Source organism: Halomonas halmophila (genome assembly GCF_006540005.1).
Taxonomy (GTDB): Bacteria; Pseudomonadota; Gammaproteobacteria; order Pseudomonadales; family Halomonadaceae; genus Halomonas; species Halomonas halmophila.
The window spans coordinates 1-49,861 of the sequence record NZ_BJOC01000004.1 but is presented as its reverse complement, the minus strand read 5'-3'; the positions used below and the strand labels follow the sequence as shown (position 1 = coordinate 49,861).

Here is a 49,861-nt window from a genome sequence, read left to right as displayed (position 1 = left end):
TGGGTAGACGCGCTAGCTTCAGGTGCTAGTGTCCTTACGGACGTGGAGGTTCAAGTCCTCTCCTGGGCACCATACCCCGTATCATGACGCTGACAGGACGACACAATCCGAGCAGTATCCAGAGGTAACCGCGACATTGAATCGCGGTTTTTTTGTGTCCTGCCGTTGCCGGCTTCGCTCAGAAGCGACTCGGCAGTCGCGCCACCTCGTCGAGATTCCAGCCCTGTGTCTGCACCCCGGCTTCCAGCGCTTCGGCCGCCGACGCCGAGAGCTGCGGAAAAAAGTCCAGGCCGGTGCGCGCCTCGACGTCATCGATGCTGACCAGGTAACGATCCAGCGGCTCGTCGCCACTGACGTTCTGGGGCATGATGAAGGCCAGCGCCCTGGGCTGTGCGCCCGGCACGATCAGGATCTTGTAGAAGGCCTCCGGCACCTCCACCAGGCCGGCACGCTCCATGACCCCGCTGAAGAAGAATTCGTCGTCGAAGATCGGGCCGGTAATCACCCGCAGCCGGCCGAAGCGCGGCACGAAACGATCCATCACCACCTCCTCGAGCCGCTGCCACAGCCGGCGATTCAGATCCGGACGCTGGGGCGTCATGTTGCTCATCAGGAAGGTATCGCGCTGGGCCGCGCGGCCATGCACGGCGGCGATGGCATAGTTGGGCGCCAGATGGCCGCGATCATACCCGCTGTGGGCATAACTGTCGGGCTTGAGCGGCCAGAGGGTGCGCCAGTCACGCCGAAACCCCGGGCGCTCCCCTGCCTGCGGGTCATCCACGGCCTGCAGGGCATAGCTGACCCACAAGGGGCTGACCCGGATGTCCGACCAGCCGAGAAGATAGCCGTCGTTGCGCAGCACGCGATGCAGGCTCAGTGGCGTCAGTTCGGCCCAGGTCGGCACGCCCTGCCAGCTCAGCCGATCACGCACCTCACGCTCCTGCATGTACCAGAGGCCACTGCCGACGGCGGCAAACAGCACGGCAACACCCGTACGCCGCATCATGCGACGCAGAAAAGAGTCAGCAGACATCTCGAGAATCCATTCCAGTCAGTCACCGCGGGCCGTAACCGGCCGCTGCGGCAGAGGCGTTACCAACCCAGCGAGAACATGGTCTCGAGATCGTGGCGGGAGTGAACCTGCATGGCATTGAGGGTTTCGGTATCGGCGATGCCCTCGACATCATTGAGGCGGCCGGTCACCAACTCGGCCAGGCTCTCGAAGTCCCGGGTCCGGGCAATGGCCACCAGGTCATAGCGACCACAGGTGGAAAACACCTCGCTGATGCCTTCGACATCGGCCAGGCGTTCGGCCACCGGTTTGACCTGGCCCTTCTCGGTATTGATCAGGATCACGGCATTCTGCATCAGGCGCTCCTCGACGGTACTCGGCTGAACGATAGGCGATGACAGCGGCCATCGCGGCTGCGGCGAGTATAGCAGCGTCAAGCGATGCTCAGCACCATGCCCACGCGCCTACTGCGCCGCGTCGTCATCCTCGGGCAGTGGCCATTGATAGCGGCCGACGATTTCGTTGTCCTGCACCGACTCCAGCTTGACCGGAAAGCCCCAGAGCTGATGCAGGTGGCGCATGACCGGATAGACACTGCGCGCCAGCGGCCGACGGTTATCCTGGATATGGCGCAGCGTCAGTGAGCGGTCGCCACGAATATCCGCGGCCTGCACCTGGATGTTGGGCTCGCGCACCGCGAGGGCATACTGGCTGGCAAGCGCCTCGCGGATGCGCTGATACCCCCGCTCATCATGAATGGCGGTCACCTCGAGCATCTCGTCCTGATCATCGTCCACCACCTTGAACAGCTTGAGCTCGCGAATCACGCGGGGCGACAGGAACTGCTGAATGAAGGACTCGTCCTTGAAGTTGTGCATGGCGAACTGCAGGGTCTCCCGCCAGTCGCTGTCGGCGAGATCGGGGAACCACAGGCGGTCCTCGTCGGTGGGAGATTCGCAGATGCGGCGCAGGTCCGAGAAGATCGCGAACCCCAGCGCATAGGGGTTGATGCCGTTGTAGGCGGGGCTATCGAAGGCGGGCTGCTGGACCACCGAGGTGTGCGACTGCAGGAACTCCAGTATCAGCCCCTCGTCCACGAGGCCGTCATCGTAGAGGCGGTTCATCAGGGTATAGTGCCAGAAGGTGGCCCAGCCCTCGTTCATCACCTGGGTCTGACGCTGGGGATAGAAATACTGCGCCAGCTTGCGCACGATGCGCACCACTTCCCGCTGCCAGGGCGCCAGCAAGGGGGCATTCTTTTCGATGAAGTAAAGCAGGTTCTCCTGGGGTTCCGGGGGATACCGGGCACCGGCATGCAGGCCCAGCGGGTCCTCCTCGTCCATGTCCGGGCTGTCGGTCTCGGCCGGCGAGCGCCCGGGAATGGTGCGCCACAGGGTGTTCACCTGAGCCTGGAGGTGGCTCTCGCGTTCCTTCTGGCGCCGGATTTCCTCTTCCGCCGAGATCGGCGAGGGCCGCTTGTAGCGATCGACTCCGTGGTTCTGCAGGGCATGACAGGCGTCCAGCAGCTGCTCCACGGCCGTCACACCATGACGCTCTTCGCACTCGGCGATGTAGCGGCGGGCAAACAGTAGATAATCGACGATGGAGCCGGCATCGGTCCAGGTCTGGAAGAGATAGTTGCCCTTGAAGAAGGAATTGTGTCCATAGCAGGCGTGGGCCATGACCAGCACCTGCATCATCAGGGTGTTTTCCTCCATCAGGTAGGCGATGCACGGGTTGGAGTTGATCACCAGCTCGTAGGCCAGGCCCATCTGACCACGCCGATAGGCCTGCTCCACGGCCAGGAACTGCTTGCCGAAGGACCAGTGGTGGTAACCCACCGGCATGCCGACGCTGGCATAAGCGTCCATCATCTGCTCGGTGGTGATGATCTCGATCTGATTCGGATAGGTGTCCAGCCGGTATTCATCGGCCAGGCGGGCGATTTCCGCCTCGAACTCGGCGAGCACCTCGAAGCTCCAGTCGGAGCCGGTGGCGATGGGCTTGCGATCCAACATGCTGCCTCCTGGGCCGCGCCTCACGACGACGCGGCTCGCCGCTGGAACAACTCGCGGAATACCGGGTAGATATCACCGGCCTCGATGATCTGACGCATAGCGAAGCGGTCGGCATACTCTGCTTCCACTCGCTCGTACTCTTCCCACAGCGCCTGGTGCGCATGGGGCGTGATCTCGACATAGGCGAAATACTGCAGCCTCGGCATCAGCGAGCGGGTCAGCAGATCACGACAGGTCAGCGAGTCGTCATCCCAGTTGTCGCCATCCGATGCCTGGGCCACATAGAGATTCCACTGGCTCGGCGGGTAGCGGGCCTCGATGATTTCGTCGACCAGGGTCAGGGCGCTCGAGACGATGGTGCCGCCGGTTTCCCGGGAGTAGAAGAACTCTTCCTCGTCGACTTCGCGGGCGGCGGTGTGGTGGCGCACGAAGACCAGCTCGACCCGCTCGTAGTTGCGCTCCAGAAAGAGATACAACAACAGGAAGAAGCGCTTGGCGATGTCCTTGTGAGCCTGCGTCATCGAGCCGGAAACATCCATCACGCAGAACATCACCGCCTTGCTCGACGGCTGGGGCTGCTGGATCACGTTGTTGTAGCGCAGGTCATTGGTATCGATGAAAGGCACCGCCTCCAGGCGTTTTTCCAGACGCGCGATCTCGTCCTTCAACTCCTGGATGCGCACCGGATTGCGCAGGGCCGGGTCCTTGTGTTCCTCGGCCTCCAGCGCCTGCTGGGCCTCGCGCAGTGCCCGGCGGATCGGCCCGCGCATGGCGATACGCCGGGCATGCGCCTCACGCATGGAGCGCACGATATTGATCCGCGCCGGCACGCCGTCGCGGGTCAGGCCGGCGCGCACCGGCCGGGTTTCCTCCAGGTCGACCAGCGGCTTGCGCTCCAGATGCGGCAGCTCGAGCCCCTCGAAGACGAAGTCCAGGAACTCCTCGCGGGTCAGGCTGAAGGCGAATTCATCCATGCCCTCGCCCTGATTGGAGGCACCACCCTCGCCGCTGCCGTCACCGCCGCCACTGCCACCCGGCCGCTTGAAGCGATCTCCCTCGACGAATTCCCGGTTGCCCGGTGCAATGATCGAGCGCCGGCCGCCCGGGCCGTGCTGGAAGACCGGCTCGGAGATATCCCGGGACGGAATCGAGACCTTCTCGCCGCGCTCCATGTCGGTGATGGAGCGGCGATTGACCGCTTCTTCCACGGAGCGTTTGATGTGCCCGCGATAGCGATCCAGAAAGCGCTGCCGATTGACCGCACTCTTGTGCTTGGCATTGGCCCGACGGTCGATGAAATAGCTCATGCTGACCTCCTCTGGGCGGCGCGGCGAACGTCGAAGTTCGCCTCTCGTAGCTCGTAGCTCGTAGCTCGTAGCTCGTAGCTCGTAGCTCGTAGCTCGTAGCTCGTAGCTCGTCACACAGCCTACTGCGACTTGCGCACCCTCAGGTACCACTCGGCCAGCAGCCTCACCTGCTTCTCGGTATAGCCGCGGTCGACCATGCGCGCCACGAAGTCCTCGTGCTTCTTCTGGTCCGCCGTGGACGCCTTGGCGTTGAAGGAGATCACCGGCAACAGCTCCTCGGTGTTGGCGAACATCTTGTGCTCGATGACCCCGCGCAGCTTCTCGTAGGACTGCCAGCTCGGGTTCATGCCGTTGTTCTGGGCCCGGGCCCGGAGCACGAAGTTCACCACCTCGTGGCGGAAATCCTTGGGATTGGAGATGCCTGCCGGCTTTTCGATCTTTTCCAGCTCCTCGTTGAGGGACTGACGATCGAAGAGCTCACCGGTCTCGGGGTCTCGATACTCCTGGTCCTGAATCCAGAAGTCGGCATAGGTGACATATCGATCGAAGATGTTCTGACCGTATTCGGAGTAGGACTCCAGATAGGCGGTCTGGATCTCCTTGCCGATGAAGTCGACGTAGCGTGGCGCCAGGAACTCCTTGATGTAGCGCAGGTAGCGCTCGAAGGTCTCGCGTGGCAGCTGCTCCTGCTCGAGGCGCTGCTCAAGCACATAGAGCAGGTGCACGGGGTTGGCGGCCACTTCATGGTTATCGAAGTTGAACACCTTGGACAGAATCTTGAAGGCAAAACGGGTCGAGAGCCCATCCATGCCCTCGTCCACCCCGGCATTGTCGCGGTACTCCTGGATCGACTTGGCCTTGGGATCAGTGTCCTTGAGGTTTTCGCCGTCATAGACCCGCATCTTGGAGTAGACGCTGGAATTTTCCGGCTCCTTGAGGCGCGAGAGCACCGAGAACTGCGCCAGCATGCGCAGCGTATCCGGTGCGCAGGGCGCCTCGTTGAGCGAGGAGTGTTCGAGCAGCTTCTTATAGATGTTGATTTCTTCGCTGACCCGCAGGCAATAAGGCACCTTGACGATATAGACACGATCGAGAAAGGCCTCGTTATTGCGATTGTTGCGGAAGGTCTGCCACTCGCTCTCGTTGGAATGCGCCAGCACGATGCCGTCAAAGGGAATCGCCCCCATGCCCTCGGTGGGGTTGTAGTTGGCCTCCTGGGTCGCCGTCAGCAGCGGATGCAGTACCTTGATCGGGGCCTTGAACATCTCGACGAATTCCATCAGCCCCTGGTTGGCGCGACACAGCCCGCCGGAAAAGCTGTAGGCATCGGGGTCGTCCTGCGAGTAGAGCTCGAGCTGGCGGATATCGACCTTGCCGACCAGTGACGAGATGTCCTGGTTGTTCTCGTCGCCGGGTTCGGTCTTGGAGATGGCCACCTGATTGAGGCGCGACGGATACAGCCGCACGACCCGGAACTGCGAGATATCACCACCGTATTCCTGCAACCGCTTGGCCGCCCAGGGCGACATGACACTCTTCAGGCAGCGCGGCGGAATGCCGTATTCCTGTTCGAGCAGCTCGCCATCTTCCTCCGGCGAGAACAGCCCGAGCGGCGACTCCTGAACCGGAGAGCCCTTGATGGCATAGAAAGGCACGTGCTCCATCAACAACTTGAGGCGTTCGGCCAGGGATGACTTGCCACCACCCACCGGGCCCAGCAGATAGAGAATCTGCTTCCGTTCTTCCAGGCCCTGGGCGGCATGGCGGAAATACGCCACGATCTGTTCGATGGCGTCTTCCATGCCATAGAACTCGGCAAAGGCCGGATAACGGCGGATCACCTTGTTGGAGAAGATACGCGCCAACCTGGGGTCCTTGGCGGTATCGATCACTTCGGGCTCGCCGATCGCCTCCAGCAGGCGTTCAGCGGCGTTGGCATAGACCGAGGGCTGCTCGTGGCAAAGTTCCAGATACTCCTGCAGGCTCATTTCTTCCTGCCGAGTACGGGCATAACGGTTCTGCACATGATCGAAGATGCTCATCGAAGCCTCCTGTAGGGAGGCCCTGTCCGAACGCCGGCGACCAGTGCCCGGCGATGCTGCGACTGGACCTCCTTGGACCCGACTCCCCGTCAAGGCGTCATCCATCCGCATGCCAACCGGGGATCGCTACACCTTCAGCGTAGACAGCATTCACGCATCCCTCTGGCGTGACCTTCAACGCAACCGCGGGATACCGACGCCGACCAGCACTGAAGGTCTCAGTATGTTTGATGCGCTGACCGGCCATTTGGTTCGCCATCTCATCGAATCGACCACTCCGACAAGCCCTCAGAAGGTGGTGGCCAGCCGGGTCCCCTGCTCGATGGCGCGCTTGGCGTCGAGCTCGGCGGCCTGATCGGCGCCCCCGATGACGTGCACCGAGACCCCCGCATCCACCAGGGCCTCGAGATCATCGCGGACCGACTCCTGGCCGGCGCAGACCACCACCGTGTCCACCTCGAGCAGGCGCGGCTCGCCATCCTGGCGGATGTGCAGCCCTTGATCATCGACGCCCAGATAGTCGCAGCCGGCCAGCATCTCGACGCCTCGATGGCGCAGCGAGGCGCGATGCACCCAGCCCGTGGTGGTGCCCAGCCCCTTGCCGGGCTTCGAGGTCTTGCGCTGCAACAGCGTGACCCGGCGAGGCACCGCGGGGCGCTGCGGGGTCTTCAAGCCACCCGCCGACGAGACGCTCAGATCAACGCCCCATTCATCACACCAGGCCTCGGCATCCAGGGCCGGATGCCCGGCATGGGTCAGCAGTTCGGCGACGTCGAAGCCGATACCGCCGGCTCCGATGATCGCCACCCGAGGGCCGACACGCTCGGCATGCATGATGGCCATCGGATAGGACATCACCCTGGGGTGCTCGCTGCCCGGCAGATCCAGCGTTCGGGGCCTGACACCGGTGGCCAGCACCACCTCGTCGAAGGCACGCAATTCATGCACGTCCGGCGCCACGCCCAGCCGAACCTGGACCCGATGCCGATCGAGCATGACCCGGAAATAACGCAGGGTCTCATCGAACTCTTCCTTGCCGGGGATGCGCCGCGCATAGTTGAACTGGCCGCCGAGTTCGGACTGACGCTCATAAAGCGTGACTGCATGCCCGCACTGTGCCGCCGTCACGGCCGCTGCCAGGCCGGCCGGGCCACCGCCGACCACCGCGATCTGCCGGCTCTGGGCGGCCGGCGTGATCAGCAGCTCGGTTTCGTGACAGGCGCGCGGATTGACCAGACAGGAGGTCAGCTTGCCCTGGAAGGTGTGGTCCAGGCAGGCCTGGTTGCAGGCGATGCAGGTATTGATCTCGTCGCGGCGACCATCGCGGGCCTTGGCGACCCAGGCCGGATCGGCCAGAAAGGGCCTGGCCATGGAGACCATATCGGCCTGCCCCGCGGCCAGCACCCGTTCGGCGACCTCGGGCATGTTGATGCGGTTGGTGGTGATCAGCGGGATCGCCAGGGCCTCGCGCATGCGCCGCGTCACCTGGCTGAAGGCGGCGCGCGGTACGCTGGTGACGATGGTCGGCACCCTGGCCTCATGCCAGCCGATCCCGGTATTGATCACATCCGCGCCTGCCTGCTCCACCGCGCGCCCCAGGGTCACCACCTCCTCGAAGGTACTGCCCTCCTCGACCAGGTCGATCATCGACAGGCGGAAGATGACCAGGAAGTCATCACCCAGCTCGGCGCGTATACGCCCGACGATGGCCAGCGGAAAACGCATGCGGTTGTCCAGCGACCCGCCCCACTGGTCCTGGCGATGGTTGGTGCGGCGACACAGGAACTGATTGATCAGGTAGCCCTCGGAGCCCATGATCTCGACCCCATCGTAACCCGCCTCGCGGGCCAGGGTGGCGCAGCGGACATAGTCCTCGACGGTCGCTTCCACCTCGTCATGCGTCATTTCGTGCGGCGTGAAGCGGTTGATCGGCGCCGCTATTGGCGATGGTGCCACCAGCTCCGGCGAATAGGCATAGCGCCCGGCATGCAGAATCTGCAGGCAGATATGCCCCTGCTCGGCATGCACGGCATGCGTCACGCGACGATGCTCCGCCACCTGCTCGGGACACTCGAGTGTCGCCGCGCCCTGGAAGACCGCTCCTTCGGCATTGGGCGCAATCCCTCCGGTCACGATCAGTCCCACGCCTTCACGGGCGCGCTCGGCATAGAACGCCGCCAGCCGCTCGAAACCCTGGGGAGCCTCTTCCAGATTGGTATGCATGGACCCCATCAGCACGCGATTGGGCAGCGCAAGGTGCCCCAGGGTGATGGGACGCAGCAGGTTGGGATAGTCGGTCACGGCCAGCTCCTCGCGTTCGCACGGCATGAATTCAAACAACTGTATGACAGTCACAGGTGTTGCGCAAAGTCTACCGACGCGAAGCGCCGGCTGCGTCGCGAAACATGAGCCGTTTCGGAAACGTCGGCGCCTGGTCAAAGCGTAGCGGGTACTGGCCTGGAGGCGATCCCGCCGCAGGAGAAAATACGAGGGCACATACGAAAGACCCCGAGTCATGCGACTCGGGGTCCGGAATTCGGGGCAGATGGCGGACCGGACGGGACTCGAACCCGCGACCTCCGGCGTGACAGGCCGGCATTCTAACCAACTGAACTACCGGTCCGCTTGCACTTCCTGCTACATGATCAGGCATGACAGACGTCATGGTGGGTGGTACAGGGATCGAACCTGTGACCCCCAGCTTGTAAGGCTGGTGCTCTCCCGGCTGAGCTAACCACCCCTGGTCACGTGGCGCTGCATTCTACAGGGTAAGCGTTTTTTGTCAACGCGTTTTTTTGCCTGCCTCTCCCGGCGTGTCGCCATAACCGCCGCTCAATCATCCACTTGAGGCAGGCCCCGACGCATGGTGCGCTTCTGTGGCTCAGCCGTGGCACTGCATGAAACCGGCAATGCCACAGGCCGCCTGACGAATCAGTGACGCCTGATCATGCCCCGAGCGACGCCTCGGCCGCCAGTCATGCTCACCATCCGCCAGCCACTGCAGCTCGGCCACAGCCGGCAGATCGTAGTCGGCGACTTCCTGCCGGGTGCCGAAGGGGTCACGCTCGCCCTGCACCACCAGGGTCGGACAGGCCAGAGCCGGCCAGTGATCCAGGCGCAGCGTCGCCGGGCGACGCGGGGGATGGAAGGGATAACCACACAGCACCAGGCCCGGGGCGCCATCCCGCACCGCCAGCATGCTGGCCACACGTCCGCCCATCGACTTGCCGCCCAGCCACGGCGGAGTTGCCAGATGCTCGGCCAGGGTGTCGCGCCAGCCGGCCAGCTCATCGACCAGACGCTCGACGCGCGGCGGCGGCCGCCGACGGCCCTCGTGGCGCATGCGGCGCAGGTAGGCGAATTCCATGGCCAGCGTCTGGATGCCCGCCTGCGCCAGGGCCTGACGCAGTGCGACGAGAAAGGCCGAGTCCTGACCGGCCCCGGCACCATGGGTCAGCAGCAGCCTGCCCAGACGGCACTCGCCCTCCACCTGCAGGGGCCCCAGGGCGTCGAGCCACCAGCGGCCCTGCTCGCCCGCCTCGATGCTGCGCGCCAGAGCGGCCGCATCGAGCACGGGCAAGGACCCGGCGGCAGACTCCGCTGAAGCATCAGATGACATGGCGCCTTCCCGTACGATGGTGACCGTCTCTCGCGGCCTTAAAGCTCGGTGAAGTCGATTCTAGCCGCCTGCATCCGAGCCTGCTTTTCCTCGAGTCCGGCAAAATCGAATAGCTCGCGGTCGGCGAGTTGCGACGGCGCGACATTGGTCACCGCCTTGAACATGCTCTCGAGGCGCCCGGGGTGACTGGCCTCCCAGTCGGCCAGCATTTCCTTGACCACCTGGCGTTGCAGGTTGGGCTGGGAGCCGCACAGGTTGCAGGGGATGATTGGGAACTCCATGCGCCGCGAGAACTCGGCGATATCGGCTTCCCGACAATAGGCCAGCGGCCGGATGACCATGTTCTTGCCATCGTCGGACAACAGCTTGGGCGGCATGGACTTGAGGCTGCCGCCGAAGAACATGTTGAGAAACAGCGTCTCGAGTATGTCCTCCCGATGATGACCGAGGGCAATCTTGGTGGCGCCGATCTCCTCGGCATAGCCATACAGGGAGCCACGCCGCAACCGCGAACACAGCGCACAGGTGGACTTGCCCTCCGGTGTCTTTTCCTTGACCACCGAGTAGGTATCCCGCTCGAGGATGTGATAATCCACGCCGATACCGTCCAGATACTCGGGCAGAACATGCTCGGGGAAACCGGGTTGCTTCTGGTCGAGATTGACCGCCACCAGGGAGAAGTCGACCGGCGCATTGCGCTGCAGATTGCGCAGGATCTCGAGCATGGTGTAGCTGTCCTTGCCACCGGACAGGCAGACCATCACCTTGTCGCCCTCGCGAATCATGTCGTAATCGATGATGGCGTTGCCCACCAGTCGCCGCAGGCGCTTCTGAAGCTTGTTGAACTCACGCCTGGTGCGGGCGGCATCACCTGCGCCATTGTGAGTGGCATCAGGCTGGTCGGGGGTCTCGGTCATTACGGCATCTTGCATGATCTCGGCGCTGCCAGGACGGTTGCTGAATTCGATGGCGTGGATTCTACCACTGCCTGGCAGGAGTGGCGAAATGCGCCCGTCAACCGCCCCGCCAGCGCGGGACTTCACGATGCACCAGGTCGAGGTAGAGGCGCGCCGTGGCCACCGCCTCGTCGCGCAGCGTGCGTGATTCGGGCAGCGCAATTCCCAGGCGCTGAGCGGCCTCGGCCAAGCGCGGGCGACGTTCGAGCTGCGGATGCCAATAGTGCTGACGACGCTGATAGAGATGGGCCACATCCACTGTCGCATTGGGCAGGTCGAAGCCGAAGCGCGGTCGCAGCCAGTGATTCAGCCGGTTCAGCTCAGGCTGTTGCGACCAGATGACCAGGGGACGATTGCCGACGAAGTTCAACAAGCCTTCCAGCGCCTCGCCCGATGGATCCTCGCGCCCCTCCGCCCTATCAGCGGGCAGACTCAGGGCCAGGGCATCATGCGCCTGGACCTGATCGCCCTGCACACAGACCGCCACCATGACCAGAGCGCCGGGGCCATCCCGGGCCGCCCCGTCAGCGAGCGCCAGGGCAACCATCTCGTCACCCATGTAAGGCTGGAACAACCAGCCGTACTGGCTATCGGCGTGACGACGACGATCGACGACGCGACGCAATACCTTGAACATCCATGCCCCCGGTCGGTAGCGGTCATTGGCCGGCCCGGGCGCTACCCGATACATCGGCAGCACGCCCCTTGGCAGGCATGACCGCCTAGCCATATTCGAGATGATAGCGATGCGACAGTCGCTGCTTGAATTCCTTGACAATGTGCAGGGCTTCACGCAACAGGTCCTGCTCCAGCGATGAAAGCTCCTGCACGACGACCCTGTCGGAGTCATCGGCCAGGCCATCGAGATGCGCCAGCTGCTGCTTGAGCCGCAACTCGGTGAACAGCGACAGGGCCTCGCCCAGGTCATCGGCGAACCGCGCCTCGAGACGCCCATCGGCAACCAATGCGTCCAGTCGCTCGAGGGTCGAGGTCAGGCCGATGTGACGCTCCAGCGCCATGACGCGAACCCCATGCACGAGCGGAAAGATGCCGGCCTTCTTGATGTCGATGCCCTGCCGCGGCTTCTTCAGGGAACCGAACAGGGTCAAGGGCGTCGCGAAACGCAGTACCGGCCGCGCAAAGTGCGACAATAGAATCTCGTTGCCGCTGCAGCGCTCGAGGAGCGTCTCGCGCAGTCGCGACAGCAACACCGGGTTGCCCGCCATGGCATGGGCGTCCAGCAGAATGGCGAGATTCATCAGGGCATCCGCATCACCGCGTTGCACCCAGTCCTCGATGCGTTCGCACCACTGACTGACGGTGCCGACCCACTGCGGATTGGAGACCATGATGCCGCCCGGACAGGGTGGGTAACCCAGCTCGAGCAGCGCATCGCTGAACGCCTGCATCTGTGCCCTGCATTCGGGCCAGGACACCCCATCCTCCAGCACCAGACCATTGTCCTGATCTGTCTTGAGCACCTGCTCGCCACGCCCCTCGCTGCCCATGACCATCAGGCAGCTCGCCGTCCGATAGCGGGGATCGATCAGGAAGTGCCAGGTCCTGGCCATGATGCGACCGTTCAAGGCCGCCAGCAGCGCCATGATGAAGCGCGGCTTGGCCCCCTGGGCAGCCAGCCCGCGGACCAGGCTCGGCAGCTGGCGACTGGCCTCCGCCAGGTCGCGTGAATCCTCCGCGCGTTCGATCTGCAGACTGACCACATGACTGTGGCTGGAAAAATGGCTCAAGGCATCGGTGAGCTCCACCACCCCCAGAGGGGCAGCATCCTCCATGACCACCACGCGCTCGATGCGATGCCGTGTCATGGTGACCAATGCCTCGAACAGATACTGGTCGGGCCGCATGCTGATCAAGGTGAAGTTGGCGATCCGCGCGAGTGGGGTATCCGCCGGATACTGCCGCAACACGAGGGCGTTGAGCAGGTCGGTCTTGGTGATCATGCCCACGTCGTCGTGGCGCTCGACCAGGAGGCTGTCGACATGCCACACCTCGAGTGCCGCGACGGCATCATGGATGCTCGCCTCCGCCGGCAGCTTTCGTGGCTGACGCATGCACTCCCGTGCCCGGGTCAGCATGGCCCCGGCCATCACCGAGCCTCCCGCGGCTCGCTGGGCCGCCAGCAGGCGAGTCTTGTGCGCCAGGCTACGCCGAAAGCTTTCGGCAAAGGCCGGGTATTCATCGCACAAGGCCAGGAACTCGGCCCGGGGCAGCAGATGGCAGTGGGTCGGCTGGTCGGCTCGAAACCGGTAGCGGCTCTGCCCGTGCAACAGGCTGATGGCCCCGAACAGGTCGCCGGTGGTGTAGCGGCCGATGCATTCGACCTCACCCCGTCGAGACGTATCCAGCTCTGCCACATCGCCCTCGGCGATCACGAACAGCGACTCGGCGGCCTCGCCTGCCTCGAGAATGATATCGCCCTGTGCGAAGTCGGCCGACCCGAGGTGTGTCCGGACTCGCTGCTGTCCGGCATCGTCGAGCAGCGAGAACGGGGGCTGAGACAGATCGATATCGACCATGAACTGGGCCTCGTGCCATGGGAGTTGAGCCGCCAGGTCTGGACGGCGATGAAAGGACCCGACCGACAGCAATGAGCTGACCTGTATCCAGACACAGACTAGCAAGCAGCGACCCGGCTAAAGAATCCATACCATGGTGTTATATGCCGAAGTCGTACCCCTGGCGGTGCAGCAGGATACCCTGCCCTCCAGTTTCCCTGTCATTCGGCTGCCATCCCACCTATACCATGGTCCCATATCGACTTAAGGACCATATCTCATCACCCCCATAACCTACTATAAAACACTGATAAACAACAAAACGCCAAAAATGAATTCATCAGGACTAATTACCTGATACCAAAGTAGAGGATTTATTTTTTCAATGCATTGACCAGCATTACCCAGGCACTACTGTCGGGCCATATAAAGAAGGCTTTCACGCTCTGTCGACTGGATAACGAGAGAACCAAGCGCGCAACCTCTCGAGTGTTTGCTGGCTTTTCGGACAAGAATTCTCGATACAAACCAGCAGCGCACCGGGCGACAGGAGAGCCAAGATTTGTGGCTCACACAACAAAACGGGGAGCAACACAATGGATGAGAAAAAAAGCAATGCCGAAGCCTACTGGGCAGCCAACCTGCGGCTGATAGCCGGCTGTCTCGTCGTCTGGGCCCTGGTGTCCTACGGCGCCGCCATTCTACTCAGGCCCTTGCTTTCGGGCATCGCCATCGGCGGTACCGACCTGGGCTTCTGGTTCGCCCAGCAGGGCTCCATACTGACCTTCATCGGCATCATCTTCTTCTATGCATGGAAGATGAATCGTCTGGACAAACAGTTCGGGCTCGAGGAGTAACGCCATGAGTCAATTTGCCATCAACATCCTCTTCGTGGGCGCCTCCTTTGCCCTCTACATCGGCATTGCCATCTGGGCCAAGGTCGGTTCGACGAAGGACTTCTACGTCGCCGGCGGCGGTGTTCACCCCATCACCAACGGCATGGCCATTGGTGCCGACTGGATGTCCGCCGCGTCCTTCATCTCCATGGCCGGCCTTATCGCGGCCGGTGGTTATGCCAACTCGACCTTCCTGATGGGCTGGACCGGCGGCTATGTGCTGCTGGCCACCCTGCTGGCGCCCTACCTGCGCAAGTTCGGCAAGTTCACGGTGCCGGAGTTCATCGGCGACCGCTTCTACAGCAAACCGGCCCGCATGGTGGCCGTGGTCTGTCTGATCGTGGCTTCCGTGACCTATGTCATCGGCCAGATGGCCGGCGCCGGCGTGGCCTTCTCGCGCTTTCTCGAAGTGGAAGCCACCACCGGGCTGCTGATCGCCGCCGTGGTGATCTTCTTCTACTCGGTGCTGGGTGGCATGAAGGGCATCACCTATACCCAGGTGGCGCAGTACATCGTGCTGATCATCGCCTACACCATTCCGGCCATCTTCATTTCGCTGGAGCTGACCGACAATCCCATTCCACCGCTGGGCCTGTTCTCCGAGCACAGCGAGTCCGGCGTACCACTGCTCGCCAAGCTCAATGAAGTCGTGACTGCCCTGGGCTTCAATGAGTACACCGCCGACGTGGACAACAAGCTCAACATGGTGTTGTTCACCCTCTCGCTGATGATCGGCACGGCCGGCCTGCCCCACGTCATCATCCGCTTCTTCACCGTGCCCAAGGTGGCGGACGCACGCTGGTCGGCCGGCTGGGCGCTGGTGTTCATCGCCCTGCTCTACCTGACCGCACCGGCCGTGGCCTCCATGGCACGCCTCAACATTGCCACCACGGTCTATCCGGACATGGCCGGCCAGGTCGAGAGCATGGAGGAAGCGACGGCCAATCCGATCCTCTATGCGGACCGGCCGGAGTGGATTCGCACCTGGGAGGAAACCGGCCTTATCCAGTACGAGGACAAGAACAACGACGACCGTATCCAGCTCTACAACGATTCCGAATCCTTCGCTTCCACCGCCGAACAGCGTGGCTGGGAAGGCAACGAGCTGACCGTCAACAACGACATCCTGGTACTGGCCAACCCCGAAATCGCCAATTTGCCGGGCTGGGTCATCGGCCTGATCGCCGCCGGTGGTCTCGCCGCCGCCCTGTCGACGGCCGCCGGTCTGTTGCTGGCCATCTCCTCGGCCATCAGCCATGACCTGATCAAGGGGGCCATCAACCCGCGCATCAGCGAGAAGGGCGAATTAATGGCGGCCCGGATATCGATGTCGGTGGCCATCATCGTCGCGACCTATCTCGGGGCCAACCCGCCCGGGTTCGCTGCCCAGGTGGTGGCACTGGCTTTCGGTATCGCGGCGGCATCGCTGTTCCCGGCGCTGATGATGGGGATCTTCTCCAAGCGGGTGAACAACACAGGGGCAATCAGCGGCATGCTGAGTGGCCTGATCTTCACCCTGGTGTACATCTTCATCTACAAGGGCTGGTTCTTCATTCCAGGCACCAATAATCTGGCGGACACGCCGGAGAACTGGGTGCTGGGCATTTCGCCGCTGTCCATCGGGGCCGTTGGCGCCATCATCAACTTCGCGGTGGCCTTCAGCGTGTCGCGGATGACACCCGAACCGCCACAGGAGATCCAGGACCTGGTCGAAAGCGTTCGTTACCCGAAAGGCGCTGGCGCCGCCAGCAACCACTGAGTCATAATCCCACCACAACGGCGCCACGCGTGGCGCCGACCGTCACCTTGCATCGGGCTTCCTTCGGGAAGCCCGATCAGCGTCAGGAAGCTCCACATGATTTGGCACTTGATCGCCGCTGTCTTCGCCGGCCTGGGCGCCGCGGGCATTGGACTGCTGTTGCGTTCGTTGAGCGGCAAGCGTCTGCCACGCTGGATCATTCCGGTGTGTGCGGGCCTCGGCATGCTCGGCTATCAGATCCAGCACGAATACGGCTGGTACGAACACACGCGACAGCAACTTCCCGAGTCGGTGCGGGTCATATCCACCAGCCAGGATGCCGCCTTGTGGCGCCCCTGGACCTACCTGCTGCCAATGACCACGTCCTTCACGGTGGTGGACCAGGATGACCTCGGCCTCAGCCAGGCTGACGGGCAAACCCTCGCCCAGTTCCGGCTGTATCGCTTCACGTCGGGTCCCGGCCAGTCGGTAGTGCACCAGGCATACCTGCTGAACTGTGACAAGCGTGAACTGGTGCCGCTCGGCAAGCAGGATCAACGCCCGCAGATCGACGAGCGCCGTCGCCTGGGGGCCGAGGATCCGCTGTATCGGCATGTCTGCCGCGGGGAATCCGGCAGTCCCCAGCCCTGACAAGACGCGCGCCCTGGCTGGCGGTGCCGGAATGCCGTCAGCGCCTGGTGTCCCTGTTACACCGGGAAGCTGGATAGCCTCATGGCCTGCTAGAATGGCGCCACTATCCTAGGGAGGCGCACATGTTCGCTGGCTGGCTACTGATCCTCGTTTCTCTGCTGTATGTTGCCGTGCTCTTCGCCATCGCCTGGCGCGGTGACCGCATGGCCAAGGAGCGCGGGGCAACGAGCCGACGTCCGATCATCTACAGCCTGGCGCTGGCCATCTACTGCACGTCCTGGACCTTTCACGGTGCCGTGGGTCAGGCCGCGACCTCCGGCTGGTCCTTCGCCAGCATCTTCGTCGGCCCGATCCTCACCTTTCTGCTGTTCTGGCCGGTCCTGGCGAAAATGATTCGCGTCGCCAAGCATCAGAACGTGACCTCGATCGCCGATTTCATCGCCTCACGTTACGGCAAGACCCAGTCACTCGCCGCCTTCGCCAGCCTGGTGGCGCTGATCGGTACCCTTCCGTATATCGTGCTGCAGTTGAAGGCGGTCTCGACCTCCTTCAGCATGCTCACCGATGCCTCGGATATCACCCGTGGCCCGCTGTTCGGCGACACGGCCTTCTATGTCGCCCTGGTCATGGCCGCCTTCGCCATTCTCTTCGGTACCCGTCACACCGATGCCACCGAGCACCACGAAGGCCTGATTCATGCGGTCGCCTTCGAATCACTGGTCAAGCTGGTGGCCTTCCTGACCCTGGGGGCCTACGTCACCTGGGGCATGTTCGATGGCCTGGGCGACCTGCTGGCCTTCGCCGACATCCAGCTCGAGCTGCAGCGCCAGCTCGCCCAGCAGGACTTCGGTCAGGGCTTCTGGGCGCAGACCCTGCTGGCCATGCTCGCCATCCTCTGCCTGCCGCGGCAATTCCATGTCGCCGTGGTGGAGAACACCCACAAGGACGATGCGTCCAAGGCGCGTTGGCTGTTCCCGCTCTACCTGGTGGCCTTCGGCTTCTTTGTGCTGCCCCTCGCCGCCGCCGGCCTGACGATCTTCGCCGACGGCAGCGTCGACCCGGACAGCTTCGTGCTGGCCCTGCCCATGGCGGCGGGTAGCGAGTGGCTGACCCTGCTGACCTTCATCGGCGGTTTCTCGGCGTCCACCGGTATGGTCATCGTCGCCGCGGTGGCGGTCTCGATCATGATCTCCAACGAGATCGTCATTCCGGCCCTGTTTCGGCTGCGCTGGTTCGACACCAAGGCCCGCGACTACGGCCGCCTGGTGCTGCGCGCACGGCGCATCACCATCGGCGCGATCCTGGCCATGGCCTACGGCGTCTATCAATTGCTCGGCGACTTCAGCTCGCTGGCCGCCATCGGCATGCTGTCGTTCGCCGCCGCTGCCCAGTTCGCCCCGGCCCTGATCGGGGGCCTCTACTGGAAGCGCGGCAATCGCCTGGGCGTGATCGTGGGCATGAACGCCGGCTTCGCCATCTGGGCCTACAGCCTGCTGATGCCGGACCTGATCGCCGCCGGCGTCCTGCCCCAGGCCTGGCTGCAGGGCGGGCCGTTGAATGTCGGCTGGCTATCGCCCACGGCGCTGTTCGGGCTCAACGTGGGAGACGACTTCACCCATGGCGTGATGCTCTCGCTGGGCGTCAACCTGGTGTCCTACATCTTCGTTTCGCAGATGACCCCGCAGCGGGTGGTCGAGCGCATTCAGGCATCATTGTTCGTCGACAGCGTCGAGACGCGTCAGACCTCGGTCAATCGCCCCTGGACCGGCGCCACCACGGTGGGCGACCTCAAGGTCCTGTGCGAGCGTTTCCTCGGCGCCGATCAGGTCGGCCGCGCCTTCGATGACTATGCGCGCCGCATCGGCAAGCCGCTGGACGACAATACTCGCGCCTCCATCGACGTCATTCAGTTCACCGAGCGCTTCCTGGCCTCGGTGCTGGGCGCCTCCTCGGCGCGCATCGTCGTCAACTCGGCCCTGCAGGGGCGCGGCATCGGCATCTCGGATGTCATCTCCATCGTCGACGAGGCCTCTCAGGTACTGGAATTCAATCGCGCCCTGCTCCAGGCGACCATCGAGAACATCAACCAGGGCATCGGCGTGATCGACCAGAACATGCGCCTGGTGGTATGGAACCAGCGCTATCTGGAACTGTTCCGCTTTCCCGACCACCTGATCCGGGTGGGCGCACCCATTGATCGCATCTTCCTGTACAACGCTCACAACGGCGAATATGGCCCCGGAGACCCCGAGGAGCACGTCAAGCTGCTGCTCGACAACATTCGCGAAGGCCAGCCTCATCGCTATGTGCGCTATCGCCAGGACGGCAGTGTGCTCGAAGTTCAGGGCAACCCCATGCCCGGTGGCGGCTTCGTCTACACCTATCAGGACATCACCCAGCAGAAACGCACCGAAGAGGCCCTGATCCGCTCGGAAAACAACATCCGCATCTATACCGACAATGTGCCGGCCCTGATCGCCTACTTCGACAAGGACTGCCGCTACCTCTTCACCAACCGCGCCTATGAGCAGGCCTTCCAGATCGACCGCAACGAGGTCATCGGCCACCCCCTGCACAGCGTGATTCCCGAGCCGATGGCACGGGAGAGGGCCCCATGGATCGAGCGCGCCCTGGAGGGCGAGCGTGTCAACTTCGAGGTCTCGTTGCAGCTGCCCGAAGGCCTGCGTTACATGCTGGTGACCTATACCCCGCACTTCGGCGACAGCGGCGCCATCCTCGGCTTCTTCGCGCTCTACCAGGATATTACCGAGCGCCGCCGGGCCGAGATCGCGCTCCAGGAAACCAACGAGACCCTCGAGGAACGAGTCCGCGAACGTACCCAGGCGCTGTCCGAGGCCAACGCCGCCCTGCGTCAGGAAAACCGGGTGCGCGCCGAGGCCGAACAGGCCCTGCGCCAGGCCAAGCAGGTGGCCGAGGATGCCAACGCCTCCAAGACCCGCTTCCTGGCCGCCGCCAGCCATGACCTGCTGCAGCCACTGAATGCGGCACGCCTGTTCACCTCGGCGCTGACCCAGGATATGGACGCCGATGACATGAAACGCACCATCGGCCACATCGACAACTCCCTGCAAGCAGCGGAAGAGCTGCTGGGCACCCTGCTCGATATCTCCAAGCTCGACGCCGGCGCCCTCACGCCCCGGCGCAATCACTTCGCCCTGGCGGATATCCTCCGCCCGCTGCGCGCCGAATTCGACGTCATGGCCGAAGAGCGCGGCCTCGACCTGGTGGTCGTGGCCAGTCGCGCCTGGGTCGACAGCGATCCCCAGATGCTCAGGCGCATCGTGCAGAACTTCCTTTCCAATGCCCTGCGCTATACCCAGGAAGGCCGCGTCCTGCTGGGCTGCCGGCGTCACGGCGAGCGGCTCAGCATCGAGGTCTGGGACACCGGGCCAGGCATCCCCGAGGCCAAGCAGGCCGAGATCTTCCAGGAGTTCCGCCGACTCGATCAGGCCTCTCGTCACAAGGAAAACGAGAAAGGACTCGGACTGGGCCTTTCCATCGCCGAACGCATGTGCCGGGTCCTGGAGCACCCCATCAATGTGCGCTCCACGGAGGACGTCGGCACCATGTTCAGCATCAGCGTGCCGATGGTCGAAGCCCGCGCCCAGGAGCACCTTGAGGAACACAAGCCCCGCCGCGCCGGCAACAAGCTGGCCGGCACGCGTATCGTCTGCATCGACAATGAGTCCATGACGCTGGAAGGCATGAAAGCCATGCTCACGGGTTGGGGCTGTGAAGTCTTCACCGCCACCTCGATCGGCGGCGCCAAGTCGGTACTGCGGCACCTGGACAGCGACCCCGATGCCATCCTGGCGGACTACCACCTGGACAATGAAGTCACCGGCCTGATGGCCATGGAGGCACTGGGCGAACGGCTGGACGGCAATGTGCCGGGAATCGTGATCACCGCCGACCGTACCGAGGAAGTCGCCGAAACCGTCAAGCGCGCCGGCTACCACCTGCTGCTGAAACCGCTGCGCCCCGCCGCCCTGCGCGCCCTGCTGACACGGACCCTGCAGGCCAGCCGAGCAGCCGGTCGATAGGGACCATGCGGGGCAATGCTCGCTCGTCCCGCGCCCCTTCGCGATAGACTGCGACAATCGACAAATCGCGAAATGGCTATTGGTCAACGTAGCGACCATGAGTTAACTTACCGACTATGTATTAACCATGGTTAACGGATTCAGTCATGCTGTCCACCATTTCCAACGATGCGATTCGCGACAAGGCCTCTGCAACGCTGAACGGTCGTCGTCGGCGCTGGGGCTGGACCCCCTTCTTCGGTCCGGCACTAATCGCCGCCGTGGCATACATCGACCCGGGCAACTTCGCCACCAACATCGAGGCTGGCTCACGCTATGGCTACACCCTCTTGTGGGTGGTCCTCGGTGCCAACCTGATGGCGATGCTGATCCAGACCCTGTCGGCACGCCTGGGCCTGGCCACCGGCCGCAATCTGGCCGAGGTCATCCGCGACCGCTACCCACGTCCGTTGGTGTGGTGTTACTGGGTCCAGGCCGAGATCGTCGCCATTGCCACCGATCTGGCCGAATTTCTCGGCGCGGCCCTGGCCTTCAACCTACTCTTCGGCCTCTCGCTGATGGAAGGCGCACTGCTCACGGGAGTGATCACCTACCTGGCTCTGCTGCTGCATCGCCAGGGGTTCCGACTGATGGAGATCATCATCGGTGCCATGATCATGGCGATCGCCAGTGGCTTCCTGCTGGAAGTGCTGCTCGGCACGCCCGACCCCGCCCCATTGCTCAAGGGCCTGCTGATCCCGAGCTTTCCGGATGGCTATTCCCTCTACCTGGCCGCCGGCATTCTCGGCGCCACCGTGATGCCCCACGTCATCTACCTGCATTCGGCGCTTTCCCAGAACCGTATCCAGACCAACGACGAAGGACAGCGCAAGCGCCTGATGCGCTACTATCGGATCGATGTCATCGTCGGTATGGCGATCGCCGGCCTGGTCAATCTGTGCATGCTGGCCATGGCGGCGGCGGTCTTCCATGCTCAGGGACGGCTCGATATCGCCACCATCAGCGACAGCTACCAACTGCTGTCGCCGATGATGGGCCAGCAGGCCGCCAGCCACATTTTCGGCCTAGCCCTGCTGCTGGCCGGTCTGTCGTCTTCGATCGTCGGCACCCTGTCGGGGCAGGTGATCATGCAGGGCTTCGTCAACGTCACCATTCCCCTCTGGGCACGTCGGCTGATCACCATGCTGCCGGCACTGGTGGTCATCATGCTGGGCATATCCGAGCAGAAGGCTCTGGTCGCCAGCCAGGTCATTCTCAGTTTCGGCATACCTTTTGCCCTGATCCCTCTGTTATGCTTTACCGCTGATCGCCGACTCATGGGCAGCCTGGTCAACCGCCGATCGATCACCGCCCTCGGTGGGATCATCTGCACATTGATCATTGCCCTCAACGGTTATGTGCTGTTCTTCACCCTGATGGGTCACTGACAGGCCGCGAATGCAACCTTTGTCCAAGCATGAATACTTCCGGCGCGTTCGACAGGATCACCAGACGGAGCTGGTCGAGGACTACGTCGAAGAAATCGCTCACCTGCACGCCCGGCACGGCGAGGCTCGCGCCAGCGATCTCGCCGAATGCTTCGGCGTCAGCACTGCCGCGGTCTCCAAGGTGATCGCGCGGCTCAAGCGCGATGGCCTGGTCGTCGCCCGCCCCTATCGAGGCATCTTCCTGACGCCACTCGGTGATGACATGGCCGGGCGAGTCGCCAAGCGCCACACCGTAGTACTGGATGTGCTGCGCAAGCTCGGCGTGCCCGAGGAGATCGCCCGGGCCGATTCGGAAGGCATCGAGCACCACTGCAGCGAAGCAACCGTGGCAGCCATGCGCCATTTCCTCGGCGAGAGCTGACAGCCTCCTGCCATGGGTCCATGGCAGCCAGCCTGCTCCCATCAAGACCTGCTGCTTCCTCCTTCGAGAGATTCCCGCCCATGCTCGACCTGCGCTTTACGCCACGTGACCCGCATGAACCCAAGCGGGGTGCCACTCCACTGGAGCTCTTGTTCGACCTGGCCAGCGTGGTCGCCATCGGCATGGCCGCACAGGGGCTGGTCGAAGGCATCTTGGCCGGACGCACCACGGCGGGTCTGATCAACTACCTGTGCAGTTTCTTCATGATCTGGTGGGCATGGATGAACTACACCTGGTTTGCCTCGGCCTATGACGATCAATCCCCGGCCTTTCGCCTATTGACCATGATGACCATGTTCGGCGCACTGATCCTGGCAGCCGGTATCAATGCGGTCTTCGACCGAACGCCGATTCTGCTGGTCCTTGCGGGCTTTTCCGTCATGCGTCTGGCCATGGTCTTGCTCTGGATCGGAGCCAGTCGAGGCGATCCAGAACGACGAACGACTGCCCGGCGCTATGCCATGGGCATCATCCTGATGCAGGGTTATTGGCTCGTGACCATGACGGCGGTCATGCCCTCGGCCGCCCTCTTCCTGCCACTCTTCCTGGTGGGCGTCGCCGGCGAACTGTCCGTTCCGGCACTGGCCGAACGCCACGCCGCCACAACGTGGCATCGCGGGCATATCGTCTCGCGCTACGGACGCTTGACCCTGATCGTGCTGGGGCAATGCTTCGCGTCGATCGTGCTGACGATCCAACTGGCGTCTGAACCATCTCTGCTCGACGCCGGCAGACTCTGGCACGCCTTGCTTCTCGCCGTTATCGCCTGCTCGATATGGGGCCTCTATTTCACCGACGATCCCCAGCTCGACAATAGTGGCTACGGTCGAGCACTGCTCTGGGGATATGGCCACTTCTTCATCTTCAGCACCATCGCCGCGGCCGGTGCCAGCATGCGACTGATGATCACGAACTCGGGAACGGCTTCACTCGGCAACGAGGTGCTGAGCCTGGCGCTGGCCTTGCTGGCGGCGACCCTGTGGGTGATTCGGGATCGATACTGCCTGCAGGGTGGAGCACGCTGGTGGCTGCCCTGCCTGGCGCTTGTCCTGCTGCTGCTCGGGCTCGCGACACCGGCCCCGCTGGAGGCAGTGGCGCTGGTACTCGTCAGCGGCACGCTGCTGAGACGCCGAGCCACACCGCACGGCACGCCCTGCTGATACGCAGCCTGAAGGCGAGTCGAGCAGCGCGAAGAAGGAAGAAGGAAGAAGGAAGAAGATAGTCTGAGCCCGGCGCCTTGCCATCAAGGGGGTTCTGGCCTCTTCAAGCGGCGTCAGCCGCGTACTTCCCTCTTCTGCCTTCTGCAACGTCGGCCTGGCCGGCGCTCAGGACTCCTCCACCTTCGGCGGTTCAACTTCGAGCTTCTGGGCGGCGATGACCGCCTGGGTGCGGGAGTGTACGCCAAGCTTGCGCAGAATGGCGGTGACGTGGGCCTTGATGGTGGCCTCGGAGACATTGAGCTCATAGGCGATCTGCTTGTTGAGCAGCCCTTCGGTCAACATGTTCAGCACACGGAACTGCTGCGGGGTCAGCGAGGCGATGGCCTCGGCAAAACGGGCATCCTCTTCATCGGACTCTCCGAGGGCCTCGGCCATGTCCTCCGGCAACCAGACTTCTCCATCCAGGATCTCGCCGACGGCCTCGGCGATCAGCGTCAGCGAGGCCGACTTGGGGATGAAGCCGGAAGCTCCGTAGTCGATGGAACGGCGCACCACATGCAGCTCATCGCTGCCGGACACCACAGCCACCGGGATGTCCGGCGTCTGGCCGCGCAGTTGAATCAGCCCCGAGAACCCATGTGCCCCCGGCATGTGCAGATCCAGCAGGACCAGATCGGCGTCCGGGTGTCGGGTGACCACCTCGGTAGTAGCCTCCATGGTATCGGCCTCGACGATCTCGGCCTGTGGCGCCAGCTGACGCAACGCCTGGGTCAGGGCCGCACGGAAGAGCGGATGATCATCGGCAACGATGAATTTCTGGGCAAAGGCCATGGTTCTCCTCCGGTTCCGGATGCAACGGGCAAGGGCAGCCCTGCCGCCTGCTGGATGCTTGTCGTTTACAGCATGTTACCCCATGGCCGAGGCAATGCCCAAGCACTCCACCCGTATTGTCGACACCTCGCGTTCAGGTCGTAAAAAAGCCGACCCGCGGGCCGGCTTTCTGCGCGTCGAGACGCTCGCTCATCAACGGTTGGCGCGATGCTCGATCAGGTCCTCGACCACCGACGGATCGGCCAGGGTACTGGTGTCGCCCAGGCCGTCACACTCGTTCGCGGCAATCTTGCGCAGGATACGACGCATGATCTTGCCGGAACGGGTCTTCGGCAGACTCGGCGCCCACTGGATGATGTCCGGCGAGGCAATCGGCCCGATGTCCTTGCGCACCCACTGGGTCAGTTCCTTCTTGAGCTCGTCGGACGGCTCGATCTCGTCATTCAGGGTGACATAGATGTAGATGCCCTGCCCCTTGATGTCATGCGGAAAGCCGACCACGGCGGCTTCGGCCACGGCCTCGTGGGCCACCAGCGAGGACTCGATCTCGGCGGTGCCCATGCGGTGGCCGGAGACATTCAGCACATCGTCGACGCGGCCGGTGATCCAGTAGTAACCGTCTTCATCGCGACGGCAGCCGTCCCCGGTGAAGTACATGTTCTCGTAGGTGGAGAAGTAGGTCTGCACGAAGCGCTCGTGGTTGTTCCAGATCGAGCGCGCCTGGCCCGGCCAGGAGTCCAGGATCACCAAATTGCCGTCCGTGGCGCCTTCCAGGCGGTTGCCCTCATTGTCGACCAGCGCCGGCTGGACGCCGAAGAACGGCAGGGTCGCCGAGCCCGGCTTGAGGTCGGTGGCGCCGGGCAGCGGGGCGATCATGATGCCGCCGGTCTCGGTCTGCCACCAGGTATCGACGATGGGGCAGCGCTCCTTGCCGATCACGCGGTAGTACCATTCCCAGGCTTCGGGATTGATGGGCTCACCGACCGTGCCCAGCAGGCGCAGGCTATCCCGCGAGCTGGAGTCCATGACGTCATCACCATGTGCCATGAGGGCCCGCACGGCGGTCGGCGCGGTATACAGGATGTTGACCCGGTGCTTGTCGACGATCTCGCCCATGCGCCCATTGGTCGGGTAGCTCGGCACGCCCTCGAACATCAGGGTCGTGGCGCCGTTGGCCAGCGGGCCATAGACGATATAGCTGTGCCCCGTCACCCAGCCGACATCGGCCGTGCACCAGTAGACCTCGCCTTCCTGATAGTCGAAGACGTACTGGTGGGTCATGGCGGCTTGCAGCAGGTAACCGCCGGTAGTGTGCTTGAGCCCCTTGGGTGCCCCGGTCGAGCCGGAGGTATAGAGGATGAACAGCGGGTCCTCGGCACCGACTTCCTCGGCCGGGCAGTCCGTGGACTGCTGGTCGACCAGCTCGTGGAACCAGACGTCGCGACCTTCCTTCCAGTCGATCTGTCCGCCGGTGCGCTGGACGACCAGCACCTTCTCGGCGACGTCGGTACCGTCACGGGTCAGGGCCGCGTCGACGTTGTCCTTGAGCGGTACCTGCTTGCCGCCGCGCACGGATTCGTCGGCGGTGATCACCACCCTGGAGGCGGCGTCCTGGACTCGCTGCGCCAGGGCATCCGGCGAGAAGCCGCCGAAGACCACCGAGTGGATGGCGCCGATACGTGCACAGGCCAGCATGGCCATCGCCGCCTCGGGCACCATCGGCATGTACAGCGTGACGGTGTCGCCCTTGCCGACCCCCAGCGACTTGAGCGCATTGGCCAGCTGGCAGGTCCGTTCATGCACCTCGCGATAGGTCAGCGTCTTGGACTGGCCGGGATCATCGCCTTCCCAGATGATCGCCGGCTGGTCGCCGCGCTTGTCGAGATGGCGATCCAGGCAGTTGACACTGGCATTCAGCTTGCCGTCCTCGAACCAGCGGATATCCACGTTGTTCGAGGCAAAGGAGGTGTTCTTGATGGTGGCAGGCTGGGTGGACCAGTCGAGGCGCTCGGCCTGCTCCGCCCAGAAGCCCTCCGGATCATCCACGGAGCGCTGATACATGGCCTGGTAGGTTGCCTTGTCTGCCCAGGCATTGGCGGCGATGCCATCACGAACGGGGTAGATGTGCTGCTGATCGCTCATCAAAGTGCCTCTATCCTCGGGATGATCCCTTCAGGTGGATGAAGCCGGGCGAGGCCATCAGGGTCTCGACCGACGCCATGAAATCTGTCTGTCAGCATACCCTTCTGCCCGCCGGGCTTCCCCTTAGACATTGGTATGAGCACTTTTCTCATTCATAACAACATCTTAGAAAAGTCTCAGCAAGATTCGCGGCACCCCGTGTAGACCAGGGGCTGACGGCAGCGACGGCACACATATTGCCGACCCTTGCGCGCCAGGCCGTGCCGCCGGGCCGTGAAGCCATGCTCCCGGCACTGGCAGCGATACTGATAGGGCGCCGGACTGGCGCGCCGGGTGTCGAAGTCATGGGTCGCCTGCGGGGTCAGGCCGAACAGCTCGCGCATTACGGTACGCCATTCGTGACCGTGCGGCGCCACCCCCTGCCCATCCGACAGATGGTGTACCAGCCAGTGCGCCATTTCGTGCGGCACGACCTCGACCATGAAGGCATGCCGATTGTCGTCGAAGAGCACGGGATTGAAGCGCAGGCCGCCCCGCCCGAAGTGCGTCTGCCCGGCTCCCTTGCCGCGCAGGTCCAGCCAGACCCTCGGCCGCGGCAGGCTCGGATGCACGTCACGACACAGGCGCCAGGCGGCTGCGACCCGCTCATGCAGGGCATCCTGGCTGGCACCGCGGTCGAGCGAAGCGAGCCATTGGCGATCGGGGTCAGGCAACACGGGAGGCGTCATAGGGTGCTAGAATGACGCCACGCCAAGGCAGCGTAAAGCCCACTTATTCAGAGCCTCATGCCCATGTCCGACACTGAAAGCCCCGCCCCCCAGCCACTCCTCGATGACGACGCCCTCGACCGGCTCGATGACTTCCTCGAGTCGGACAGGGTCGAGGCCGACGCTCTGGACCTGATCAGCGCCCATGGCTTTCTGGTCGCCCTGGCGATCGCCCCACGCGATGTCCAGGCCGCCACCTGGGTGCCGGAGCTGTTTCACGGCGAGCCGGGTTTTGCCGATGACAGCGAGCGCGACGACATCCTGGCGCTGCTGGAACAGCTTCGCCATAACGCCATCCAGGTGCTCGAGGGTGGCGGCCTCCCGGAGCTACCCTTCGACCTGGAGCTCGGTGGCACTCCGCCCGAGGAGACCCCGATCGGCGACTGGTGCGCCGGCTTCATGGAAGGCGTCTTCCTGGATGAGAGTGCCTGGTTTGCCGACGACGAGGAAGCCGCGGCCCAGCTGCTGCTCCCCTTCATGCTGCTGTCCGGGCTGTTCGCCGACGAACCCGACATGGCCGAGCTGGCCAACGACACTCAGCGCCTGGAAAAACTGGTAGGGCAGCTCCCCGAGCTGGTGCTCGACCTCTACCTGCACTACCGGGTGCCGCCGGAAACGCCTAAGCCCAAGCCGCGTCGCAAGGGCCCGCCCGGCCGTGCCAGGAAGCGCTAGACGCGTCCCCCGGCTGACCCACCACCCGGACATCCGGCCTTCCCGTAGACCCGAGAGTGCAAGCATGGCCGACCCTCGCCGCTTCAAACCATTTCGCGCGACCCTGCGCCGCTTCATGGAAGCCTGGACGCAGGTGCGGATCCAGGAACCCGCGGCCGAGGCGCTGGGCATCGACCCCGAGCGACCCACCATCTATGTGCTGCCCCGCTCCTCGCTCTCCGACGGCCTGCTGCTGGAAAGCCTGACGGCAGGTGCCGACCTGCCCGATGCCGCCACCACGCACCTGCTGGGCGACAGGCAGCTACCGGCCCAGCTGGCACTGCCGACCACCCGGCGTCGCCTGTTGCGTCGACGCCGCGGCGCCGCCTCACCCTTCCAGGCGGCCATCGAGGCCTGCCGGCAAAGTGGACAGGACATTCAGCTGGTGCCGGTCAGCATCTTCTGGGGACGCGCCCCCGGCAAGCGCTTCGGGGTCTGGCAATTGCTGGCCGCCGACAGCTGGCGCCTGACCGGACGCCTGCGCCGGCTGCTGGCGGTGCTGGTCAACGGCCGCGACCTGGAAGTGCATTTCGGCGCGCCCTTGAGTATCGCCGAGCTCGACGATGGGCGTGCCCCGGCCCTGACCGACCGCAAGGCCGCCCGCCTGCTGCGGGTGCACTTCCGCCGCATGCGCACGCGAGTACTGGGGCCGGACCTGTCTCACCGCCGCACCCTGATCGAGGGTGTAGCCCGCAGCGAGCCAGTGCGTCGCGCCATCCACCAGGATGCCGAATCGGCCCGCCACGCGGCTCGCCTGTCGCGCCGCGCCAGGCGCTACGGCCGCGAGATCGCCGCCAGCATGAGCTACCCTGTGCTGCGCTTTCTGGACGGCCTGCTGCGTCGCCTCTGGAACCACCTCTACGACGGTGTCGATGCCCGCGGCCTGGAGCGCGTCAAGGCGCTGGCCGGCGAGCACACCCTGGTCTATGTGCCCTGCCACCGCAGTCACATCGACTACCTGCTGCTGTCCTATGTGCTCTATGACCAGGGGCTCATGCCGCCGCATATCGCCGCCGGGCGCAACCTCGACATGCCGGTGATCGGGCCGCTGTTGCGGCGCGGCGGCGCCTTCTTCATGCGCCGCAGTTTCCGAGGGCAGGTGCTGTATTCGGCGGTCTTCAAGGAATACCTGCACCGTCTGCTCAACCGGGGACACCCGCTGGAGTACTTCATCGAAGGCGGCCGCTCGCGCAGCGGTCGCATGCTGCCGCCACGCCCCGGCATGCTCTCCATGACCGTCGACTCCTTCCTGAGCAGCCAGCAGGAAGACGGCCAGTCGCTGCTGTTCGTGCCGGTGTATATCGGCTACGAACGCATCCTCGAGGAGGCCAGTTATCAGCGCGAGCTGGCCGGTGGACGCAAGCGCAAGGAATCCCCGCTGGCCCTCCTGCGCGTCCTGCGACGCCTGCGTGAACCGCATGGCCGCGTGGCCCTGAACATCGGCGAGCCACTGGCTCTGGATGAGTTTCTGGACGGCGAGCAGCCCGACTGGCGTCAGGTGGCGGCGACCGGCGAGCGCCCCGCCTGGCAACGCGCGGCCGTGACGCGGCTCGGCGAGACGCTGACCCGACGCATCAACGCCGCCGCCACGCTGAACCCGGTCAACCTGGTGGCCCTGGCCCTGCTGGCCACCCCTCATCGCGCCATCGAGACGCCGCTGCTGGAGCGCCAGCTGGCCCTGCTGGCCAGCCTGAGCCGGGCCGACGCTCTCCCGCCGGGGGAGCCGGCCGACTGGATCGACCGGGTGCGCCAGCTGGGCATGCTCAATGCCTGTCGCGACGCCCTCGGTGACCTGGTCACCGCCGAACCCGCCCAGGCCACCCTGCTCGGCTGGTACCGCAACAATGTGCTGCACCTCTTCGCCCTGAGCGGACTGACCGCCTTCGCCTTCCGCCACCAGACCCGCCATACGCTGGACGACCTCGAGGCGTTGCTGGCCCCCAGTTGGCCGGTGCTGGCCCGCGAGTTCGCCATCGAATCGCCGCCACGCCTGCGCGAGTCGCTCGCCGAGGTGCTCGAGCGGCTGACAGCGCTGGAACTGCTGGAAGTCGACGGCGCCGGCTGGCGGCGTACCCGATCCCTGGCCGGCGAGGAGCAGCTGCGCATGCTGGGTCGCCTGATGCAGCCCTCGATGGAGCGCGGCTACCTGCTGCTGTCGGTGCTGCTCAGCGAGGCATCCGGCCACTTCACCCATGACGGGCTCACCTCGCGCACCCGACAGCTGGCCGAGCGCCTGGCGCGCCTGACCGGGCGCGACTCGCCGGAATTCTTCGACCGGCAACTCTTTGCCGGCCTGGTCGCGAACCTGGAACGGGAGACCTGGCTCAGCACGGATGACACGGGGCACCTGCATCATGATGAGCGCCTCCACCGGGCGGCCCGGCAGGTCCAGACGCTGTTCGACCCGGCGCTGCGTCACCGCCTGCAGCGGATCCGGCATCAGGCGGAGGCGTGACCGCGCTCAGGGCGCCGTCAGCGAACGATGCACATAGAGGTCATAACGGCTGGTCTTGCCTTCCAGCACATGACGCGGCGCCGGGCCCTCGATGGGCGGCGCCTTGCGCGGCCGCTTGACCACCACCCGGTGAGTCGCCACCTCCAGGGCCGCTTCCAGCAAACGCGGGGCATCGGCATCGTCACCGGCGAGTTCGCGAAACAGCCGCATCTCCTTCTTGACCAGGGCCGACTTGGCGCGATGGGGGAACATCGGATCGAGATGAATGACCTGCGGTGACACCCCACCCTGCTGTACCAGCGCGGCCAGGTCGCGACCGGAATCGCCGTGCACCAGCTGCATGCGAGCGGCGATACCGGCGGCATCAGGGTCCGCGGCGGCTCGCTGGAGGCCATCATCGAGCAGGGCGGCAATCGCCGCCACGCGTTCGACGAGCAGCACCTCGGCCCCCAGTGACGCCAGCACGAAGGCATCGCGCCCCAGGCCGGCGGTGGCATCCACCACCGAGGGCGTGATGCCCTTGCCGAGACCACAGGCCCGGGCGATCAACTGGCCACGACCGCCACCGAAGCGGCGTCGATGGGCCGCCCGGCCCGTCACGAAATCCACCGCCAGCGGGTTGCCGAACGTCCCCGGTTCCCCCGCCAGTACCAGGCGACCGTCCTGATGGCGCAGGACCAGGGGAGCCCCCACGGCATCGGCCTGCAGGGGCAGCCCCCAGCGCTCGGCCAGGTACTGCGACGACTCGACTGCCACGCCTCCCCTGTCGCTCATGGCTGCTTGCGCCAGGCCACCTGGTCGCGCAGATACACCGGTTGCACCTCATGGGCGTCGCGCCCTTCACCGGCGGCGAAGGCATCGGCGGCGAGCAGCACCATGTCCTCGGCGGCCACCTCGACATCAGGCAGCGAGAGACTCATGGCGACCTGAGTCCGGGCCGGCATGTCGGCCTGCAGCGTCCAGCCGGAGCCCACGCCCACCCAGTCGTGATCGTCATGGCCGGGCGGCAGGTACAACTGCACCGGCGGCAGCACGGCTTCGTCGCTCAGGGCCTCGACCCGCCCCCCGGAGCAGCGCCAGCAGGCGGCATAGACCTCACCCATGCGCGCATCCAGCGCGGTGACCAGATGGCGGTAGTGATGACGACGATGCGCCCCCAGCGCCAGCGCCTGGAGGGTCGAGATGCCCAGCAGCGGGCGCTCGAGGCCGAACGCCAGGCCCTGGGCGGCACCCGCGGCAATGCGCAACCCGGTGAAGGAGCCGGGGCCGCGCCCATAGGCGACGGCGTCGAGGTCGGACGGCGAGAGGCCGGCCTCGCCGAGCACCTCGTCGACCATCGGCAGGAGTCGCTGGGTGTGGGTGCGCGGCGTGAGGGCGAAGCGAGTCACCCATTCATCCGTTCGTCCTTCCTGACGGCGCAGCAAGGCAGCGGAGCAGGCACTCGAGGAGGCATCCAGGGCCAGCAGGATCGGCATAGCAGCAGTCATGGCAGTTGAGTGGAACGCCCATTATACGCACCGCCCCCAGCATAACGAAGGCCCGCCGAAGCGGGCCCCTGCATCACACGCGACAGCGGTGTCGCTCAGCCTTCCAGGGCGGCGATGACCTGAGCGGTGATGTCGTCGACACTGCCGACGCCTTCGACACGATGGTAGCGCGGCGCCTGACTCGGCTCCTGGCTGGCCCAGCCTTGATAATACTCGACCAGCGGTGCGGTCTGATCGTGATAGACGGACAGACGATTGCGTACCGTGGCTTCGCTGTCATCATCGCGCTGGATCAGCGGCTCGCCGGTCACATCGTCCTTGCCGGCTTCCTGCGGCGGGTTCAGGTCGACGTGATACACCCGGCCGGAATCCGGATGCACCCGACGGCCGGCCAGACGGTTGACGATTTCCTCGTCCGGCACGGCGATCTCGAGGACATGGTCGATCTTCACGCCCGCATCCTTCATGGCGTCGGCCTGCGGGATGGTGCGCGGGAAGCCGTCGAACAGGAAGCCATTGGCACAATCCGGCTGCTGGATGCGCTCCTTGACCAGGGAAATGATCAGGTCATCGGAGACCAGCCCGCCGGTCTCCATGATTTCCTTGACCTGGAGTCCCAGCTCGCTGCCTTCCTTGACGGCGGCGCGCAGCATGTCACCAGTGGAGATCTGCGGGATGCCGAAACGCTCGCAGATGAACTGGGCCTGAGTGCCCTTGCCGGCGCCGGGCGCGCCCAAGAGGATCAAACGCATGTCATGATTCCTTGAAAAGAGGTGAATGTCACAAATGAAAAATCGGGGACCCTGAACCATACCCGCGCGCCTGACGTGAAACAAGCCGGCCGCCGGGGTGATCCCGGGGTGTCGCGAAAAGCCCAGCATGAGCAGGAAGTTAACGGTCTAGCACTTTCGTCTGCCGCCCCCAAAAAAGATGACGGCGCCCTGCGGCGCCGTCATGCGGTTCGTGGCCTGTTGCTGCTCCTGGCCCTAGAGCAGCAGGCGACGAATATCCGTCAGCGCCTGGCCGAGGAAGGCCGTGAAGCGCGCCGCGTCGGCGCCATTGACCGCGCGATGGTCATAGGACAGCGACAGCGGCATCATCAGCCGCGGCTGGAAGGTCTGGCCATCCCACACCGGCTTGGTCTGGGACTTGGACACCCCGAGGATGGCCACTTCCGGCGCGTTGACGATCGGCGTGAAGGCCGTGCCACCAATCGAGCCCAGGCTCGAGATGGTGAAGCAGCCGCCGGTCATCTCGTCACGCTTGAGCTTCTTGGACTGGGCCTTGCCGGCCAGCTCGATGGATTCCTTGGCCAGCTCGATCAGCGACTTCTGGTCGGCATCACGAATCACCGGCACCATCAGGCCATCCGGCGTGTCCACGGCGATGCCGATGTGCACATACTTCTTGTGCACCACGGTCTCGCCATCGCTCTTGATGCTGACGTTGAACTGCGGGAACTTGCGCAGCGCGAAGGCACAGGCCTTGATCAGGAAAGGCAGCGGCGTGAGCTTGGCCCCCTGGGCCTCGGCTTCCGCCTTCATGGACTTGCGGAAGTCTTCCAGCTCGGTGATGTCGGCTTCGTCGAACTGGGTGACATGCGGCAGGTTCACCCAGCTGCGATGCAGATTGGTGGCGCCCATCTTCATCAGGCGGCCCATCGGCTTCTCTTCGACCTCGCCGAACTGGCTGAAGTCGACATCCGGCACCGGCGGGATACCCGATCCGCCCTCGGCGGCTGCCGGGCTGGCCGGTTTGCTGGCCTGATTGGCGATGGCCTGCTTGACGTAGGCCTGAACGTCTTCCTTGAGCACTCGTTCCTTGGGACCGGACGGCTTGACCAGTCCCAGGTCGACGCCCAGCTCACGCGCCAGCAGGCGCACCGCCGGCCCGGCATGCACCAGCTTGCCGTCACGCGGCTTGTGAGCCGCCATTTCGGCCTCGGGGCTGGGGCGGCCGCCGGATGATGCCGGCTGAGCTTGCTGGCTGCTCGATGCCTCGGACTTGGCGGCGCTCTTGTCAGCAGACCCGCTGGACGCTGCCGGCTTGTCGGCCTTGGCGGCCGCCGGCTTGCTGCCTGCGGTCTCGATGAAGCCGATCACATCGCCTTCGGAGACGGTGTCGCCTTCCTTGACCTTGAGTTCGACCAGTTTGCCCGTATAGGGGCTCGGTACATCCATGGAGGCCTTGTCGGACTCCAGGGTGATCAGCGGGTCTTCTTCACTGACTTCGTCCCCTTCCGACACGCCCATCTCGATGATCGGCACATCGCTGGAGCCGCCCAGATCCGGCACGCGCACTTCCTTGCGCTCCGGCTCGCCGGCACCGCCTTCATCCGCGGACTCCTCGGCCGCCGGGGCCTCGGCTGGCGCTTCACTGGATGCCTCGGCGGCATCATCACCACTCGCGGCCTCGTCCCCGCCTTCACCGGCGACTTCCATGCGGCCGATCACGTCGCCCTCGGAGACGGTATCGCCCTCCTTGACGGTCAGACTGACCAGCTTGCCGGCATGCGGGCTGGGAATGTCCATGCTGGCCTTGTCGGACTCCAGGGTGATCAGGGTGTCCTCGGCCTCGAGGCTGTCGCCTTCGCTGGCCGACACCTCGATGATCTCGACATCGGCGGCACCACCCAGATCCGGCACCGTGATATCCACCGTGCGCGAGCCACCGGACCCGGCCGCTGGCTTCTCGGGGGCCTCGGACGGCGCCTCATCCTCATCGGCGCCGGAGGCATCGGCATCGGCATCGGCCTCGGCCGCGGCTGGTTCTGGCTCGGCATCGCCGCCGCCTTCCACTTCCAGCTCGACGATATCGTCCCCTTCGGAGACGGTACCGCCTTCCTTGACCAGCACCTTGACGACCTTGCCGCCCTTGGGCGAAGGCACGTCCATGCTGGCCTTGTCGGATTCCAGTGTGATCAGGGTGTCCTCGGCATCGATGACATCACCTTCCGACACCGCGATCTCGATGATTTCGACATCGGTATCGCCACCGATATCAGGCACTTTGATGATTTCGCTACTCAAGGTCGCGCTCCTTCAAACTCTTGACGGGGGCGGGCCCGCAGGCCCGCCATGCCACCGGGTCGGTCGACGATTCACACTTCAAGCGGATTCGGCTTGTTGGGGTCGATACCGTACTTCTCGATAGCCTCGGCCACGACCTTGCGCTCGATTTCGCCACGATCGGCCAGCGCCTTGAGCGCCGCCACGGTGACGAAGTAGCGATTGACTTCGAAGAAGTGACGCAGCTTCTCGCGAGTGTCGGAACGGCCATAACCATCGGTACCCAATACATGATAGTCAGTCGGCACCCAGGCGCGCACCTGATCGGCAAAGAGTTTCATGTAATCGGTGGATGCGATTGCCGGGCCCTGGCGACCTTCCAGGCAGGCCGTCACATGGGGCTTGCCCGGCTCTTCGGCAGGCTTGAGGAAGGCCTGACGATCGACTTCCAGGGCTTCGCGACGCAGCTCATTGAAGCTGGTGACGCTCCAGATGTCGGCCCCGATGCCCCACTCCTCGGCCAGCAGCTCGGCGGCCGCCTCGACCTCGATGAGGATGGTGCCGCAGCCCATCAGTTGGACGCGCCCCTTGTCGCCCTGGGTCTCGCGCAGCAGGTACATGCCCTTAATGATGTCCTCGGTGGGGACTTCCTCGAGCGCCGGCTGCTCGTAGTTCTCGTTCATCACCGTCAGATAGTAGAAGCAGTTTTCCTTGTCGGCGTACATCCGCTTCAGACCATCCTGCACGATCACCGCCACCTCATGGGCATAGGTGGGATCATAACTACGGCAGTTGGGGATCATCGACGCCTGCAGGTGGCTGTGGCCATCCTGGTGCTGCAGGCCCTCGCCATTCAGGGTCGTGCGCCCGGCCGTGCCCCCGATCAGGAAGCCGCGAGCCTGCATGTCGCCGGCGGCCCAGGCCAGATCGCCGATGCGCTGGAAGCCGAACATCGAGTAGTAGATGTAGAACGGCAGCAGCGGCAGGCCATGGTTGCTGTAGGAAGTCGCCGCGGCGATCCAGGAGGACATGGCGCCGGCTTCGGTGATGCCTTCCTCGAGAACCTGACCCGCCTTGTCCTCGCGGTAGAACATCAGCTGGCCCTTGTCGTGGGGCTCGTATTTCTGGCCTTCCGAGGTATAGATTCCCAGCTGACGGAACATGCCCTCCATGCCGAAGGTCCGAGCCTCGTCGGGCACGATGGGCACCACGCGCTTGCCGACCTGCTTGTCCTTGACCAGACCACTTAGGATCCGCACGAAGGCCATGGTCGTGGAGACTTCACGGCCATTGGAGCCCTTCATCTGGGAGGCAAAGGTCTTGTCCTCCAGCGACGGGATCTCGAGGGCTTCAAAATCCGGATTGCGTGCCGGGAGGTAGCCGCCCAGACGTTCGCGCTGGAGATGCATGTACTTCATCTCCGGGCTGTCGTCTTCCGGCTTGTAGTACGGCATCTCGCTTTCGATCTGCTCGTCGGTGACCGGAATGCCGAAGCGATCGCGGAAGTCCTTGAGGACTTCGGGGTCATCGATGGACTTGACCTGGTGCGCTTCGTTGTCGGCCTCGCCTCCGGCGGCCCCCAGGCCATAGCCCTTGACGGTATGCGCCAGGATGACGGTCGGACGACCATTGGCATTGTGGAAGGCCTCATGGTAAGCGGCATAGATCTTGAACGGATCATGGCCACCACGGTTGAGCTTCCAGATGTCCTCGTCGGTCATGTCCTGGACCATTTCGGCGGTCTCGGAATACTTGCCGAAGAAGTGCTCGCGGGTATAAGCGCCGCCGTTGGCCTTGTAGTTCTGGTACTCGCCGTCGACCGCTTCGTCCATGCGCTTCTGCAGGATGCCCTTCTTGTCCTTCTCGAAGAGCGGGTCCCAGAGCCGGCCCCAGACCACCTTGATGACGTTCCAGCCGGCACCACGGAAGACGCCCTCGAGCTCGTCCATGATGCGCGAGTTGCCGCGCACCGGGCCATCGAGGCGCTGCAGGTTGCAGTTGATGACGAAGTTGAGGTTGTCGAGCTTCTCGCGGCTGGCCAGGTGAATCGCGCCCAGCGTTTCCGGCTCGTCACACTCGCCGTCGCCCAGGAAGGCCCAGACCTTGCGATCATGCATCGGCTGCAGACCACGCTGATCCAGGTACTTCATGACGTGGGCCTGGTAGATGGCCATGATCGGCCCCAGCCCCATGGAAACCGTGGGCAGCTGCCAGTAGTCGGGCATCAGCCAGGGGTGCGGATAGGAGGACAGGCCGTCGCCATCGACTTCCTGACGGAACTTGTCCATCTGGTCCTCGGTCAGGCGCCCTTCCAGATAGGAACGTGCGTAGACGCCCGGAGAACTGTGGCCCTGGATGAACACCAGGTCGCCCTGAAAGTCGCCATGAGCGGCACGAAAGAAGTGGTTGAAGCCCACATCATACAGCGTCGCGCTCGACATGAAGCTGGCCAGGTGACCGCCGATTCCCTTGTTGGCCTTGTTGGCCCGGGTGACCATGGCGGCCATGTTCCAGCGCACCAGCGAACGGATACGACGCTCCATGAACATGTCACCCGGCATCGGCGCCTCGCGGTGCACCGGGATGGTGTTGCGATGCGGGGTCGTCACCGAGAAGGGCACTTGCATGCCATCGCGGCGATAGCGATCAGCCAGCCGGGTCATGAGGTACCTGGCGCGGTCCTCACCCTCGCGATCCAGAACCGATTCCAGGGAGTCCAACCACTCCTGGGTTTCGACCGGATCGAGATCTTCTCGTGTCTCAAGACTCATAGACGTCTCTCCGAATGACGGTGGGGCGACAGCCCCGAGCGAGGGGCGTGTGGCGCTGTGTTGGGAGAACGTGGAAGCGGATCCACGTCTACTGCCAGTTTTGTCGTCGTTTTACAAGGCAACGCGGCCATATTTGGCGGGTAGCTCGACGATACCGTAAAGACTCAAGGCTGCCAATTGAAACAGATATGGAAATTTTTTTCAAAATTCACAAAGAGCCTGTGCCGCATGACATCGGGCCTTCCTCGCGCACACCACCACCACTCGGGTAGCACCAGCAGGCCCGGCATCAGGCGGGAGAACGTCCCAATAATCGTATGAAACAAATGTTTTATTACTCGCCCGACAGGGGCTTAGCCAGGCTCTGACGGAAATAGGCCCAGTCGAAGGCCGGCCCCGGATCGCTCTTGCGCAACGGCGCCACATGGGCATGGCCGGTGATACGCGCCGGGGTCAGCTGCGGATACCCGGCCAGCAAGGCCCGGGTGGCCGACACCAGGCAGCGGTATTGGGCCGCGGTATAGGGCGTGACTTCATCGCCTTCCAGTTCGATGCCGACCGAAAAGTCGTTCAGGGCGCGACGCCAGCGCTGCCCATCCCGCCAGCAGGAGCGTCCGGCATGCCAGGCGCGCGCCGAGAAGGGCACGAACTGCACGCATTCACCATCGCGGCGAATCAGCAAGTGCGCCGAGACACGCAGATGGTGAATGGCGGCGAAATACGCATGCGCCTGCGGATCCAGGCGATTGGTGAACAACGCCTCGACGGCATCGCCAGTGAAGACGCCCGGCGGCAAGCTGATGGAGTGCAATACCAGCAGCGAGACTTCATCCCGCGGACGCGCATCCTGATTGGGCGACACGACAGGCCGCGCCTGTTGCCACCATCCATGGTCAATCGACATGCATTCCCCCTGACGTCAGTGCATGGCTTTCCATTATACTGAAGACATGACGCCACACAGCACAGAGACGAGCCTCACCATGCACTATCAGGATGCCCTCGCTGAAGAGATCCGCGACAGCGCCGCCCGCCTTCTGGCCGAGGATGTCGGCCCTGGCGATATCACCGCCGAGCTGATCCCCGAAAAGCAGTGGGCACGGGCTCGGGTCATCACCCGCGAGGACACGGTCCTGTGTGGTGTCGCCTGGGTCGATGAGCTCTTCCGGCGCCTGGACCCGAGCATCATCCTGAACTGGCGAGCCGCCGATGGCGACCGTCTGGAAGCCGAGCAGGTCTTGCTCGAACTCGAGGGGCCGGCGCGCAGTCTGCTGACCGGCGAGCGTGCCGCCCTGAATCTGCTGCAGACACTCTCTGGCACCGCCACGCGCACTCGCCAGTATGTGGACCTGCTGGAGGGCACCGGTGTCCGGGTGCTGGATACGCGCAAGACGCTGCCGGGGCTGCGCCTGGCGCAGAAGTATGCCGTTTCCTGCGGCGGCGGCCACAACCACCGTATCGGGCTCTTTGATGCCTTTCTCATCAAGGAGAACCACATCGCTTCCTGCGGCAGCATTGCCGCGGCGGTACGGGAAGCACGCGACATCGCCCGTGACCTGCCGGTGGAAGTCGAGGTGGAAACCTTCGAGGAGCTCGACCAGGCCCTGGAAGCCGGTGCGGATGTCATCATGCTCGACAACTTCTCGCTGGACGACATGCGCGAGGCCGTGCGCCGCACGGCGGAACGCGCCACCCTCGAGGCCTCAGGCAATGTCGACGCCGCCCGGCTCAAGGAGATCGCCGCTACCGGCGTGCACTGCATCTCGAGTGGCGCCCTGACCAAGGACGTCAAGGCCATCGACCTATCCATGCGCTTTCTACCGCAGGATGGGGAGTGAGGTGTGAAGAGGGAAGAATGAAGAGGGATGAGTGAGGTGTGAGGTGTGAGGTGTGAGGTGTGAGGTGTGAGGTGTGAGGTGTGAGGTGTGAGGTATGAGGTATGAGGCGTGAAGGGTGAGGCGCTAGCGTGGCTCGCCCCTCGTTTCTCGTTTCTCGTTTCTCGTTTCTCGTTTCTCGTTTCTCGTTTCTCGCCACTCTGCGGTCAGGTTTCCACCGCGGCCAGTGACTTCTGCATAATCCTCCGCTGAAGCTGCTGGCCGCCGCGTTCGGCCCATTCCTCGCGTACCCGCTGCCAGCCACGGCGCTCCAGGCCATCGGCCAGCACCAGGCTGGCGGCAATGTCGATACGGCCATGCCCGTGCTCAAGCATCAAACGCTCGGCATGAATCAACAGGTTGGTGCCGATACCACGCCGTGCCAACGACGGCCAGACATACAGCGACTCGACACGGCCGGCCGCCACATCCAGCTCAAGGAAGCCCACGCAGCGACCCTCGCAGCAGGCTACCAGGGTGGTATACAAGGCCTGACGCGCCACCCAGGCACTCGCATCGCGCGGCAGCACAGCGGCCCAGGCTTCTCGCGCTTCACGTTCGTAATGCGCGGCAGCCCCCTGCATCACGGCGTGATAAAACACCTCGGCCTGATCCGCCCCGTCCGCTCCCCTGGCGAGGCGATAAAAAATGCGCGGCGTGCGGCCCCGCCCGGTTGACTCCCGGTCGGCTTGCGTGGCGTGTGGCGCGGTATCGGCATGACGCATACGGCACTTCCTGAGATGATGAAACCGCCGAAAGGCTACATAAACCCGAGACTCGGGCCAACCCCCGGACGCGACACAGGGCGACACTCAGCATGACTTCCCCTTGCCCCCCGGACCGCAGCGTCGAGCTGACGCCGATCGGTCACATAAGCAGTGACTTTCCCGACAAGTTCGGCATACCGCGTCAGCCGGGCCTGGCGGATGCAGCCCGAGCCACCCTGATTCTGACCCCGCCCTATGATGACCCCCTGACCGTGCGTGGTCTCGAGGCCTTCAGCCACCTGTGGCTCACCTTCCTCTTTCACCTGAGCCCCCAGCGCTGGACGCCACTGGTACGACCGCCACGCCTGGGCGGCAATGCCCGCATCGGCGTCTTCGCCAGCCGCAGCACCCACCGTCCCAACCGCCTGGGACAATCACTGGTGGAACTGGCTCACCTGGATACCACGGATGGCGTGTGCCTGCATCTGCGCGGTGCCGATCTGGTGGACGGCACCCCGGTGCTGGATATCAAGCCCTACCTGCCCTGGGCGGAATCTCGCCCGGCGGCACGCGCCGGCTTCGCGCCCGCGGCGCCCGACCTCCTGCCCGTGCGCTTCAACTCCAGCGCCCGGGCCGCCCTGGCGGCTCGGCCCGACGCCACCTCGCTGGGCGAGCTGATTCAGCAGGTGCTCGGCCAGGACCCCCGCCCCGCCTACCGACGCGGCGGCGAGGAGCGCACCTACGGCGTGCGCCTGCGCGACGTGGATGTGCGTTTTCGCGCCGTGACCAACGAGCAAGGCCTGACGCGGCTGGAGGTCGTCGAGATCGTGATGGTGTAGGAGACAGCAACGACGGAGAGCCCCGCGAACCAGGTCACTCGACCGTCCACTGCGATAGTCCGGGAGCAGACACGACGAAGGGCCCCGCAGGGCCCTTCTGCACGAACGTCTCGGTCGCCTCAGGAAAAATCGACGCCAATGCGCTTGCCGACTTCCTCGTAGGCTTCGATGACACCGCCCAGCCCCTGGCGGAAACGATCCTTATCGAGCTTTTCCCGGGTATTGGCATCCCACAGGCGGCAACCATCCGGCGAGAACTCGTCGCCCAGCACGATGCCGCCATGAAAGAGGCCGAACTCCAGTTTGTAGTCCACCAGCAGCAGATCGCCGGCAGCGAACAACTGCTTGAGCACGTCATTGACCCGATAGGTCAGCGACTTCATCTCGGCCAGCTGTTCGGCAGTCGCCCAGCCGAAGGTCTCGGCCAGAGCCTCGTTGACCATCGGGTCATGCAACGCATCGTTCTTGAGGAAGAGCTCGAAGGTCGGCGGTGCCAGGTCGCTGCCCTCTTCCACCCCGAGACGCTTGACCAGGCCACCGGCGGCGATATTGCGGATCACACACTCGACCGGCAGCATGTCCAGCTTCTTGACCACGCACTCGGTGTCGGACAACAGGCGCTCGTAATGCGTGGGGATGCCCGCTTCCTGCAGCTTCTCCATGATGAAGGCATTGAAGCGATTGTTGACCTTCCCCTTGCGCTCCAGTGATTCCATGCGCTCGCCGTCGAAAGCGCTGGTATCGTCACGAAAGTGCAGGATCAGACGATCGGGGTCGTCCGTGGTGTAGACCGACTTGGCCTTGCCGGCATAGAGTTCTTGCTGCTTGTCCATGGGAGCCTCCGGGGCACAAAGGAGAAATAACCAGAAGATGGCGCCGACGCCGCCGCTCGCGGCATCGCGCAGTGTCGTCGATTCAGCGGATCACCCGCCAGTCCAGGCCGGCTTCCTGGGCGGCCACCGTCAGCCGCGAGGCGTCGCCGTCGAGCAGCGGATCCAGCGCCTGCCGGGCCAGTTCGGGGCGATTGTTGTGCTCGGAAAGATGCGAACAGACGATGTGCTGCAGACGCTCCAGACCGAGCCTTTGCAGCAACCAGGCCGCCTGCTCATTGGCCAGGTGCCCCCAGCGCCCGGCGACACGCCGCTTGAGGCTGGGCGGATAGGGGCCGGTCTCGAGCAGGTGAACATCGTGATTGCACTCGAGCACCAGGGCATCGCAACCCTGGAAGGCTTCCACCACGTGGTGGCTGGGGTAACCGAGATCGGTCAACAGGCCGAGCCGACGATCACCGGCCGTCAGTCGAAACTGCACGGGCTCGCGCGCATCATGCGGCACCGTAACCGGGTCGATTTCGATCCCCTTGATATGTAGCGGCGACTGCGGCGTGATCCAGACACGCCGGGGCAACTCACCGGTGCGTCCGGCCATCCAGGTGCCGGGCGTCATGTAGACCGGCACGTCATGCTTTCTAGCCAGAGGGCCGACACCGCGCAGATGATCACCATGCTCATGGGTTACCAGCAGGGCATCGAGTTGGCGTGGATGCAAGCCCAGTCGTCCCAGGCGCCGCTCGACTTCCTTGAGACCGAAGCCACAATCGATCAGTAGATGCGTCTCGCCATCGCTGACCAGGGTGGCATTGCCCTTGCTGCCACTGCCCAGTGACGCAAAGCATAAGCGGCCCGCCTCCTCGAGCGGCACACCCATCAGCGCAGCAGGCCTCCCACGCGTTCCAGCAGTTCACGGGCGTCATTGTCCTGCAGATCACCATCGTCGGCGGCATGCGCCCTGACCAGGGTCTGTCCATCAGCCTGGCGACTCAGGGTCAGACGAACCCGTGTCATGTTCTCGCTGAAGTCCAGGGAGGCCATCGAGCTCCAGAAGCCTCGGCTGCGTTCACTGAGCAACAGATAATCCACCAGGAAGGTGTGCGACGCAATATCCTGCTCGACCAACTCACGGCGCCCTTGCATGGCGAAGTCGGACTCGAGCTGAGCACTCAGTTCGGCCCAGGCGCGCTGCAGGCCGAAGGGCACCATCAATTGCCACTCCCCGTCTTGCTGCTCGAGACGCGGCGGCTGCCTCTGCTGATTCATCTGGCCCTGAGTGGCAAGGCCCGATGCGGTCGCACTGGCCAGGTTGCTGCGCTGCTCGAAGCGCCGTTCGATGGCTTTCAGGCAGCCTTCTTCCGGCATGCCACCTCGTTCGCAACGCACTTCACTCTCGCCGGGTTGCAGACCCGAGCTGACCGCGATACGCCCCTGTGCTGTCTCGATCACGCCACGCTGCTGGTTGCGCGACAGCACCTGCAAGCCACGCGTGGCCACGAAGTCTTCCAGCTCCGACCAGACCACGCCGGGTGAGGCGCCCACTACCAGCCACCGCTGGTCACCGGCTTCACGCAGCGCCACCTCACCGGCAGACACGCCACTGCCGGCATTGAGTGGGCGCGGTGGCGGCGCATCGAAGTCCTCGCCCTGAGAGACGAAGTTACCGGGAACCTCGGGGACCGGCATGCTATCGCGATAACGGCGCGTATTGCGCGTATCGGGCAGCACCAGGGGCTCGCTTTCCTCGGCCTTGGCATAGTCGACACTACGGTTATCGTAGTAGCCTTCTCGAGCGCAACCCGCCAGTGCCAGAGCGGCGACCAGCGGCATCCATTTCAGCGCAGCGTTCATGCATCCACCTTGCGTCATGTCATCAAAGATGGCCGCGGCCACCACTCAGTCTTCTATCAGGCCTGCCAGCTGCAGGGCTTCGCTGACAGTGGAATGATATTTCTCGGAAAGCCAGGTCAACGGCAGGCGAATGCCGGGCTCGACCAGCCCCATGCGATTGAGGGCCCACTTGACCGGAATCGGGTTGGCCTCGATGCCCAGATAGGTATGCAACGGCATCAGACGCGTGTTGATCTGGTGGGCCTTGTCGGTCTCGCCGGCCACGGCGGCTGCGCACAGGTCATGCATGGCCCGGGGAGCCACATTGGCGGTCACCGAGATATCGCCATGCCCGCCCATCAGCATGAAGTCACAGGCCGTACCATCATCACCGGAGTAGAGCATGAAGTCGGAGCCCTTGAGACGCGCGATCAGATCCTCGGCACGTTCCAGGTTGCCCGTGGCATCCTTGAGGCCGACGATGTTGTCGACCTCCGCCAGGCGCAGCACGGTCTCGTTATAGATATCCGAGCAGGTGCGACCAGGCACATTGTAGAGAATGACCGGCAGATCACTGGTCTCGGCAATCGACTTGAAGTGCTGATAGAGCCCTTCCTGGGTCGGCTTGTTGTAGTAGGGCGCGACCGTCAGGCAATAGTCGGCGCCGACCTCCTTGGCATAGCGCGTCAGTTCGACCGCCTCGGTGGTGTTGTTCGAGCCGGTGCCGGCAATCACCGGCACCCGGCCGCCAACTTCCTGCACCACAGCGCGAATCACGTCAAAATGCTCGGCGAATGACATGGTCGTCGGCTCGCCCGTAGTGCCGGCCGCGACAATTCCATCCGTGCCATTGTCGAGATGAAAGTGAACCAGACGGCGCAGCGCCTCCCAGTCGATTTCACCACTCGCCTTCATCGGTGTCGCCAGCGCGACGATGCTACCCGTGATCATCTTCTATCATCCTCCCGGCCTGCCTGGTGATACGCGGGCTGGCGCCCGGTCGATGTCTTGCCGACAAATCCTAAATGGTACTCAGGCCGCCAGGGCCTGTACAGCAGCGACTTTACAGTTTGCTCCGGGTTGCGTGTAATCCTCCGCATCACTCGACACATTCCATCAGGAGACACCATGAGCATCAGCCTCGGTCACACCGTTCCCGATTTCACCGCCACCGCCACCGGCGGCACCGAATTGACCCTTTCGGCGCTGCGCGGCCAGCAGGTCGTGGTCTACTTCTACCCTCGTGCCAATACCCCTGGCTGCACCACCGAAGGCGGTGATTTTCGCGACCACAAGGCTTCCTTCGACGCCGCCAATACGGTGATCATCGGCGTTTCCCGGGACGGCATTCGCGCCCAGGAGAACTTCAAGGCCAAACAGGGATTCAACTTCGCGTTGATTTCCGACAAGGATGAGACTGTCTGTCAGCTGTTCGGTGTCATCAAACTCAAGAAACTCTATGGCAAGGAGCATCTGGGTATCGAGCGCAGCACCTTCCTGATCGACACCGAGGGCAAGCTGGCGCGCGAATGGCGAGGCGTCAAGGTCAAGGGCCATGTCGACGAAGTGCTCGAAGCGGCTCAGGCTCTGCACGTCGGCGAATGACCCACTCCCCTGCCCCGCCAGACTGCCCCGCTGGCGGGGTGGTCGAGCCCGCTTCAGGGCTCAACCGGCTGCTCCAGCGATGCATCTTCGCGATGCTGCTGAATGCCTCTCGGCCAGGCATAGACCAGTGCCTTGAGCAGGGTCGCCAGGGGAATGGCAAAGAAGATGCCCCAAAAGCCCCAGATGCCGCCGAAGAACAGCACGGCCAGAATGATCGACACCGGGTGAAGGTTGACCGCTTCGGAGAACAGTACCGGCACCAACACATTGCCATCCAGTGCCTGGATCACACCATAGGCCACCAGGACATAAGCAAACTGATCACTGATGCCGAAATGAAAGCCTGCTACTGCCGCCACGGGCAGCGTGGCCACCGCCGCCCCGATATAGGGCACCAGCACCGAGAGTCCGACCAGCACGGCCAGCAGGGCCGAATACGGCAGACCGAAGCAGATGAAGGTAAAGAAGGCGACACCGCCGACGATGATGATCTCGATGAACTTGCCACGCACATAATTGGCGATCTGGTCATCCATTTCCTCCCAGATGCGCGTCATCAACTTGCGGTTCTGCGGTAGAAGCGACACCGTAAAGCCCACCAGACGGTCGCGGTCCTTGAGCATGAAGAAGACCAGAATCGGCACCAGCACCAGATAGACGATCAACGACAGTACATTGCCAAGCGACGACAGCGACAATGACAGGGCCCGCTGGCCCAGCTGCGTCATTTCCCTGCCAGCCATGCCGATCCACGATTGAATCTGGTCGGGAGTCACCAGTTGTGGATATCGAGCCTGAAGGTCATCCAGCAGCGACTGCCCGCTGGCGAACATGCGTGGTGTTTCCTGCAACAGATTGACCAGCTGGTTCCAGATCAGCGGTAACAGGACCAGCGCCATCGCCAACAGCACGCCCAGAAACCCCAGGTAGACGATGAGCACCGCCAGCATCTGCGGCACACGGCGCCGTGTCAGGCCGTTCACCGCCCCCTGCAGCAGGAAGGCAATGACCAGGGCCGTCAGGAAGGGGGCCAGCATCTGTCCCAGCCATATGACCACGGCAAAGCCTAAGGCCAGCACCAGCAACAGAATGACGGCTTCCTCGTCGGAGAAGTAGCGCTCTACCCACCCACGGAACAGCGACTTCAGGGTCATCGGGCGTGCTCCCCCACTTTGCGGATCCAATAGTAATAGACGTCGCCACGCACCTCTCGGGCGGGCATCTGATGCAAGCTCTGCGCGATGAACGACTCGAAGTCTCGCCAGGAGCCTGCATCGGTGGCCCTGACTTCCAGCAGCGCACCCGCTTGCATCCCCGCCAGGGCCTGCTTGGCCTTGAGCAACGGTAATGGACAGGCAAGACCTCGTGCATCCAGCACATCATCAGCTTGCAGCGTCATAGTGTCTCCCGGGCGGTTGACTGAGGCATGTCAGGCGCTCGAACGCCATCCTCGACATGCCATGAGGATTTAAAGGCACTTTGACCACTGAATCAATGACGGCGACTGCTTCAATCGCCGTGATCGCGTTATATGGCCATGGCGCACTGGGGCTCACAAACAAGATCGCCAGAGCTGAAACAGCCCTGGCGATATCCGGCCGGCGCTATCAGGTGCGCCCCATCCTCCAACTACCCCGTAACCCTCGTGGCTGATGTGCTCCGGCTGGTCTGAACCATGTCACCACGCTCGCGCCAGAGGTCACGCAGTGCCGCCTCGATCTCCTTCAGAGACTCCTGCCCGCTCATCTCGCCATCATACGCATTGAGCCCCATAGCAGCGTGAACATTGGCGAAGGCACCCTGCATCTCGGCATAGGTAGCATCGAAACGCAGCGAAGCCAGAATGGCCTTCAACTGTTCACGCACCATTTCACGCTGCGAACCGAAACCCGCTTCATACTCGTTGCGAGCTTGCGCGAAAATACGTTGCGAGGTCTCGTGGTACTCCTCGGCGATCTCCACCTCATCCTGCAAGCTGGTGAAGCGCTTGTGGGCCACATAAACCTGCGTGGCGATGGACTGAGTCAGTGCCAGGGCTCGAGCATCAAGCAGCTTGCCCTGATACTCGACGGCCTGCTGGCGGGCAGGATACTGCGCCAGGCTCATCAGATCCCATGACACTCGAGCCCCCCAGCCCGTCCAGTTTTGGTTGACGAGAAAGTCGTTAGTGTCGAAGTTGGCGCCCAGATAGCCGCGAATGGAGGGCAACATTTCCAGAACAGTAGCCTTTTCCTCTTGCTTGTTGATCCGCAGGCGATAGGCCACCTCTCGCATTTCTGGCCGGTTGCGCAAGGCAGCTTCGGTCATGGCCTCGGGCGACAGGGTCGTAATCGGAGTCTGCAGCTCGGGATGCCGAGGCATCACCACCGAGAATTCCTGTCCCTGCGGGAGGTTCATCAACGCCGCCAGCTGATTCTTGGCGACAAAGAGGTCACGGCGCAGCTCCTTGGCGGTCTTGAGCGTATCCAGCATCTCACGCTGGTAGCGCAAAGCCTCCAATCGTCCGCCTTCCCCTTGCCGGACCTGCTGCCGCGCCGCCTCCAGTGCGTTCTGTGTTCTACGCTCCAACCGCTTCAGCTCGTCCAGATGGCGCTCGGCCGCAACGGTACGCCAGTAGGCGGTGCGCACGTCTTCCAGCAGGCGGTTGACCGTAGAGCGGCGCTGCTCTTCGGCAATGAAAAACTTGTCGCCGGCCTGCTTGGCCCGATAATAGGAAAGCCCAAAATCCAGAATGTCCCAGGTCAATTCAAGGCTTCCGGATGTGCTTCCCGGGTCTGCCGAAGTTGACGCCAGGGAATTTTCCAAGCTGCCTTCTTCAGTGATGGAGGTCGAAAAGGGATCATTATTCCGATCCGACCAGTTGGCCTTGGCCACCAGCTCGGGCAGCATGTCGACTTCTGCCTCCTCGAACTCGGCGTTGCGCAAGCGGCGATCCGCCACTTCCAGGCGATGGTCGAGGTTGTACTTCAGTGCCCGAGCTATTGCTTCATAAAGATCGATGCTTTGCGTCACCGGCACCTGCTCATCGGAGATCATCCGACTCTGCTTGTCAGCCGCAAATTCATCCATCTCAGCCTGGGTCAGTGGCTGGGGATTAATCGAACAACCGGAAACCACCAGTAGCATCATGCCCAGCGGTCCAAGCGCCAGACTCTGCCGTAATGGTTTCATCGACGTGTTCTTCTGCGCCATTCCACGATGACCAGCTAGCTTCATAGCATTCCCCTGGATACTGCATTCATGAGTCTCGATGCCTCGGCATTGCGGGCAAATACCAGTCGTTCCGTCTGGGCGGTAAAGGTGTGACCGATTACCTCGCTGGCACTCACACCGGACGCGTCCCCCTGACCATCGACTGACAGATCAAGCGAGATGAGTGTGCTATATCCATTCGCCATGCCAATCTCAAGCTGCGAATTGCCATACGCTTCATCAAGGGTCAAAAGCGCGATGCCATTGGCGTCAAACTCTGCCGAGACATCCGCGTTGCCCTGCACGTGAATCGCGTCTATACCCAGCAGGTTGCCGCTTGGCGTCATCGCGGAAGCCTGGACGACCCAGCCATTTTCACTCCGGAAGGCGACAAACCGCAGGCTTTCCCCACGTTCGGTAATCAACTCGTCACCCTGCTGCTGCCAGCCAGCATCAAACAAAGCCTTCAAGCGCTCATCAAAGTCGCTGGCCGCGAAGATCTGTCCACCGGATAGAGGCTCGAAGCCAACATTATCGACGGCGGCAAGCACGGCGCCGCGCGCCTCGACACTGGCGTCGTTGCCATACAGTGCCTGACTCTGTAGATCCGAGGTGCCACCCAGCGACTGAATCGCATCGACTGCCGTCATCAGCGGATGCCTGACACCCTGCCCCGTGTTGATATCCGACATCAGGCTGGCCGTGCTGGACAGATCATTCTGAGCACTGGCGACGTTGGCGACTATTGGATCGGCATAGATGCCAGGATCCCGGTCGAAAGGCCATTCCTCCAGCGGGTCACCACCCGGTTGGTCGGGTGGACGCGACGTCGAGATGTCCACCAGCGGCTCGATGGGCCCGAAGCTTACTGTTCGGGGTTCTCCCGCATCCTGGCCATCACTGGGGGTATAAATCAGGTCGGGCA

The 49,861-nt window shown here is 63.6% G+C and carries 40 protein-coding genes and 2 tRNA genes; 12 read left to right on the top strand and 30 right to left on the bottom strand.

Annotated features, from left to right (window positions below; genetic code table 11):
- Window positions 1-178 precede the first annotated feature (178 nt).
- The 12 genes from HHA01_RS01270 to HHA01_RS01215 all read right to left on the bottom strand — a co-directional run bounded on the left by HHA01_RS01270 (window position 179) and on the right by HHA01_RS01215 (window position 13,491).
- The gene (locus tag HHA01_RS01270; RefSeq protein ID WP_141317292.1) at window positions 179-1,033 is read right to left on the bottom strand and encodes a DNA/RNA non-specific endonuclease; all 855 of its coding nucleotides are present in this window, start codon (window positions 1,031-1,033) and stop codon (window positions 179-181) included.
- A 59-nt stretch (window positions 1,034-1,092) separates the two neighbouring features.
- Window positions 1,093-1,368: an Lrp/AsnC family transcriptional regulator gene (locus HHA01_RS01265; protein ID WP_141317295.1), complete on the bottom strand. Its 276-nt coding sequence runs from the start codon at window positions 1,366-1,368 to the stop codon at window positions 1,093-1,095.
- 108 nt (window positions 1,369-1,476) lie between these two features.
- Window positions 1,477-3,030, bottom strand: coding sequence for a SpoVR family protein (locus tag HHA01_RS01260; protein ID WP_141317291.1), 1,554 nt, complete (start codon window positions 3,028-3,030; stop codon window positions 1,477-1,479).
- A gap of 20 nt (window positions 3,031-3,050) precedes the next feature.
- Entirely contained in the window at window positions 3,051-4,337 is a 1,287-nt protein-coding gene (locus tag HHA01_RS01255) for a YeaH/YhbH family protein (protein WP_141317290.1), read from the bottom strand.
- Between the two features lie 119 nt (window positions 4,338-4,456).
- A complete protein-coding gene (locus HHA01_RS01250) occupies window positions 4,457-6,379 on the bottom strand; it encodes a PrkA family serine protein kinase (protein WP_141317289.1) in 1,923 nt (640 codons plus the stop codon).
- Between the two features lie 288 nt (window positions 6,380-6,667).
- Complete coding sequence (locus HHA01_RS01245) at window positions 6,668-8,680, bottom strand: NADPH-dependent 2,4-dienoyl-CoA reductase (RefSeq protein WP_170214813.1); 2,013 nt, start codon at window positions 8,678-8,680, stop codon at window positions 6,668-6,670.
- Between the two features lie 245 nt (window positions 8,681-8,925).
- Window positions 8,926-9,002: transfer RNA gene (locus HHA01_RS01240), tRNA-Asp, on the bottom strand.
- A 41-nt stretch (window positions 9,003-9,043) separates the two neighbouring features.
- Window positions 9,044-9,119 (bottom strand) — tRNA-Val (locus HHA01_RS01235).
- 141 nt (window positions 9,120-9,260) lie between these two features.
- Entirely contained in the window at window positions 9,261-9,998 is a 738-nt protein-coding gene (locus tag HHA01_RS01230) for an alpha/beta family hydrolase (protein WP_246053769.1), read from the bottom strand.
- Between the two features lie 38 nt (window positions 9,999-10,036).
- Window positions 10,037-10,915 (bottom strand): tRNA 2-thiocytidine(32) synthetase TtcA, encoded by an 879-nt coding sequence (gene ttcA / locus HHA01_RS01225; protein WP_246053768.1) that lies wholly within the window; start codon window positions 10,913-10,915, stop codon window positions 10,037-10,039.
- A 97-nt stretch (window positions 10,916-11,012) separates the two neighbouring features.
- A complete protein-coding gene (locus HHA01_RS01220; RefSeq protein WP_246053767.1) occupies window positions 11,013-11,645 on the bottom strand; it encodes a 3'-5' exonuclease family protein in 633 nt (210 codons plus the stop codon).
- Window positions 11,646-11,676: 31 nt separating this feature from the next.
- The gene (locus tag HHA01_RS01215) at window positions 11,677-13,491 is read right to left on the bottom strand and encodes a DUF294 nucleotidyltransferase-like domain-containing protein (protein ID WP_141317286.1); all 1,815 of its coding nucleotides are present in this window, start codon (window positions 13,489-13,491) and stop codon (window positions 11,677-11,679) included.
- Between the two features lie 575 nt (window positions 13,492-14,066).
- On the opposite strand from HHA01_RS01215, the gene HHA01_RS01210 reads away from it, so the two are divergent.
- From HHA01_RS01210 to HHA01_RS01180, 7 genes are all read left to right on the top strand, one after another.
- On the top strand, window positions 14,067-14,327 hold the full coding sequence (locus HHA01_RS01210) for a DUF4212 domain-containing protein (RefSeq protein ID WP_141317285.1): 261 nt from the start codon (window positions 14,067-14,069) through the stop codon (window positions 14,325-14,327).
- A 4-nt stretch (window positions 14,328-14,331) separates the two neighbouring features.
- The gene (locus tag HHA01_RS01205) at window positions 14,332-16,125 is read left to right on the top strand and encodes a sodium:solute symporter family protein (RefSeq protein WP_141317284.1); all 1,794 of its coding nucleotides are present in this window, start codon (window positions 14,332-14,334) and stop codon (window positions 16,123-16,125) included.
- Between the two features lie 96 nt (window positions 16,126-16,221).
- Window positions 16,222-16,755, top strand: coding sequence for a hypothetical protein (locus tag HHA01_RS01200; RefSeq protein WP_141317283.1), 534 nt, complete (start codon window positions 16,222-16,224; stop codon window positions 16,753-16,755).
- Window positions 16,756-16,877: 122 nt separating this feature from the next.
- Window positions 16,878-20,819, top strand: a complete 3,942-nt coding sequence (locus HHA01_RS01195) for a hybrid sensor histidine kinase/response regulator (protein ID WP_141317282.1) — start codon at window positions 16,878-16,880, stop codon at window positions 20,817-20,819.
- Between the two features lie 146 nt (window positions 20,820-20,965).
- Window positions 20,966-22,246 carry an Nramp family divalent metal transporter gene (locus HHA01_RS01190; protein ID WP_141317281.1) on the top strand — a complete coding sequence of 427 codons (1,281 nt, stop codon included), beginning with the start codon at window positions 20,966-20,968 and terminating at the stop codon, window positions 22,244-22,246.
- 10 nt (window positions 22,247-22,256) lie between these two features.
- Window positions 22,257-22,667, top strand: coding sequence for a manganese-binding transcriptional regulator MntR (gene mntR, locus HHA01_RS01185; RefSeq protein ID WP_141317280.1), 411 nt, complete (start codon window positions 22,257-22,259; stop codon window positions 22,665-22,667).
- Between the two features lie 80 nt (window positions 22,668-22,747).
- Window positions 22,748-23,887, top strand: a complete 1,140-nt coding sequence (locus HHA01_RS01180; RefSeq protein ID WP_170214812.1) for a low temperature requirement protein A — start codon at window positions 22,748-22,750, stop codon at window positions 23,885-23,887.
- A 165-nt stretch (window positions 23,888-24,052) separates the two neighbouring features.
- Here the strand turns inward: HHA01_RS01180 and HHA01_RS01175 are convergent, their stop codons facing one another.
- The 3 genes from HHA01_RS01175 to HHA01_RS01165 all read right to left on the bottom strand — a co-directional run bounded on the left by HHA01_RS01175 (window position 24,053) and on the right by HHA01_RS01165 (window position 27,588).
- A complete protein-coding gene (locus HHA01_RS01175) occupies window positions 24,053-24,718 on the bottom strand; it encodes a LuxR C-terminal-related transcriptional regulator (protein ID WP_141317278.1) in 666 nt (221 codons plus the stop codon).
- Window positions 24,719-24,910: 192 nt separating this feature from the next.
- The gene (acs, locus tag HHA01_RS01170) at window positions 24,911-26,860 is read right to left on the bottom strand and encodes an acetate--CoA ligase (RefSeq protein ID WP_141317277.1); all 1,950 of its coding nucleotides are present in this window, start codon (window positions 26,858-26,860) and stop codon (window positions 24,911-24,913) included.
- 176 nt (window positions 26,861-27,036) lie between these two features.
- Window positions 27,037-27,588 (bottom strand): SprT family zinc-dependent metalloprotease, encoded by a 552-nt coding sequence (locus tag HHA01_RS01165; RefSeq protein WP_141317276.1) that lies wholly within the window; start codon window positions 27,586-27,588, stop codon window positions 27,037-27,039.
- A 63-nt stretch (window positions 27,589-27,651) separates the two neighbouring features.
- On the opposite strand from HHA01_RS01165, the gene HHA01_RS01160 reads away from it, so the two are divergent.
- Both HHA01_RS01160 and plsB read left to right on the top strand, forming a co-directional pair.
- A complete protein-coding gene (locus HHA01_RS01160; protein ID WP_141317275.1) occupies window positions 27,652-28,299 on the top strand; it encodes a YecA/YgfB family protein in 648 nt (215 codons plus the stop codon).
- A gap of 64 nt (window positions 28,300-28,363) precedes the next feature.
- Window positions 28,364-30,793, top strand: coding sequence for a glycerol-3-phosphate 1-O-acyltransferase PlsB (gene plsB / locus HHA01_RS01155; protein WP_141317274.1), 2,430 nt, complete (start codon window positions 28,364-28,366; stop codon window positions 30,791-30,793).
- Window positions 30,794-30,799: 6 nt separating this feature from the next.
- Here the strand turns inward: plsB and HHA01_RS01150 are convergent, their stop codons facing one another.
- The 6 genes from HHA01_RS01150 to ampD form a co-directional block, all read right to left on the bottom strand.
- Window positions 30,800-31,567, bottom strand: coding sequence for a class I SAM-dependent methyltransferase (locus HHA01_RS01150; RefSeq protein WP_141317273.1), 768 nt, complete (start codon window positions 31,565-31,567; stop codon window positions 30,800-30,802).
- A complete protein-coding gene (gene tsaB / locus HHA01_RS01145; protein WP_141317272.1) occupies window positions 31,564-32,268 on the bottom strand; it encodes a tRNA (adenosine(37)-N6)-threonylcarbamoyltransferase complex dimerization subunit type 1 TsaB in 705 nt (234 codons plus the stop codon). Before tsaB ends, HHA01_RS01150 begins: the two co-directional genes overlap by 4 nt.
- A gap of 107 nt (window positions 32,269-32,375) precedes the next feature.
- Window positions 32,376-33,032, bottom strand: a complete 657-nt coding sequence (adk, locus tag HHA01_RS01140) for an adenylate kinase (RefSeq protein WP_141317271.1) — start codon at window positions 33,030-33,032, stop codon at window positions 32,376-32,378.
- Between the two features lie 234 nt (window positions 33,033-33,266).
- A complete protein-coding gene (gene aceF / locus HHA01_RS01135; protein ID WP_141317270.1) occupies window positions 33,267-35,309 on the bottom strand; it encodes a pyruvate dehydrogenase complex dihydrolipoyllysine-residue acetyltransferase in 2,043 nt (680 codons plus the stop codon).
- A 71-nt stretch (window positions 35,310-35,380) separates the two neighbouring features.
- Window positions 35,381-38,059, bottom strand: coding sequence for a pyruvate dehydrogenase (acetyl-transferring), homodimeric type (gene aceE, locus HHA01_RS01130; protein WP_141317269.1), 2,679 nt, complete (start codon window positions 38,057-38,059; stop codon window positions 35,381-35,383).
- Window positions 38,060-38,393: 334 nt separating this feature from the next.
- A complete protein-coding gene (ampD, locus tag HHA01_RS01125; protein ID WP_141317268.1) occupies window positions 38,394-38,963 on the bottom strand; it encodes a 1,6-anhydro-N-acetylmuramyl-L-alanine amidase AmpD in 570 nt (189 codons plus the stop codon).
- 79 nt (window positions 38,964-39,042) lie between these two features.
- Between ampD and nadC the strand changes: the two genes are divergently transcribed.
- Entirely contained in the window at window positions 39,043-39,897 is an 855-nt protein-coding gene (gene nadC / locus HHA01_RS01120) for a carboxylating nicotinate-nucleotide diphosphorylase (protein WP_141317267.1), read from the top strand.
- A 203-nt stretch (window positions 39,898-40,100) separates the two neighbouring features.
- On the opposite strand, the gene HHA01_RS01115 is transcribed toward nadC, so the two are convergent.
- Window positions 40,101-40,658 carry a GNAT family N-acetyltransferase gene (locus tag HHA01_RS01115; protein ID WP_141317266.1) on the bottom strand — a complete coding sequence of 186 codons (558 nt, stop codon included), beginning with the start codon at window positions 40,656-40,658 and terminating at the stop codon, window positions 40,101-40,103.
- 92 nt (window positions 40,659-40,750) lie between these two features.
- Here HHA01_RS01115 and tsaA point away from each other — a divergent pair, with 92 nt between their 5' ends.
- Window positions 40,751-41,479, top strand: a complete 729-nt coding sequence (tsaA, locus tag HHA01_RS01110) for a tRNA (N6-threonylcarbamoyladenosine(37)-N6)-methyltransferase TrmO (RefSeq protein WP_141317265.1) — start codon at window positions 40,751-40,753, stop codon at window positions 41,477-41,479.
- 119 nt (window positions 41,480-41,598) lie between these two features.
- On the opposite strand, the gene purC is transcribed toward tsaA, so the two are convergent.
- From purC to dapA, 4 genes are all read right to left on the bottom strand, one after another.
- The gene (purC, locus tag HHA01_RS01105; RefSeq protein ID WP_141317264.1) at window positions 41,599-42,312 is read right to left on the bottom strand and encodes a phosphoribosylaminoimidazolesuccinocarboxamide synthase; all 714 of its coding nucleotides are present in this window, start codon (window positions 42,310-42,312) and stop codon (window positions 41,599-41,601) included.
- Window positions 42,313-42,394: 82 nt separating this feature from the next.
- Window positions 42,395-43,186, bottom strand: coding sequence for an MBL fold metallo-hydrolase (locus tag HHA01_RS01100; RefSeq protein WP_141317263.1), 792 nt, complete (start codon window positions 43,184-43,186; stop codon window positions 42,395-42,397).
- Window positions 43,186-44,160 (bottom strand): outer membrane protein assembly factor BamC, encoded by a 975-nt coding sequence (locus HHA01_RS01095; RefSeq protein WP_141317262.1) that lies wholly within the window; start codon window positions 44,158-44,160, stop codon window positions 43,186-43,188. Before HHA01_RS01095 ends, HHA01_RS01100 begins: the two co-directional genes overlap by 1 nt.
- 45 nt (window positions 44,161-44,205) lie before the next feature.
- Window positions 44,206-45,090: a 4-hydroxy-tetrahydrodipicolinate synthase gene (gene dapA, locus HHA01_RS01090; protein ID WP_141317261.1), complete on the bottom strand. Its 885-nt coding sequence runs from the start codon at window positions 45,088-45,090 to the stop codon at window positions 44,206-44,208.
- Between the two features lie 177 nt (window positions 45,091-45,267).
- Between dapA and HHA01_RS01085 the strand changes: the two genes are divergently transcribed.
- Entirely contained in the window at window positions 45,268-45,744 is a 477-nt protein-coding gene (locus HHA01_RS01085; RefSeq protein WP_141317260.1) for a peroxiredoxin, read from the top strand.
- A gap of 53 nt (window positions 45,745-45,797) precedes the next feature.
- Here HHA01_RS01085 and HHA01_RS01080 read toward each other — a convergent pair whose 3' ends face one another.
- The 4 genes from HHA01_RS01080 to HHA01_RS14725 all read right to left on the bottom strand — a co-directional run.
- Window positions 45,798-46,898: an AI-2E family transporter gene (locus tag HHA01_RS01080; RefSeq protein ID WP_141317259.1), complete on the bottom strand. Its 1,101-nt coding sequence runs from the start codon at window positions 46,896-46,898 to the stop codon at window positions 45,798-45,800.
- A complete protein-coding gene (locus HHA01_RS01075) occupies window positions 46,895-47,143 on the bottom strand; it encodes a sulfurtransferase TusA family protein (protein ID WP_141317258.1) in 249 nt (82 codons plus the stop codon). Before HHA01_RS01075 ends, HHA01_RS01080 begins: the two co-directional genes overlap by 4 nt.
- A 230-nt stretch (window positions 47,144-47,373) precedes the next feature.
- Window positions 47,374-48,936 (bottom strand): TolC family protein, encoded by a 1,563-nt coding sequence (locus HHA01_RS01070; protein WP_170214811.1) that lies wholly within the window; start codon window positions 48,934-48,936, stop codon window positions 47,374-47,376.
- Window positions 48,937-48,956: 20 nt separating this feature from the next.
- Window positions 48,957-49,861, bottom strand: a 905-nt coding sequence (locus HHA01_RS14725; RefSeq protein WP_170214810.1) for a hypothetical protein, incomplete at its 5' end; no start/stop codon positions are given.

Bases quoted from the DNA above. Each gene is read 5' to 3' on its own strand.
- HHA01_RS01190 (WP_141317281.1), top strand. From the start codon at position 20,966: ATGCTGTCCACCATTTCCAACGATGCGATTCGCGACAAGGCCTCTGCA.
- HHA01_RS01210 (WP_141317285.1), top strand. From the start codon at position 14,067: ATGGATGAGAAAAAAAGCAATGCCGAAGCCTACTGGGCAGCCAACCTG.
- nadC (WP_141317267.1), top strand. From the start codon at position 39,043: ATGCACTATCAGGATGCCCTCGCTGAAGAGATCCGCGACAGCGCCGCC.
- ampD (WP_141317268.1), bottom strand. From the start codon at position 38,963: ATGTCGATTGACCATGGATGGTGGCAACAGGCGCGGCCTGTCGTGTCG.
- HHA01_RS01255 (WP_141317290.1), bottom strand. From the start codon at position 4,337: ATGAGCTATTTCATCGACCGTCGGGCCAATGCCAAGCACAAGAGTGCG.
- HHA01_RS01200 (WP_141317283.1), top strand. From the start codon at position 16,222: ATGATTTGGCACTTGATCGCCGCTGTCTTCGCCGGCCTGGGCGCCGCG.
- HHA01_RS01100 (WP_141317263.1), bottom strand. From the start codon at position 43,186: ATGGGTGTGCCGCTCGAGGAGGCGGGCCGCTTATGCTTTGCGTCACTG.
- adk (WP_141317271.1), bottom strand. From the start codon at position 33,032: ATGCGTTTGATCCTCTTGGGCGCGCCCGGCGCCGGCAAGGGCACTCAG.
- HHA01_RS01080 (WP_141317259.1), bottom strand. From the start codon at position 46,898: ATGACCCTGAAGTCGCTGTTCCGTGGGTGGGTAGAGCGCTACTTCTCC.
- HHA01_RS01270 (WP_141317292.1), bottom strand. From the start codon at position 1,033: ATGTCTGCTGACTCTTTTCTGCGTCGCATGATGCGGCGTACGGGTGTT.
- HHA01_RS01160 (WP_141317275.1), top strand. From the start codon at position 27,652: ATGTCCGACACTGAAAGCCCCGCCCCCCAGCCACTCCTCGATGACGAC.
- HHA01_RS01070 (WP_170214811.1), bottom strand. From the start codon at position 48,936: ATGGCGCAGAAGAACACGTCGATGAAACCATTACGGCAGAGTCTGGCG.
- HHA01_RS01175 (WP_141317278.1), bottom strand. From the start codon at position 24,718: ATGGCCTTTGCCCAGAAATTCATCGTTGCCGATGATCATCCGCTCTTC.
- purC (WP_141317264.1), bottom strand. From the start codon at position 42,312: ATGGACAAGCAGCAAGAACTCTATGCCGGCAAGGCCAAGTCGGTCTAC.
- HHA01_RS01215 (WP_141317286.1), bottom strand. From the start codon at position 13,491: ATGGTCGATATCGATCTGTCTCAGCCCCCGTTCTCGCTGCTCGACGAT.
- aceE (WP_141317269.1), bottom strand. From the start codon at position 38,059: ATGAGTCTTGAGACACGAGAAGATCTCGATCCGGTCGAAACCCAGGAG.
- HHA01_RS01230 (WP_246053769.1), bottom strand. From the start codon at position 9,998: ATGTCATCTGATGCTTCAGCGGAGTCTGCCGCCGGGTCCTTGCCCGTG.
- HHA01_RS01150 (WP_141317273.1), bottom strand. From the start codon at position 31,567: ATGAGCGACAGGGGAGGCGTGGCAGTCGAGTCGTCGCAGTACCTGGCC.
- acs (WP_141317277.1), bottom strand. From the start codon at position 26,860: ATGAGCGATCAGCAGCACATCTACCCCGTTCGTGATGGCATCGCCGCC.
- HHA01_RS01260 (WP_141317291.1), bottom strand. From the start codon at position 3,030: ATGTTGGATCGCAAGCCCATCGCCACCGGCTCCGACTGGAGCTTCGAG.
- tsaB (WP_141317272.1), bottom strand. From the start codon at position 32,268: ATGCCGATCCTGCTGGCCCTGGATGCCTCCTCGAGTGCCTGCTCCGCT.
- HHA01_RS01250 (WP_141317289.1), bottom strand. From the start codon at position 6,379: ATGAGCATCTTCGATCATGTGCAGAACCGTTATGCCCGTACTCGGCAG.
- HHA01_RS01220 (WP_246053767.1), bottom strand. From the start codon at position 11,645: ATGTATCGGGTAGCGCCCGGGCCGGCCAATGACCGCTACCGACCGGGG.
- HHA01_RS01095 (WP_141317262.1), bottom strand. From the start codon at position 44,160: ATGAACGCTGCGCTGAAATGGATGCCGCTGGTCGCCGCTCTGGCACTG.
- HHA01_RS01165 (WP_141317276.1), bottom strand. From the start codon at position 27,588: ATGACGCCTCCCGTGTTGCCTGACCCCGATCGCCAATGGCTCGCTTCG.
- mntR (WP_141317280.1), top strand. From the start codon at position 22,257: ATGCAACCTTTGTCCAAGCATGAATACTTCCGGCGCGTTCGACAGGAT.
- HHA01_RS01180 (WP_170214812.1), top strand. From the start codon at position 22,748: ATGCTCGACCTGCGCTTTACGCCACGTGACCCGCATGAACCCAAGCGG.
- ttcA (WP_246053768.1), bottom strand. From the start codon at position 10,915: ATGACCGAGACCCCCGACCAGCCTGATGCCACTCACAATGGCGCAGGT.
- plsB (WP_141317274.1), top strand. From the start codon at position 28,364: ATGGCCGACCCTCGCCGCTTCAAACCATTTCGCGCGACCCTGCGCCGC.
- HHA01_RS01075 (WP_141317258.1), bottom strand. From the start codon at position 47,143: ATGACGCTGCAAGCTGATGATGTGCTGGATGCACGAGGTCTTGCCTGT.
- HHA01_RS01115 (WP_141317266.1), bottom strand. From the start codon at position 40,658: ATGCGTCATGCCGATACCGCGCCACACGCCACGCAAGCCGACCGGGAG.
- HHA01_RS01205 (WP_141317284.1), top strand. From the start codon at position 14,332: ATGAGTCAATTTGCCATCAACATCCTCTTCGTGGGCGCCTCCTTTGCC.
- tsaA (WP_141317265.1), top strand. From the start codon at position 40,751: ATGACTTCCCCTTGCCCCCCGGACCGCAGCGTCGAGCTGACGCCGATC.
- HHA01_RS01265 (WP_141317295.1), bottom strand. From the start codon at position 1,368: ATGCAGAATGCCGTGATCCTGATCAATACCGAGAAGGGCCAGGTCAAA.
- dapA (WP_141317261.1), bottom strand. From the start codon at position 45,090: ATGATCACGGGTAGCATCGTCGCGCTGGCGACACCGATGAAGGCGAGT.
- HHA01_RS01195 (WP_141317282.1), top strand. From the start codon at position 16,878: ATGTTCGCTGGCTGGCTACTGATCCTCGTTTCTCTGCTGTATGTTGCC.
- HHA01_RS01085 (WP_141317260.1), top strand. From the start codon at position 45,268: ATGAGCATCAGCCTCGGTCACACCGTTCCCGATTTCACCGCCACCGCC.